Here is a 57,671-nt window from a genome sequence, read left to right on the forward strand (position 1 = left end):
AACGCTGGATAATGCCGTCACGAACTATGACGGTGCTAAAAACGTGATCAACGGAATGTATGCCACCCTTACACTGGGAAGCGGGACTTCCGGAAGTGATTTCTTCGGCGGGGGCCTTTCATGTGCCCTGTCCACGCAAGCGGGAGTATCCCGGGCCGGAGGTACCAACTATTATTCGATGTCCTACAATTCGACGACCAACGCACTCGGAACTTTCTGGCAACAATGGTATGCCTGCGTGAATTCGGCTAACGCGGCAATTATCGCCATTTCGGCATTAGATGAAGGTAAATTCCCGGAAGCCAAGGAGAAAAGCCGGATGATCGCGGAAGCTCGTTGTTTCCGGGCATGGGTAAACGCCCATTTGTTGTGGTGTTTCGGACATTTCCGGACTGATGACGAATACGGAATACTGTACAAAGAGGAATTGAGCGATATGATCAACGTGTTTCGTAACCGCCTGAACGTGAAAGACAGTTATCAAAAGATTTTTGATGACCTGGATGCCGCAATCAAGGATTTAGGCAATTACACTACCTCTAAACGTTTATCCCGCCAACTGGCACAAGCGTTAAAAGTAAAATTACTGTTAAACCGGGGCTGGGAAGGTGACTACGCAAACGCACTTACCCTACTGAATGAAACGATCGCAGGTCTTCCGGCAGATTTCAAAATGGACCCGGATATGAAAAAAATGTACGACGACGCCTGGGATTCGAAAGAGGTTTTATGGGCTCGTTACTTGGAAGACGGTAGTGGACGGGCATACGCCGAATTCGCATACACACAGACCATCATCCAGACCGGAGATCTGCTGGTTGTCGGTCAGGAACCTTCTTCCCTTAAATCGTTCTACCCGGAATTCAATTCGTGGCTGGAGAATGATCCCCGTTACGACGTGACCATGGGCTGGGCCCGTCGCTTAAACGCCACCGGCCAACAGTATTTCTGCCCGACAAAAGTGGCCCGTGGAGGACGTGCCAACATGAACGATAAGTTTACCACGTATTATTTCCGTTACCCGGAATTATTGCTGATGCAAGCTGAATTAAGAGCCAGAACAGGAGCCACGATTACCGAAGCCCTGGCCCCGATCAACACGCTTCGGGATAACCGTACAAACCCGGTATTGCCCAAAATCCCGGAGCCCGCAACACGTGAGGAACTCATGGATATCATATTTAAAGAGTATTGCCTGGAATTATTCGTCGAAAACGGGAGTGAATGGTTTGCTTCCCTACGTTTCGAAAAAGCTGGCAAACCTTGGTTCTACACCTTGAAACCGGACCTGGCGGAAGTCAGTTCGGAGAAATATTGTTGGCCGATTCCTTCCGTGGAAACCAGCGTGAATAATCAGATAAAGCCAAACCCCGGTTTTGACAATTAAAAATTAGCGTTATGAAAAAGATTATCTATATTTTGTTTTTAGGTATGATCGTGATTTTCACCGCATGCGAAGATGATTACGACAAACTGATCAAGGAACCCGATGATATCACCTTGAATGAATTGCAACTGAAAAAGTTTACCCACGTGATTCCGGAAGGCGGTTTTAAATCCGGGGGAGTAACTTTCAACACGAAAAAGAATAGTGACGGAACTTTCAGTGGATTTGCATATTCCCGCCGAAGTAATCGTTCTCTCACGTGGAGCGGAACGGACGCTGCCCTGGATTCCAACCGTTTCAGTGTTTACACGCCCCGCCCCAACCAGACTGAAGTGTATGCCGTCGCTTGCGTAAAAGACGATGATGTCTACTTTACCCTGGATCGTGCAGCCGTAGTAGAGCATGTACTGGTAGCCAACACCACTTATGCTTACTTCGCCATGAATTACGGTAAAGACACCGGCCCCACCCCAATAGCCAATCCCAACATCCCTTCTGCACCCAAAGGGATTTGGCAAACTTACGCCCCGGGTGTAGAACGGGCTTTAAATCTCAACAATGATTATTTCAAATTGATTATCAATGGATTTTTGAATAATCAACCAACCGGAACTGTCGAATTCTACCTGTGCTGTCGCAAAGGAGCCGATCCGGCAAACCCGACGTTCAGTTTCCTGCGATCAGACTGGATAAAGGCAGATTTACAGAATCTAGGTACCGTGGATAAAGTGGTTTTCAAGGTGGAATGTTCCTATCAAGACGGGAGTGGCAAAAGTTTGATTCCGGCCTGGTTCTGTCTGGATGGAATTCGTATTCGTAAATGATACCTCGTATGACAAAAAGATGGTTATTACTCCTGTTGACAGCATGCCTGTTAACAGGAGCATACGGACAAAACCGGAGCGTGAACCTGCCCAAGAACATACCCTTACCCGATGTTCTCAAAAAGGCAAAAAAGCAAAAGAAATTCGTGTTGCTGGACTTTGGCTCTCCCAGATGTTCCCCTTGTTTGTTTATCAAGAATCACATATTCACGATCGACAGCATCGCCGACTTTATCAACGAACGTTTCGTGAGTGTCGATTATACCGAGGGACCGGAAAAAAAGCGCCTGAGTAAAATATACGGGGTATACACGGAACCCGTACTTCTGATCTGCAATGCTCAAGGGAAACTGATGCACCGCATGGAAGGCAAATGTACCCCCGGGGAAATGATGAGCCGCTTGCGTCAAGGGTTAGACGTGAAAAACAACCTGATTGCCCAAGATGCAAAGTATGCCAACGGAAACCGGGAAGCGGAATTCCTGATTAGTTACATCGAAACATTGCACATTGCCGGACTGAGAGCGCAAAGAGACTCGGTATTACGGAATATCTTTTCCCCTACTTTTGACATGGAGACATTAAAGACTCCCGAATATTGGAATGTCTTCTTGCGCTACAATGAATCTCCCGTTAGCCGGGAAGGTTGTTATGTCTTCAGCCACCGGGAAGAGTTCTACAAGCTATTCGGAGAAAAGGTGGTAAACGGGAAAATAGACAACATGTTCAACGGTAAGCTCCGGACTTATACTTACGGACAAACCCCTCCGATTGAGTCAAAAGAATACCGAGATATCCTGACTTGTCTTCAAAACACAGATTACCCGAAATCAACCGAATGGTTGATTTACCTGATGCCGGCGCAATATAAATTCAAAGATTGGATGAGTATGGTAAAAGCTATTGATCATGCCCTTGATTTCAATATTCCGAAAGGAAAAGCCAAGGAGACCTATATGATCATGATGTCCAGACAAATCTGTTGGTATTCGGACTGTCACGAGGCTCTGACCTACGCGCTGAAATGGATAGACCGGGTGCTGGAAACAACAGCTGATCCCTCTAAAATACAAAGTGAACGGGAACAAATCATCCAGAAAATGAATGAATTAAAACAGTAATACATGTGTGTCAAAAGTCACTTTGAAATAAATAGACTTTTGGCACACTTTTACTGACTTTCTGACTTCTTCGAAAGATAGATATTCCGGCTGTAAGCCAACAATCCCGTGGATTGCCCCAGAATCAAAACAGGGTCTTTCCGATAAATCGCATAGGACACGATAATCAAGGAACCGAACAAGCTGATAATCCAAAAACCGATAGGTAAAAGCGATTCGTCCTTACGCTTAGAATAAATCCATTGATAAATAAAACGCAGCGTGAATATAATCTGCCCCATTGACCCGTAAATTAGCAACCACAAGGGTATTTTCTCATTCCTGAAGAATTGATCGACAAAAGCACCCGCATCCTTCAACATATACAAGATTGCCGCAACCGGGGTGAGAAGCAGCAATGTCCGAATAACGACCGGTAATTTCTTCCACTGATGTTTCTTATCCAGATTCCATATATATATGTAATAAGAAATCATCTGCCCCAGGATAATCGCAAAATCGTCTCTCATCCATCCATATATAAATAACAGGAATGATCCCAGTATACTCAACTGCCAAAATATCGCCGGAGAAATTACTTTCTTCGCACGCTCGGACAATATCCATTGCAACAGGATCCGGGCAGAAAAGAATATTTGGGCTAGAAATCCGATAATGTAAATCATGAGTAAACTAAAAATTAAAAGATAAAACCAAAAGATAATCTATTTCGTGATTTTCGATTAGGTGATTTCCATCGCACAAATTGACGCATCTTAATCACGGAACCGATAATATTCATTTTAATTCTCCATTTCAATTGTTTAGGTTATTTTCGGCTACCTGATAGTTGATATATCTCTTTTTCATCCAGCGATAGGCGAAACAATCCTTAAAAGGCCCCACCAAACGGTTCGTTAGGTTATACTTGGACTTCCCCGCAATACGGGGGAAGTGACGCACAGGGACTTGTTTCACTCGCCCGTTCTGCAATTGTATCAAGGCTGGCAAGAAACGGTGCATTCCCGTGAAGAAAGGAATTCTTTTGGCGTAATCCGTCCGTAATATCTTGAGCGGACATCCCGTGTCTTCCACCCCATCGTGAGTCATCATCCGACGGAAACCATTGGCAATCCGGGATGACATATTCTTGACAAAACTATCTTTTCGCCCCGTACGGATTCCCATAACCATTTCGTATTGGTCGGCATCTTCCAACAGATGATTGAAATCTTGCGGGGTGGTCTGGAGATCTGCATCAATGTAACCCACCCATGGGGAATAACTACTATCAATCCCGGCTTTCATCGCCGCACTCAACCCGCCGTTACGAGCCAAGTTCAAGAAAAAGAACGCCTCGTTACGCCCGCAAACCTCACGAATAAGACGCTCGCTATTATCCTTAGAACCATCGTTTACAAATAACACGCAAGAAGATACCTTCGCCTCTTTTAAAAACTCACCTAATTCTTTCTCTAGTCTTAAGATATTCCCCTCTTCGTTATACACTGGAACAATGACAGTTAATTGATAGTTTGCGGTTTTATTCATTTGCCGAGAAAATTTATATTATCAATTTAAATTATAGTTATAACAAAAATCATTAGCTTTGTTGTTACGTTTTTGCGTGCAAAAGCGATAAAATCATTCTAGTTTTTTATACTGAGAATAACTATTTTTTGTTTTAAAAATTAAACGAACAAAGATATGCAATATAACCGAATTTTGTTAAAACTCAGCGGAGAATCTTTAATGGGCGAACAAAAATATGGTATTGACACCCGGTGTCTAGAAAGCTATGCCCGTCAAATTCATGAAATAGTAGACATGGGAATCCAGGTCGGAATCGTCATCGGTGGCGGTAATATTTTCAGAGGACTGAGCGGTACAAATAAAGGTTTTGACCGGGTAAAAGGCGATAGCATGGGGATGCTGGCAACCGTGATCAATAGTCTGGCACTTAGTTCTGCACTAGACAACGAGGGGTGCAAGAATAAGGTATTGACCGCTATCCGCATGGAGCCAATCGGGGAATTTTACTCGAAAGCCAAAGCCATGGAATACCTGCAATCCGGACATGTAACGATTATCAGCGGGGGAACGGGAAACCCTTATTTTACTACAGACACGGCCAGCAGCTTGCGAGCAATCGAGATTGAAGCCGACGCCATGTTCAAAGGTACCCGCGTGGACGGTATTTACACCGCCGACCCGGAGAAAGACCCGACCGCAACGAAATTCGACAAAATCACGTACGACGAGATATACAACCGGGGCCTCAAAGTCATGGACCTGACAGCCACGACTATGTGCAAGGAAAATCACTTACCGATCATCGTATTCAACATGGATCAACCGGGCAATCTTAAAAAAGTTATCTTGGGAGAAAACATCGGAACGATTGTTTATTAATTGAAAATGGAGAATTGAAAATTGAAAATAATGATTTCCTTCGTTTGTTTTCAATAATAAGTCATGGCGGAAAAAGAAAAGAACATACTAAACACTATAGACTCTCCCGATGATTTGAAAAAGATCCCGGAGGACGATCTAATTCAATTATGCAAAGAGTTACGCGAGAAGATCATTGACGAGTGCTCGGAACACCCGGGACATTTTGGTGCCGGATTGGGAGTTGTCGAACTGACGGTTGCACTACATTACGTTTTTGATGCTCCTTACGATAACATCGTGTGGGATGTCGGGCACCAAGCTTACCCCCACAAGATCCTGACCGGAAGAAGAGAAAATTTCTGCACGAACCGGCAATACAAGGGACTCAGCGGTTTTCCCAAAAGAACCGAAAGCAAATACGATGCTTTCGGCACGGGGCACTCTTCTACTTCCATTTCCGCCGCCTTGGGTATGGCTGTTGCCGCCAAGCTGAACGGGGAGGAAGACCGTCAATCGATAGCAATCATCGGAGACGGGGCCATGACCGGGGGACTGGCTTTCGAGGGCTTGAATAACGCAGGAATAAACAACGCCAACCTGTTGGTTATCTTGAATGACAACAACATGGCCATCGACCCCAACGTCGGCGGCATGAACGAATACTTGTTGGATATCACGACTTCCAAAACTTATAACAAGTTGAAAGAAGACATCTGGCACATCCTCGGCCGCATCAACAAAATCAGTCCGGGAGCCCGGAACTTTATCCAAAAGATAGACAACAGTGTCAAGTCGCTCATGTTGCGACAAAGTAATTTATTCGAGGCTTTGGGATTCCGGTATTTCGGCCCCGTGGACGGACACGACGTAAATCACCTTATCAAAGTCCTGCGGGATTTAAAAGATATAAAAGGCCCAAAACTTTTGCACTGCATCACGGTAAAAGGGAAAGGCTTCAAACAAGCCGAGATCGACCAGACAACATGGCACGCCCCGGGGAAATTTAACAAAGAGACCGGGGAAATTATTAAAGAAAGTAAGCCCAATACCCCTCCAAAATTCCAAGACGTGTTCGGACACACGATTCTGGAACTGGCACACACGAACCCGAAAATCGTGGGTATCACGCCAGCCATGCCGAGCGGGTGTTCCCTGAACATCATGATGAAAGAAATGCCGGAGCGGTGTTTTGACGTGGGAATTGCCGAACAACACGCTGTTACTTTTTCAGCCGGGTTGGCCGCACAAGGTCACGTCCCGTTCTGTAACATATATTCCTCTTTCATGCAACGCGCATTCGACCAAGTCATTCACGACGTAGCTCTTCAAAAACTTAACGTCGTATTCTGTCTCGACCGGGGTGGTCTGGTAGGAGCCGACGGGGCCACGCACCACGGGGCATTTGATCTGGCAAGTTTCCGGTGCATCCCGAACATGACGATCGCCTCCCCACTGAACGAGGAAGAATTACGGAACATGATGTACACGGCTCAATTGCCAGATCAAGGACCTTTCTCCATCCGTTACCCGCGAGGCAACGGGACCATGGTAGAATGGCACACTCCGTTTAAAGAATTAACTATCGGCAAAGGCCGCTGCCTGATCGAAGGCAATGATATTGCCATCGTTTCCATCGGGGCTATCGGCAACGAGGCCCTGAAAGCGATACAGAAAACAACCGACCGATCGGTAGCTTTCTACGATATGCGATTCCTAAAACCGCTGGACGAAGAATTACTTCACGGGGTCTTTCGCAAATTCAAAAAAATCATTACCTTAGAGGACGGAACTATTGTCGGTGGATTAGGTAGTGCGGTGCTCGAATTCATGGCAGACCACGGCTATTCGGCTAAAATCGTGCGGCTCGGCATTCCGGATCATTTTGTGGAACATGGAAGCCAACAACAGCTTTACCACGAGTGCGGGTATGATTGCGAATCCATCTGTCAGACAATCTGTTCGATATAAACAACAACAGATTTAATTATGAAAGAAGAGCCTTTATTACCAGACGTGAACGAATGTATTAGCAAATTCAAACTGACATTTAAAAACGTGATAGACCCGGAAATCGAGGCCTTACTCGTCGACTCCACCATTAAATTCCACAAAAAAGGAGATTATATCTACAACGAGGGAGCCCGCATCAAGGGCTGCTATTTCCTTTTTTCAGGTATTGTGAAGATCTTTCAAACCGGGGTTGCAGGAAAAGACCAGATCATCCGCTTCGGGAAAGAGGGAGACATTTTCGGGTTCCGTTCCGTCATCCGTAATGAAGCAGCCTGTACTTCCGTGGAAACCATGTCGGACTGTATCCTGTGTTTTATCCCCAATACCTCTTTGATGCACATGATTACCCATAGTCCCAGCTTCGCTTATGAAATGATGCAAATCGCCTGCAAAGAGCTAGGAGCAGCCAATCACTACATCCGGGATATCGCCCAAAAATCTGTGAAAGCTCGGCTAGCAGAAATCCTGTTACTGATAGCCTCTGATTTCGGGGTTGAAGAAGATGGCACGCTAAAACTCAACGTCACGCGGGAAGACTTGAGCAATTTCGTGGGAACCGCCACGGAGACCCTCATACGACTACTTTCCGATCTAAAAAACGAGGGACTTGTCGAAATAAAAGGGAGAAAAATAAAATTATTACAGCGAGATAAACTACAACAAATCATAAATAACTGAAAATCACAGTATTTATAAAACTTGTTTTTTTCTCCTTTTATTTGGTAAATTTACTCTTTTTTTGTTATTTGGCCGCCAAATTAAATCATTATTTAAAGGTATGAAAAAAATACTCCTCACTTTACTTTGGGGTACTTGTTTTTTTGTTGTACAAGCTCAAGAAGAGTTACTAAAGTTACAAGCTGAAACGCGTATAGACTATCAACGCGAGTATGTAGATGGAACATCTATCCATTCTAATTCCGGATTCAAAGGAAGATATTTAAATGTCATTGTCAGCGGAACTATCGCAAAGCAGTTTTCCTATTCTTACAGGCAACGTCTAAACAAAGCTCACTCGAACCAAAGTTTTTTTGATGCCACGGATTGGCTATATTTAACCTATCGCCCAGACGAACATTGGAGCGTATCAGTCGGTAAACAAGTGGTAGGTATTGGAGGCTATGAGTACGATCGTGCACCTATAGATCTCTATTTCTGTTCGGAATACTGGAATAATATTCCCTGTTATCAAATGGGTATTAGTGCAGATTACACCTTTAGCCAGGGAAAAGATAAAGTGATGTTTCAACTCTGTCAAAGTCCTTTCCATGCTTACGCAGATGATATGTACGCCTATAATTTCATGTGGTACGGCTCTCACGGTTGGTTCAATACCATCTATTCCGTGAATATGATCGAGTACCAACCCGACAAATATATCAGCTACATCGCCTTGGGACATCGTTTAGACTTCGGGGAAATCGCTTTGGAACTTGATTTAATGAACCGGGCTACCGATCATCAAACTTACTTTTTCAGGAATTGTTCAATAATGGGAGAACTTTCCTATCATCCATCGGAAAGCTTTAACTTCTTCGGGAAAGTGACCTATGATGTAAACACGACCCAAGTGAAGACAGACTATTGCGTACACCCCGGCACTGAACTTACTTACGTGGGCGGTGGAGTAGAATTTTACCCGATAAAAAACAACCGAAATTTACGTTTACATGCTTTCTATTCTTATTCTTTCGGTCACAACGGGAATGCGGAAGGCGCCATTCCTCCCGAACAAAGTATCCTAAATGTAGGAATAAAATGGAAAGTTGACTTTCTCTCATTCAAGAACAAAAAAATAAATTTTAATTAGTATATAGATATGATTGTAAATTTTCTTCGCCGGTGCTGGCAAGCCATTCCTAGCGGAATCGTTTGCCTGGCTATAATCTTTGCTCTATTCGGGTATATTGCTTCTGTCATGGGGACACCGAATATGCTGAATACCATAATGAAAACAGCCCATGATTTATTACTAAACACCGTATTCTACTTGATGGGCATCTGCGTTATAACCGGCGCTCTGGGACGACTGTTTGTCGAATTTGGCGTTGTTAACCTACTTGAAAAAATACTACGCCCATTGATGCGCCCGTTATTCAACCTGCCGGGAGTGGCCTCCCTTGGAGCCGTGATGACATTCCTTTCAGACAACCCAGCCATCATCTCCTTGTCGCAGGATAAACGCTTCAGTAGCTATTTCAAAAAGTATCAATTTATATCCTTGACCAACTTTGGAACCGCCTTCGGTATGGGCTTATTAGTCATTGTTTTCATGGTAGGACAAGGGTTTTACTATGAGCCATTTATCGGACTATTCGGTGCATTTGTAGGCTGTATCGTTTCCACTCGTTTGATGCAACGCGCAATTCTAAAATCATACCCTCAATACGCAGAAGAGAATGCCTGCAACGAAACCATCGTAGTAGAAGTAGAACATAAAGAAGAAAAGACTCTCTTTTTACGAATTCTCAATTCGTTGCTTGACGGGGGACGAACCGGAGTTGATATTGGTATTGCTATCATTCCGGGAGTGCTGATAATCTCCACGCTAGTAATGATCTTGACTTTTGGCCCAGGTGCAGACGGATACACGGGAGCCGCTTATCAAGGAGTTGAAGCCCTCCCTTGGCTAGCAAATAAAATAGATTTCATATTCCGCTGGTTGTTTGGATTCACAGATCCACACCTAGTAGCATTCCCCATCACAGCCTTAGGTGCGGTAGGAGCAGCCCTCGGTCTAGTCCCCAATTTTTTGACAGAAGGTTGGGTAGACGGGAATGCCATTGCCGTATTTACTGCCATCGGAATGTGTTGGAGTGGCTATCTTAGCACTCATACGGCCATGCTCGACTCGCTCGGCTATCGAGAGTTAACCTCTAAAGCAATCTTGTCGCACACTGTCGGAGGACTAGTCGCGGGCATCACGGCACATTGGCTATATATTTTAGTTTCTTTATTTTAACAAAAAAGCAATTAGACATTACCTCTCATTAAATAAATAATCGCAGATTGACTTAAAATCACTCAATATGCCTATATTTGTGCAAGTTAAATTTAAACTCAGATAAACTTATGCCACAGATTTCAGAAAAAGGAATGGCGATGCCTTCTTCGCCAATTCGCAAACTGGTTCCGTTCGCGGACAAAGCCAAAGAAAGAGGTGTAAAAGTATACCACTTGAACATCGGACAACCGGATATTCAGACCCCTGACGTCGCTTTACAGGCATTAAAAACCTGTAACGAAAAAGTGATCGAATATACACACTCTGCAGGAAATATTTCTTACAGAAAAAAACTAGCCAAATATTACCAGAATATTGGTATCAATATTGACGAAAGCAACATCATGATCACCACCGGAGGTTCCGAGGCCATCACGATCGCTTTCATGTCAACATTAAACCCGGGAGACGAGATCATTATCCCCGAACCATTCTACGCCAACTACACGGCTTTCGCCTTGATGTGCGGCGTCAGCGTGAAACCGATTACCTCTTCTATCGAGAATAACTTCGCCCTTCCCGCTATCAGCGAAATCGAAAAAGTGATCACTCCTCGCACGAAAGGTATCGTGATCGTGAACCCGAACAACCCGACAGGATACTTGTATTCCAAGGAAGAGTTGGAACAACTGGCCGTTATCGTGAAAAAACATGACCTGTATCTTTATGCAGACGAAGTATATCGCGAATTCTGTTATGACGGATACAAGCACTTCTCCACCATGCAATTGCAAGGCATCGAGCAAAACGTCATTCTTCTGGACTCCGTTTCCAAGAGGTACAGTGAATGCGGATTGCGTGTAGGAGCTTTGGTCACCCGTAACAAAGATGTCATGGCTGCCGCCTTGAAATTCGGAATGGCCCGTTTATGTGCCCCTGCAATTGGACAAATTATCGCTGAAGCTTCACTGGATACCCCAGTCGAATACTTCGAAAGCGTGTACAACGAATACATCGAAAGACGCGATTTCATGGTTGACGCATTAAACAAAATGCCGGGAGTTGTTTGCCCGAAACCGAGAGGAGCTTTCTACGCAGTAGTTAAACTACCCGTGGACGATGCAGACAAATTCGCTAAATGGTTATTGGAGGAATTCGAATACAACAAGCAAACCGTCATGGTGGCTCCTGCCAGCGGATTCTATTCAACCCCGGGACTGGGTAAAAACGAAGTTCGTATCGCTTACGTACTAAAGATTGAGGAACTAAAAGGTGCGATGGAAACATTAGCAAAAGCCTTAGAAGCATATCCCGGAAGAGTATAAAGAGCTAAAGGTTAAAAACTAAAATTAAACCCATAAACCCAAAAATTCTGTGATTTAGTCCTTTTCGATGACGGCTAAATCACAGATTTTTTTATGATTCAAAATGTATCATTCATATAAACTAAGGCTTTCCCCCCTCATTTTCAACTGTCAATTTTCAATTGTCAATTTTCTTACCTATCTTTGCTTCGTGATTTCTAATAACTAAAATTACGACATGACATCGGATTCCCAATTTAATGCGATCAGACCCTACATGGGGGAAGAAATTCCGGCAGCAGTAGAGCGCCTGAGTCAAGCCGAAGAATTCTTGACACTCTTCTCTCAATTGACAAGGGTTGACAAAAATCAAATACAAGAACAACTAAAAGGTATCACCACCAGAGAACAATTTCAGGATCGATTCTTTGGTCCGACAATTAAAAGATTGATCGCTGGCACCACAAAAGGAGTTACCGCAACCGGACTGGAATACATCGAAAAAGATAAAAGTTATCTTTTCGTGTCAAACCACCGAGATATCATATTGGATTCCGCAATCCTTAACGTGCTGCTATGCGAACGGGGATGTCACTACTGCGAGGCAGCCATCGGCAGTAACTTGTTGATCAATAAATGGGTAACCGACCTCGTTAAACTGGACGCCTGTTTCATTATCGAACGTGGCCTGCCCGTACGCGATATGATCACGAGCGCAAACTTACGCTCGCATTATTTAAGAGATGTCATCTACGAGAATAACGATTCTGTCTGGATCGCCCAGAAAGAGGGACGAACCAAAAACGGAGATGACCGAACTCAACATAGCTTGCTGAAAATGTTCCGCATGAGTGGCCCAAAAGATTTCGTGGAGAATTTCAGAGAACTCCGGATCGTTCCGGTATCTATTTCCTACGAATGGGAACCCTGCGATGCCTTGAAAACAGACGAATTATACCAAAAGACCGTGGGAGAATACGTGAAAACCCCGGCTGCCGATATGCGGAGCATGCAAGAGGGATTATCCGGTTTCAAAGGACGGGTACATTTTGCTATCACCCCGCCAATCGACCACGAGTTAGTCGAGATTGACGAACAGGGGAACAACGGCGACCGGATCGCAGAACTCACCACGTTCATGGATGCCCGGATACAAGGCAACTTTAAGTTGTGGCCGAACAATTATATCGCTTACGACTTACTTCACAGTACGAATAAATTCGCTTCCAAATACAACGACGAAGAGAAAGAGAATTTTATTCGTGTCATGGCAGAAAAACTAGAAAAACTGGAAGGCAATCGTTCCGTGCTGAACAACATTTTCCTCGAGATCTACGCCAACCCGGTAAAGAATGCTATTGAACACCATTATTCATCACAAATATGCGAATAGCCAGATACTTGTTAATCCTAGCCGCTTTTTTGATCATGATATCCAGCGTACTCAGCCTTTATCATGGAGGGAGCCGTACTGCCGTATACGTCAACGTGGCTGCCATGGCTGCCTTAGCCGTTGCGACCGGGATTATTAATTTCAAGAACACGCCCAAAAATAACATGTAATGTACAAGTTCAAACGCAACATCTATCTGGAAGACCGTACCGTTGAAATGTGGTTTGGACTCACCAGTAAAAGTCGGGATAGACACAGCAATTTCACGTTATACCTTTTAACAGAAGGCCCCGACAGTCCGTTTAGTTACGCGGAACAAATAAAAAGCGGCATAAACTCTAAAAGCGAGGCAGAACGCTATGCGATCAAATATGCCAAAGACTTGTTGCAACAACTTCTGGAACAGGACAAAGCATCGAAAAACACCAACACTTCTTTCGACGAAGAGTGCGATTTCGATGGTGAAAAAGAAGCGAATGAACAAGCTTAATTTATAAAATCAATAAACAATGGATAGAAAAGTCAGAGTAAGATTTGCTCCCAGTCCAACGGGGGCCCTTCACTTGGGAGGTGTCAGAACAGCTCTTTTCAACTACTTATTCGCCCGTCATCACGGGGGTGATTTTTTACTACGGATTGAAGATACGGATCAAACCCGCTACGTGCCGGGAGCCGAAGAATATATAATCGAATCGTTAAAATGGTGCGGTCTCACCGTGGATGAAGGCGTGGGCGTGGGAGGAGAATATGGCCCCTATCGTCAAAGCGAACGCAAACCGCTTTACAAACAATACGCCCTACAACTAGTGGAATCGGGCAACGCTTATTACTCTTTCGATACCGCCGAGGAACTCAACGCTCAACGGGCTGCCTGCGAGGCAAAAGGAGAGACTTTCATGTATAATGCCGCCAGTCGGAAAAACATGAAAAACTCGCTTACCATGAGTGCTGAAGAAGTAAAATCTTTACTGGATAGCGGGGCAAACTATGTGATCCGTTTCAAAATGCCGGAGAACGAGGTGTTATACCTCCACGATATCATCCGGGAAGAAGTACATTTCAACACGTCTCTACTTGACGACAAAGTGTTGTTCAAAGCCGACGGGATGCCAACCTACCACTTGGCAAATATCGTTGACGACCACTTAATGAAAATAACTCACGTGATCCGCGGAGAAGAATGGTTACCTTCCCTCCCGCTACACGTGTTACTATATCGTGCTTTCGGCTGGGAAGACACCATGCCGCAGTTCGCCCATTTGCCTCTGATTCTGAAACCCGTGGGGAATGGTAAACTGAGCAAACGCGACGGGAACAAAATGGGATTCCCCGTATTCCCCATGGAATTTACCGATCCAAAAACCGGAGAGAAATGGCACGGGTACAAAGAAGACGGTTATCTGCCAGAAGCCTTTATCAACATGCTAGCTCTCTTGGGCTGGAATCCCGGAACGGAACAAGAAATCTTCTCGTTACAAGAACTATGCGACCAATTCTCGTTGGACCGCGTGAACAAATCCGGAGCCCGTTTCAACCCTGATAAAGCAAAATGGTTCAACCACAAATATTTAGTACAAAGAAGTGATGCCGAACTCGCCGTTCAGCTAAACGAATTCCTTGTAAAAGACGGGATCTCCTACGAAATGGAGAAATTGGAAAAAATCTGCCGTCTCTTGAAAGAAAGAGCCAATTTCGTGGCAGACATATATAACTCATCCCAGTACTTCTATAAAGCACCGCAAACTTATGATGAAAAAGGCGTGAAGAAAAGCTGGAAAGAAGAAACCCCCGCGTTAATGCAGGAATTGATCGAGGTATTAGAGAAAGTGAATGATTTCACCTCCCCCAACACCGAAGAAGCCGTGAAAGAATGGGTTTTCGGCAAAGAGATCGGGTTCGGTAAAATCATGAACCCCTTCCGCCTAGCAATCATCGGTTCTGCCGACGGACCCCACATGTTTGATATTATCGAAATTCTCGGTAAAGAAGAAGCTTTAACACGTCTTCACCGTATTATCTCAACATTGCGATAACTCATAAAACAATAACACGAAAAGTCAGAAAAGATCCACAGACCATTTCTGACTTTTTTGTCTTTAACAAAATAGCTCATGGAACTCACTTGGGATAACGTATTACTTGCTTTTGCCCTTACCTTATTCGCCGGACTATCCACCGGAATCGGGAGTGCTATAGCTTTTCTGACCAAAAAGACAAATAAAAAATTCTTATCCCTCTCCCTTGGATTCAGCGCAGGAGTCATGATCTATGTCTCGTTCGTTGAGCTCTTTCCCACAGCACAAGAGGCCCTGAGGGAATCCTATTCCGAAAAGATTGCGGATATCATCACCGTCATTTCATTCTTCGGAGGCATGGGATTGATCGCAATCATTGACAAACTGATTCCCTCGTACGAGAATCCGCATGAGGTCAAATCCGTAGAGAGCATGGAACATCAACCGCATGATAAAAAACTGATGCGCATGGGCATCTTTTCGGCCCTCGCTATCGGCATCCATAACTTTCCCGAAGGTTTGGCCACCTTTATCGCCGGGCTATCCAACCCCGAAATTGCCTACCCGATCGCCTTTGCCATTGCCATTCACAACATCCCGGAAGGTATCGCCGTTTCCGTTCCCATATACTTCGCCACGGGAAACCGCAAAAAGGCCTTCAAATTATCCTTCCTCTCCGGCCTATCCGAACCGTTAGGAGCCATTATCGGCTTCCTCCTCATTTACACCTTCATCGGCATCAACTCCGTCATCCTGGGAGTTCTATTTGCCCTTGTAGCCGGAATTATGGTATTCATTTCATTGGATGAACTTCTTCCCACTGCGAAAGAGTACGGTGCCCACCATCTTTCCATCTACGGCCTTGTTGCCGGAATGGGATTAATGGCTTTTAGTTTATTACTTTTTTAAGGGGAAGAGAAACAAGCCTTGTCCCTCCATTGTATCTTCTCAAACCCGAAAAAGAATATCTAGTACTTATTCCGATGCACTCTCTTCTCGTCAAACTTATCTTTTGCTTTCTGCGGACCGTCAGGATACCCTATCGGAATCACGCAAAGAGGAACGATATGTTCCGGTAATCCCGTGTTTTGACGCACGACATCAATCCGATCCTCGTAGGGATAAGCAGCCGTCCACACGGCCCCCAATCCGAGAGCTTCCGCCGCCAACAAAACATTCTGAGTAGCCGCAGAACAATCCAGAAACCAATATGAAGAAAGCGTCGTATCACCACAAACCACGATAGCCAACGGGGCCGCCGTCAACATCTTTGCGTAAGGTAATTTAGCCGCCATCGAATCAAGAGCTGCACGATCCGTCACGACCACGAATTCCCACGGACGCCTGTCCATTCCCGAAGGAGCTGCCATCCCGGCCTTCACCATGGCATCTATCTTATCTTCCTCTACACTCTTATTCAAATACTTCCGAACACTCTTCCGCTCGGCAATATTTTCCAAAACAGCCTTTGACTTCGAAACAGTTTCGTCTTGCTTATGATCTCCCATACACGATGTTTTTAAAATTACAATTACCAGTACTACGGCAAGCAGGACATAAAAGGTATTAAATTTTTTCATCTTCTTGATTTTATTATTTTCATTTAGTTCAAAATATTTCCATAAAAATCAACGGGGACAAGGAATAATAACCGTCATTTACCCGTTGTCTCCTCCGAGTGCATGTAAATCTTTTCCCATGCCTCGGTGGTCAATATTGCAAGCGTCTCCTTATCCATATCGAAAACCGAAACATACTTTTTACTGACAACGATATGCTTTTTCCATTCAACAAAATCTTTATAGAGCAGCAACGTACAGATATCCGTCGGGTCTATGGCCTCTGACAACACGTGTGAATGCATCGTCATTGCCGTCGTATCCTTCGATACATTATTTCCGGCCGATAATGTTATCAACGAATTATGAATTTTCCGTCTATCTACCAGAAGGTTACTTGAATTATACGTCAACATATAATCTCCGCCCAATAACACATTTCCATAAGATTTTGGAGCCGTCAATATATAAACTTTCTTTTTCCTGCCAACTGGCACCAGAATACAATTAACCGAAGTATTCTCGTAAAATGTGAAAAAACTATCGGCATTTTCTCTCAGCATCTTGAACGCAGCCTCTCTAGTGGCAATAAATTTTCTTTCCCTATTTCTATCCTTCCCTCCAATCAATGGAAGCGTTGTAAAAGTATGATTCAACAAATCGGTAAATTGGTAACGAATCATGATACTATTGGGATTGTTTTTACCATAAAAAACAGTATTTATCTTACCATCATCTACCTGATAAGACACATAGCCTCCTACCCTCGCCAAAAGTTCCGGATAATTCGCCACCAACTGGTAAGGACGCAACAATTCATCCATCGTGAAATGATTACGCCCGCCGGAACGATACGCCTCGTACTCCGACCCCGTTGTTGTCGCCACCATTAAAGGTTTACCCTTCACCACCTCGGTTCCGGCCAAAGGAGTAAAAATCTCGTCCAACCACTTTTTCAATTGCGAGGGAGCGCTTGCCCAGTAAAACGGGAACTGGAACACAACCGCTTTCGCCTCCGACAAAATCTTCTTGTACGCCTCGGCATCAAAAGACTTCGCATACAAATCCATGATGACAACACCCGGAATATTCTTCACGGCATCAATCAACGCTTTATTCGCCTGTGACTCCTTGAAACTCGAATGAGCCAACAAGATCACAACATTTCCAGAATTCTTCGTTTCCTCCATTTTTTGTGCATTTAATAAACCCACAGATAAAACTACTACAAGCATTATCAGTACTGTTTTCATACGTTCAGTTTAAAATTTACCACCTCTAATATACAAAAATTTATCCTTTTCTCGCTCCAAATATTTGATATAAAAATATTTTCTTTCATCTTTAACATTAAAGACAAATTACCAGTCACAATTTAGTCGTGTAATTTCTTAAAAACGGGGTCAAGCGACGCTTTATTTTTTTAAATGTAACCGAATTTAAAAAATACACGTAATAACATCAGGTTTATTACCAAATAAGTGAAAAGATCTGTTCTAAAAAAACTAAATATCTATATCATGAAAACAGAAAAATACGTGCTCGCACTAGACCAAGGAACAACCTCTTCCCGTGCGATCCTATTCAATCACAACGGGAATGTTGTTGCAAAAGCACAGAAACCGATCGAACAATACTTTCCTCATCCGGGTTGGGTAGAACATGACCCGAACGAGATCTGGTACTCGCAATCATCCGTTGCAGCCGAGGTCATCGCCAAGGCAGACCTCACGGGACTAGACATCGCCTGTATTGGGATCACGAACCAGCGGGAGACGACCATCGTGTGGGACCGGGAAACCTCGTTACCCGTGTACAGGGCCATCGTGTGGCAAGACCGGCGGACATCCGACATCTGCAAGGAATTGCAGGAAAACGGGTATACCGACATGATTCGGGAAAAAACGGGTCTATTGATCGACGCCTATTTTTCTGCCACCAAGATCAAATGGCTACTGGACAACATTGAAGGTGTACGGGAACGTGCCGAAAAAGGGAAACTATGCTTCGGTACGGTAGACAGCTGGCTCGTGTGGAAATTCACGCACGGCCGTATACACGTGACAGATGTCAGCAACGCCTCACGTACCATGCTTTTCAACATACACACGCTGCAATGGGATAAAGAACTTCTGGAACTCTTCGGTATTCCCGAATCCATGCTCCCGGAGGTGAAATCCAGCAGTGAAATCTACTCGGAAACTACTACCACCCTGTTCTCAACCAAAATACCCATTGCCGGGATTGCCGGAGACCAGCAGGCCGCCTTGTTCGGTCAACTTTGCCTGGAACCGGGTATGACAAAAACAACTTACGGTACCGGATGTTTCATGGTAATGAACACCGGAAACGAGGTGATAAAATCCGAAAACAACTTGCTGAGTACCATCGCATGGAAAATCGGGAATACGGTCACTTACGCCTTGGAAGGTAGCGTGTTTGTCGGGGGTGCAGCCATCCAGTGGTTGCGCGACGGGATGAACCTGATTTCAAATGCCGCACAGAGCGAGACACTAGCCACATCTGTTCCAGATAATGGCGGGGTCTACTTCGTGCCTGCCCTCACAGGGATGGGCGCTCCCTACTGGGACCAATACGCCCGTGGCGCCATACTGGGTATCACCCGCGGAACAACACCCGCCCACATCACCCGGGCAACGCTTGAAGGTATCGCTTTTCAAGTCTACGACATCCTTAAAGCGATGGAACATGACACCCAACGCCCGTCCACGGAAATGCGGGTAGACGGGGGAGCCGTGGCCAACAATTTCCTGATGCAATTCCAAAGCAATATTTGCCGGACAAAAGTCATCCGCCCGAAAGTGCTGGAAACAACCGCACTGGGTGCCGCCTATCTGGCAGGTCTTGCCACCGGATTCTGGCGGGATTCCGAAGATTTGCGCCAACAATGGAGCGTAGATAAAGAATTTAACCCGGAAGATACGGAAGAACATTCCGAGAAAATATTACACATGTGGCACAAGGCTGTGGCCCGGGCACAAGCATGGGAGGAACTGGGAGACTAGTTCCCCCCTTTCAACTCATCGCTTTCAGTTTTTATCTCTTAACTTTAATCTTAAATCATGTCTCCATTTACCGCAGAACTACTTGGAACGATGACCATGATCCTTTTGGGAGACGGCGTGGTAGCCAACGTCGTCTTGAAAAAGACCAAAGGATTTCAAAGTGGCTGGATCACGATCACGACAGCTTGGGCGCTTGCCGTGTTCACCGGAGTCGTCATCGCAGGGCCTTATAGCGGAGCTCACCTGAATCCCGCCATCACGATAGGTTTCGCTATTGCCGAGAAATTTCCATGGGCCAGCGTGCCCCCTTACATAATCGCACAAATGCTTGGAGCCGCATTAGGAGCCTTCCTTGTCTGGATCGTCTACTACGATCATTTCAAAGTTACGGAAGACCCTGCCGTGAAACTGGGTGTATTCTGCACGGCCCCCGAAATCCGCCACAATGTGGTCAACTTCGGGGTTGAACTCATCGCCACGTTCGTGTTAATGTTTTCCGTTTTCTACATCACGGGAGCGGAACTCATCGCAGATGTTGACACGACAACCCCCATCGGCTTAGGTTCCGTCGGGGCCATCCCCGTATCCTTCATCGTTTGGGTCATCGGGCTTTCTTTGGGAGGTGTCACCGGATACGCCATTAACCCGGCACGGGACCTGGCTCCCCGGATCATGCACGCCATTTTACCCATTCCGGGCAAGGGCAAAAGCGGCTGGGACTACGCTTGGATTCCCGTTTTAGGTCCCCTAGCCGGAACCCTGATCGCTGCCATCATTTACATGGTCGTGTAGAGCAAAAGTCTATAAAGTCAAAAGCCACGATTTCATATCGACAGACCGTTTTGACTTTATAGACTTACCCTTCCTCTCTTCAAAAAAATATTTGAACTCCTAAAAATTGGTCATTCCCAAATATTAAATCGTGGTAGTAACCAGTACTTATTTTTTCCCGATCAGCCTTCCAAATCCTCTAAATCCATTGCCCCGTAGCGCTCGACAATCTTGTCGAATACCTCCCACAAGGTCTGAATATCGGGAGCTTGTAACATCTGAATCCGCAAATCTCGGAAATGCGGCAAACCTTTAAACATACAAGCCATATGCCTACGCATATGAAATAACCCTCGCACCTCATCCAGCCACGCCATCGACAACAATATCTGTTCTTTGATAATATTCACCTGTTCTTGAACCGATTGTTCCGGTAACTTCTCTCCCGTTTCTAGATAATGTTTAATCTGTTCGAATATCCAGGGCTTCCCGATCGTAGCTCGCCCGATCATCACCCCGTCAACGCCATACCGTTCAAAAGCCTCTTTCGCCTTCTCGGGAGAATCGATATCCCCGTTCCCGATAATAGGAATCTTTATCCGGGGATTCTGTTTTACCCGGGCAATCGGCTCCCAATCCGCCTCTCCCTTATACATCTGCGAACGAGTCCGCCCGTGTATGGCCAGCGCACTGATCCCGATATCCTGCAAACGTTCCGCCACGTCATCAATGATAATATTCTCGCAATCCCAACCTAGGCGGGTCTTCGCCGTCACCGGGATATTCACAGCCTGCACGATCTGCCGGGCCATTTCCACCATCAAAGGCACGTCCCGTAGCATTCCCGCCCCGGCTCCTTTCCCGGCAACCCGTTTCACCGGGCACCCAAAATTGATATCAATAAAATCAGGCTTCACTTCCTCGACCATCTTGGCCGCTTCGACCATCGAATCGATAAACCGCCCGTAAATCTGTATCGTCACCGGGCGTTCCGTATCCTCGATCGTCAACTTCCTGACTGTCTTGTCGATCGAACGAACCAAGGCATCCGCTGACACGAACTCTGAATAGAGCCAATCCGCCCCGTAACGCTTACAAAATTTCCGGAAAGGGGGATTCGTTACCTCTTCCATCGGTGCCAAAATTAACGGCCGTTCTCCTACATCTTTTCCTCCGACAATCATCTTCAATCAAATAAGTTTTGTCGCGAAAATAATAATTTCTATCTTTAACTCACGAAATAAAGAGAACGGATATGTCTATACTTAAAATAATTCTTATCGGATTACTCGTCCTAGCCCCGGAAAAAGACGGTTGGGTAAAAATAAACGGGGATAATTACATCTCTTTTTTCTTTCCCAGCCGGGGAGAGCGTTTGAAAAAAGAGGTGAACGGTATGCGATCTTGGATATTCCAAACCAAAAACATCACCAGCGTGTTCGGGGCCGTTTGCACCCAACTGACAAAAGAAAAAGGAGTTCTGGATGCCTATACGGTCAACCAGTTATACATATCCATGAAAAAAGAATCGGTTGCCCTACCCTCGGCAAATCTCGTCAGCGAAACCGTCATCCCTAGCAAGAACATGGAAATCTGGGAAATCTGTTACACCGTCATGAAAGATGAACATGAAATGACCTATTTTAAACGATTTATATTCAGAGATAATTGCATGTATCAACTCACCATCGGGGGAAAAACCGAAGACCTGGAAGAAATCAAACCGCAAAAAGAGAAATTTTTTAACTCGGTCAGATTTAACGAAGAGACTCGTAAATAAACCCATTACAATCATAATATCATGAGAAGCATTATTATCACGTTGACCTTATTACTATCCTTTTCCCTCCTCGCCCAAGCGGGAAAGACCTGTCAAGCCGACACGATCGACGCTAAAATAAAGCAGGTTCACCTTCAAGAGAAGAAGAGCAAAGGAGATATCTGGAAAACAGAAGTGTTAAGCGATCCCATCCATCGCCGGGTGTACCAACGTAGCCAGAACCCACGATTCCGGGGACACTGGAGCGGGTTCAACCTCGGGTTTGCGGATTTTGCCAATGTCAAGTACAAACTGGACGAGGAATCGGATTACATGGATTTGGAACGTAAGAATTCACTCGTGATGCAATTCAACATGTTCCAGTATAGCATGCGTTTGAATTCCCTCAATAACATCGGACTTGTCACGGGGGTAGGCCTCGAATACCAACGCCTGAGATTTGAACACAAAAATAGCATACTCCGCGGTGAAAACGGGCATATCGCTCCCCTGACCATGGATCACGTGAAAAAAAGTTCTCTCAAGAATCTCTACCTTACCGTTCCCCTCATGTTCGAATGGCAATTCCCGGCCAAGAAGTACCAACGTGCTTACGTGGCCGCCGGGATCATGGGCGGTCTGAGATTACACACGAAAACCAAAATTGTCTACAAGAATGAAAACGGGGATACCCGTCGCTTAAAACATTCCGGGAATTACAACATGAACCCCGTGAAAGCGGATGCCGTTGTCCGCATCGGTTACTACAAACTGGCATTATGGGGAAGCTACACGATAAACAACATGATGAAATCCGACAAAGCTCCCGAAGTCCACCCGTTCACGATCGGGTTCGGGGTAAACTTCTGAACCAAGATATTCACTTCAAAATCCACGCCTGCCGAACAACGCCATACGTGGATTTTGTTTTATACCCGTTTTCCGACAGAAATCAAGCATCACGAAACATTATATTCGAAATTCTTTTCATACCTCCACTTGTTTTTATAAATTCGTCCCTCAAATACTCAAACACAAAATTTATAAAAATGAGAAAACTATTCCTATTTCTATCTTTAGGTATTTTCATGTTCTCTTGTAAAGAGGCCAAGAAAGAAACCAAGCAAAGTCCCTACCAGCCTCTCGCTGACCAATACGCGGAATTTGCTTTGACCACGGACATCTCCAAACTGACAGAAAACGAGAAGAAGATGATCCCGCTCTTCATCGAAGTGGCACATATCATGGAGGATATCTTCTGGCAGAATGCCTACGGGGACAAAAGTGAATTGATGCAACAATTCGCCCAGGATTCTGCGGCTCTCAAATACATCTCTATCAACTACGGCCCTTGGGATCGTTTGAACGCCAACCAACCCTTCATCGACGGCTTCGGCCCGAAACCGCTAGGAGCCAATTTCTACCCCACGGACATGACCAAAGAGGAATTCGACGCTTTGAAAGATCCTCGGAAAACCGACTGGTACAGCGTCATCCGCCGGGACACGACCGGACAACTTATCGTGCTTTCTTTCCATGAAGCATACCCGGAAGAAGTGGCAAAAGCTTCCGAATTACTGGATCAAGCCGCCGAATTAGCCGAAGACCCGGGCTTAAAAAAATACTTATCCTTGAGAGCAAAAGCTCTTCTTGATGATGACTACTTAGCCAGTGATCTAGCATGGATGGATATGCAAGACAACACGCTTGATTTCGTGGTCGGCCCGATCGAAACCTACGAAGATCAATTATACGGGTACAAAGCCGCTCACTCCGGCCAAATCCTTGTAAAAGATAAAGAATGGAGCAAACGCCTCTCTTTATACGCTCAATATTTACCTAGATTACAGGAAAACTTACCCGTACCCGCGGCATACAAAAAAGAAAAAGCAAATGCGAACCCCGATATGAACGCTTACGACGTAATCTACTATGCGGGAGATTGTAATGCCGGAAGTAAAAACATCGCCATCAACTTACCGAACGACCCGAGAGTACACGCTGCCAAGGGAAGCCGTAAACTGCAATTAAAGAATTCCATGCAAGCCAAATTCGACAAAATGGTCGTGCCGATCTCCAAGTTGTTGATTAACCCCGAACAACAGAAACACGTCAACTTCGACGCTTTCTTCGAGAATACCATGTTCCACGAAGTCGCTCACGGGCTAGGGGTGAACTACACGATTAAAGATAAACAAGACGTTCGTTCCGCTTTACAAAACTACTATACCTCTATCGAAGAGGGTAAAGCCGATATCTTGGGACTATTCCTCGTTACCAAACTGGCTGAGTGGGACATTATCAAAAACAAGGACCTCATGGATAATTACGTGACTTTCATTGCCGGAATCTTCCGTTCCACCCGCTTTGGGGCCGCCAGTGCTCACGGTAAAGCCAACATGATGCAATTCGCTCATTTCATGGAAAGCGGAGCTATTTCCAGAGACGAAGCCACGGGCTACTACACGATCGACTTCGAAAAAATGAAGAAAGACATCGAGGTAATCGCTGGAGAATACATCACGATCGAAGGTGACGGTGACATCGAAACTGCCGCTAAACTCGTCGCAGAAAAAGGTATCGTAACCCCGGTTTTACAAAAAGATCTCGACCGCATCGCGGATGCAAATATCCCGAAAGACATCTTTTTTAAACAAGGAAAAGAAGTCCTAGGATTGTAAAAGTCTCCTTCGCGAGTTGCAAGTTACAAGTTAACAGGTTGTCGGTTATTGCCAGCCACATAAGGCTAACACTTTAATTCGAACCTTTAACTTGTAACTTTTTTTTGACACCCACCCTTTTCCACGCCTCTATTCCCCATCCTTTTTCATGTCCTGTAACTTATCCCCTTCTTGTAACGATATAAACAGAAAAAAGAAACATGAAAAAGTTATTTTCCAGTACCATATCTAAACTAATTATTGCCGTAATCATTGGAATTTTGTTAGGACTCATCGCAAATGAAGGGTTTATGAATATTGTTGTTACCGTGAAATATATCTTGGGACAGATTATCTTTTTCATGGTTCCGTTGATCATTCTCGGATTCGTTTCCTATTCTATCGCCAAGATGAAGGATAATGCCTCCAAGATGCTGGGGTTAGCTCTCGCTATCGCCTATCTGTCCTCGATCGGGGCCGCATTCTTCGCTATGGGAACGGGTTACACGCTGATACCTCACCTATCCATTGAACCCGTGAAAGAAGGTCTACAACAACTTCCGCCCCTGGTATTCCGACTAGATATACCTCCCGTGGTAAGCGTTATGACCGCACTCGTGCTGGCCATCATGATCGGGCTAGCCACGGTATGGACAAAATCAGTACTCTTTGAAAACCTACTGGACAACTTCCAGAAAATGGTTCTCTTACTCATTAACCGAATCCTGATCCCCTTGCTACCCTATTTCATCGCAGCCAATTTCTGTGCCCTCAGCTACGAGGGAGCCATTACCAAACAATTACCCATATTCTTGGGAGTTATGGTTATCGTGATTCTCTCTCAGTTCATCTGGCTCACATTTCTATACGTGTTGGCTGGGGCTATTTCGAAAAAGAACCCGTGGTTAGTCCTCAAATACTACGGCCCGGCCTATCTTACCGCGGTAGGAACCATGTCTTCCGCCGCCACCCTGGCCGTGGCACTGAAATGTGCCAAGAAAAGTCCGGTATTGAAAGACGATGTCATTGATTTTGCTGTACCCCTGTTCTCGAACATACACCTTTGCGGATCAATTCTCACCGAAGTCTTCTTCGTGATGACCGTATCCCTCATGCTTTATGGCACTTTGCCCTCGATAAGCATCATGGTTTTATTTATCATTTTACTCGGAATATTCGCTATCGGGGCACCGGGTGTACCCGGCGGAACCGTTATCGCCTCTCTTGGAATCGTGATCTCCGTGCTGGGCTTTGATGAAGCCGGAACAGCACTACTCCTCACGATTTTCGCCTTACAGGATAGTTTCGGTACGGCTTGTAACATCACCGGTGACGGAGCCTTAACGCTAATTATGAGCACAACATCAAAATCCGCCTGAAAATTCAATAATTAGCCGCTATCCGCTGCCAGGAAACCCGACAAATCATGCGGGACAAAATCCACACTCCGATCCAACTCAGCGTCCCCACGCCAACGAGTCCCCAAGGAATCCCCCTTACCGCAGCATGAATAACGCCCACTACAACTAACAACAGCATCAGAACTATCATTTTCATCACGTTACCCCCCGAATCTACCGTCCCTTTTTCCTTTGAAAAAGGAAAAAGCAATCCGCTAATACGAAGGTAAAACAAGCTAATCAATGACGTCATGGCAAGAATCAGGTAAATATCCCCCAACATCTCCCATCCGAAAACACCCGTGAACACAGCTCCCAGCAAGATAAACACCGGAAGAAAATATTTCACGTACAGCGCTTTGAATCCCCCGAGGATAATAGCCCCCGGGCGGGCCAGAGGCTTCGAACGATACAACCATAGCAAATCTCCCTTCTCCATGATCGACATATTCGACAAGATACCGACATTTATCATGACCATCAGGTACAACGGGAAAAACTGACCGAAATTACCTGCTGCCACTCGATCCTGACTAAAAACAAAGAACACCGCCAACACAACAGCATAAATCATCATTGGCAACACACCCTGCCGGTATTTGAGATTATCCCGCGTCATTCGCCAAGCCAGCATAAAGCCCGTTGTTTGGAGGGAATTCCGGGCAAATATCCGGGCTAAGGCATACGCAAATCGCACTCTTCCCCGCACCCGCCTGACCCGCACGGGAGTGTACTCCCCGATCGTACTCACTTTCACCGAAAAATAAGGTGCCAGATAACGAATCGTAAAAATCAGCAGTAAAACCGTAACGACTAACCCGATTCCCGCCAACAGGAAAGTACCCGCCGTCGGCTCTTTCACCATCGACGTAAGTGACAGGAAATAACAAGGAGGAGTAAAATACATCCACAATTCCGGATGCATCATATCCATCTGGATGTACATCACCAACCTCCCCACGACTTGATAACTCAATGTCACCCCCGCAATCAGAACGATCTGCGCGTAACTCATGACCCGTTGAAACTTCTCCGTCGGCACGAATCGCATGCCCCCCAAGTAAATCACGTTAGCCAACAACAACGTGAAAATCGTGTTCAGGAAAACAGAAACGATAAACCAACCACCGGCGATCACCCCTTTCCAAAAGATCACGATAACCAACGGGATTATCGACATACACCCCACCAAAAAAAGCATGTACACCAACATCGAAACAATCCTCGCTGCCAGTATCGTTTTCGAGTTCACGGGTAAATGTTGTAAAATATGATTGTCATTTTGGTTAAACAATAACTGAGAATACTCCATCAGGAAACTCATGATCAACATAAGCATCAGGAACGAATGAAAAAACAAAAGTGTTACCGGTAAATCTCCCTTCAAACTCCCCGCCAAAAAGAATAGCGGACCCGTGATTCCGTATATAATCCCTTGCTTCATCAAAGCGTTGGACACGTCCTTGTTCGTTCTCCCGCTTTTATCAATCCGGTTATCTACGGTCAATTTGGCCGTCACGATAGCCAGTAATTGCTCGAAATTCACCCCCAACCGGACAAACACCGAACGGAAAAGAGGCAATATGCCCGTAACCATTTTTATCATCACGACCTCTTTTCAAAAGCGTTAATAATCTGTCCCGCTTTCTCCGATTGTCCCGTAGCACCGATCAGTTTCGTGAAAAGACTTTCCAACGAGGTCGTTTCCGCTCGCGTCATCAACTCTTGCACCGTCCCGTTCGCCACGATCACTCCCTCGTTAATCAATATAACCCGGCTGGCCACCTTCTCGACCACGTCCATCAGGTGAGAGCAATAAAATATCGTCTTCCCCTCGCAAGCCAACTGGGCGATCATCTCCTTCACGATAATCACGGCATTAGCGTCCAGCCCGTTCAACGGTTCGTCCATGAAAATAATCTCCGGGTTATGCAACAAACCAGAAATGATATGTATTTTTTGCTTCATTCCCTTGGAAAAATTTGTCATTCGCTCGTCAGCATTCCCGTGCATTTCAAATAAGGTTAGCAACTGTCCCACCTTCTCAAGCACCTCACCTTTTTCCAACCCGTAAAGCGCACCGACAAATTCCAAATATTCCGTCGGCGTCAGATGCTCGTACATAATCGCATTTTCCGGTATATACCCGATCCTTTTCTTCACCTCCAAATCGTTTCCCCGCAAATCATACCCCAGTATATTCACTTCCCCGGCATAATCTTCCAGCAAACCGCACATGATCTTCACGGTCGTCGATTTCCCGGCCCCGTTACTTCCCAAATACCCGATCACCTCTCCCGCACCGATCTCCATGTCGATCCCTTTCAATACCTGGAGCTCCTCCCTCCCCTTTCGAAAGCTTTTTTTTAATCCGGCTACCCGGATCACACTATCATTTACCATATTCAAACGCAATTAATTAAAACACACGTTCACAAAGGTAAAAGATATTACACGGGAAACAAATAAATCATTCCCGTTTCGTATGCTTTACAATCAGAATACTGATTTCGTACAATAACCCCATGGGAAGCGAAACCAACAAAAGAGTAAAAACATCCGACGTCGGTGTGATAATAGCAGCAACAACCAGGATAATCACCACGGCATGACGACGATAACGCCGCATAAACTCGACCGAAATCAATCCGAATTGAGCCAGTAGCCAGCAAAGAATAGGAATCTCGAAAACAATCCCCATCATCAAATTCATCATCATCAACGTATCCATGTAAGACTGCAAAGAGATCATATTCTCTACCTCGGTACTCACCTGATAAGTACCGAGGAAGCGGAAAGTCAGGGGGAAAATCAGAAAATAACTCAAGGCAACCCCTAACATGAACATGACGTATCCCCCGGCAACCATACGCGAGACGTATTTCTTCTCTTTCGAATACAAAGCCGGGGAAACAAACCGAAACAACAAATACAGAATGTAAGGAGAAGCACAAAGCACACCCACGTATATAGATGTCTTCATGTGAATAAGAAACTGTTCTGCCAGTCCGGTATTAATCAATTTCACGGAAAAAGTGTCGGGGGTAATACCCTCAAACGGAAACCAGCCACTCACGACGGCAAAAAGCCTGTAAGTGACAAAATTCCCTTGTTTGGGAGCCAGCACGATATCAAACATCTCGCCCTTAAAAAGAAATGCGATAATCCCGAACAGGACGACGACAAGGGCAATCTTTACCAGACAGCCTCGCAATTCATCCAGATGTTCCCAGAATGTTTGCACTTTTACCCCACTTGTTTCGCTCATTTCTTCAACGTTTCATCGATTTCAGATTTCTCGTTCAAGGTCTCATTCATCCCGTCCTTAAAACTCTTGACCCCTTTGCCCAATCCTTTCATCAGTTCGGGTATCTTCTTCCCGCCGAACAACAAAAGAACAATAAGAACGATAAACAAAAACTCCGGCGTGCCTATTCCCATAATCATTGGTACCATATCAATTACGAATTAAATGTTTGACAAATAAATAACCTCCTATCACTTGTAGAGCCATCCCGGGCAACCCGATACGGAAATCCTGAACGGCAACGAAAAAACTTCCTTCTATCGCCCATTCTCCCAACGTACCCAATACCTGATAAAACAGGACAACCCCTAGCAGAACGAGCAAAGAAACCCGCTGGAAACGATACGCCGCAAACCCAGCGGCCATGGCCAACAACACGGATTTCAACAAAATAACAGGCAATAACCCGAAAGCGGGCATGCCGAAAAACAAAGAGTTAATCACGGGCGAAAGCACCCCAGTCAACAGACCGACCTTCCAACCATATTTATAGGCGGCTACCAGCGTGAAAAAATAAATCGGCAACCACGTGATCCCGCCTTGCGGAACGAGATGAAAAATCTGGGGCAGGATCATATTACCCGCCACGAACAACAAGGCTGTCAGGTACGTTTTCACGTTATTGTAATCCAGAGAATAAAGTTTTACTGCTGCTTCCATATTCTATTCATTAAAAATTTATATTCACTCCTCCCATAAACGTTGCTTTCGGCATGGGAAATCCGACATTGATCTCGTATCGTTGAGCCAACAGGTTCTCCCCTTTCACGAACAGATGAACCTGATCGCAAAGTTTATAACTGCCACTCAGATTCCACAACACGAAATCCTCTTTCGATTCATTATCTAGCGCCACGGAAGTATAAAGCCCGTTTATATACTGCACTCCCGTTGTCAGGTTCCACCTTCTTCGCGAAAAGTTCAAACCGACGTAAAGCTTGTGTTCGGGAGCTGCCAAGACGGGATTTTCCATGTGTAACCAACTATAATTGGCGTCAATGTACCCATGTGCGTTAAAGCGATACACCACATTTGTTTCGATCCCCCAGTTCTCGATCTCACCCGAATTAAGCGTTTCGCGAGTAGAACTGTTCGACACGATGATATTATCCCCGTCGATATAATAGAGATTCGCTCCATAGGACAAAGCCCCACCTAACTTGCGTTGCGAGAAAGAAAGTTCATAACTTACCAATCGTTCCGGTTTCAAATCCGGATTCGGGAAAGGAAACATATACATATCTTTAATCGTCGGGTTGCGGTATCCCTTACCTACCATCGCTTTCAGTTCCGTGCTTTCCGGCAGATGAAAAGCCAGCCCTCCCTGCGGAATCCACTCCGTGCCCACGTGAGAATGGTGATCGACACGCACCCCGGCATCCAAAGATAACCAACCGTTAATATCCTGACGGAAATCAACGTATGCCGCAAACTCATCCACCTGTTTATCCACTCCCGGACGACGCTCACCCGTGGCTACAACCCGATTCCACGACTCTCCCCCGAAATGCTGGTAATCAAACCCCACGGTCAACCGATTGCCCGTGAAAAACGTGGCACTTTGGAACCACGAGATACCCATCATCCGGTCCTTAGAATTGAAATGCGCTTCCCGTGGAGTTCCTCCCGGATGATAACCGTCATTTATCTTGTGGCGGCCCCAATTGTAAAAGAAACTCAACGCCCCGGAAGTCTTCTCGTAATGATTCTCCAATGCGAACGAGGTTACCCCGCGGGTGATTTTGGAATCGTTATCAATATAAGGATCACTTACCATTCCCGGATTGGAAGCGTTGAAATGGGTCACGCTTACATCCCCCCACACCTTCCAAGGCTCGCTAATATCATACCCCAACTTGGCATAACCACCGTATTGCTCGAACTCCATGTCGGCCCGATGTCCATCCGTGCGGTTATAAGAGCCTGTCATGATACTATTAAAACGACCTTTCTTCACCCGGTTGGAGAAATCAGACTGTAACGTGTTGTAAGAACCATAGCCTAAGTGAACATTGGTTTTCACCCCGTCCTCCCGCATTTTACGGGTCACGATATTTATGACACCTCCCATCGCGTTAGAACCGTAAAGCACGGAGGCCGGGCCTCGCAACACTTCCACCCGCTCGGCTATCATCGTCTGGTACGCATCAGCTATCGGGTGGCCCATCAACCCCATGTATTGCGGATGCCCGTCAATCAGGACCAGTACTCCCGTGGAGGAGCTTCCCCCAATACCTCGTAGACTCATACCCCCGGCTGCCCCAGTAGATACACCGTAACCCATAATACCCCGACTCGTGATAAAAAGTCCCGGAATCTGTTCGGTCAGTGTCGGCAGGATCGAAGGTCTATAATTTTGTTCCAATTGCTGCCGCTTGACCACGGAAATCGTCATCGGTAAATGACGGATATCCGTCTCGTTGCGTGTCCCGGTCACCACCACCTCCTCTATAGCATAATTCCGAGCAACACGACTCGTGTCCGTTTGTGCATGTAACACTCCGGTAAATAGAAATCCTCCGATAAGGAGGAGAAATAATACTCGCTTCTTCATTTTTTACTTGTTAGTAAAGACTTTTTCTTTGCTTCTATAAATTCCCGTACCAACGGGAGAATGTCAGTGGCCGATCCCTCCTTGTAACACATCGTTTCTAAAGGACACCAACCGGATTGATCCCGATTTTTAATATAAGGCACAACTTCGGTAGAATCGACCTTCACATCGGACTCCCGCAACAACGCCAAAGCCGGCAAACTGATCACATCCGCATGCAACTCTTTCACGCCTCCCAATATCATCAACGCAGCCGCAGCCTTACCCACCACCTTGTCGGCAATGGAAGCTCCTTTCAAGAAATCCGACTCTCGATCCAACAACTCGTAAAGATCGGCAACACCACGTTGCATAAAAATACGCACTTCCCCGTTGTCAATCACGCAGGAACATTGTTTCTCATGTAACAACCGGATTAATTCTTTCATCGTCATAAAGTTCCCTGTTTTAACTGTTCCACGAAACGGTCGATACGGTGTAATTCCCCAGGAATATTGATATTCTGCGGGCAATGGTGTACACATTGGTTGCAACCGATGCAATGATTGGCTTGACGCAAACGAGGTACACTACGATCATAACCGACCAGAAAAGCCCGACGAGCTTTACGATAATTCTCCTCCTGTACATTTTCCGGAACATTTCCCTCGTTCACGCACTTGTTATAATGTATCAAGATTGACGGTATATCAATTCCATAAGGACAAGGCATACAATATTTGCAATCATTACACGGGATGGTCGGGTAAGTCAGCATCAGCCGTGCCGTCTCCTCCAAAAACGCCTTGTCGTCCTCGGTCAGCGGAATCAATGGAGAATACGTCCGCACGTTATCTTGTAAATGCTCCATGTACGTCATGCCACTCAACACACACAACACCTTATCGTGAGAACCCGCAAAACGAAAAGCCCACGAAGCCACGCTATCATCCGGGCGACGTTGCCGCAAACGAGCCACGATATGATTGGGGACACTCGATAAACGCCCTCCCAGTAACGGCTCCATGATAATCGCCGGAATATCCCGTTTCTCCAATTCGGCGTAAAGATATTCGGCATCCGTGTTACGAGTATTCACTTCTTTCGCGTGCTTCCAATCCACGTAATTCAATTGAATCTGCACAAAATCCCACTTGAAGTCGTCATGCCGGGAAAGCAAGTAATCGAATACCTTGATATCGCCATGATAAGAGAAACCGAGATTACGGATACGCCCAGCCTCACGTTCTTTCATCAGGAAATCAAGAATCCCGTTATTGATATATCGCTCCTCAAACTCCTGCATTCCGCCTCCCATACCCACGCCGTGGAGCAACATATAGTCGAGATAATCCACTTGTAACTCCTTCAACGAATTACGATACATGGCAATAGAAGCTTCCCGGCTCCAAGTATTCCGTGAAAAGTTCGATAATTTGGTTGCTATAAAATACTTGTCGCGGGGATAACGACTGAGTGCTATCCCTGTAGCCCGTTCCGAACGTCCCTTACAATACGCGGGAGAAGTATCGAAATAGTTCACTCCATGAGCAATTGCATAATCCACCAGTTGGTTCACCATTTCCTGATCAATCTCGTCATTACTATCCCTTGCACTACTGTTGGAAATCGTCGGCCAACGCATACACCCGTAACCTAAAATAGAAACCCGATCTCCCGTTGTCGGGTTCGTGCGATAAGTCATTTCGCCAGTCAAAGCACTTCCCGATACCCCGGTTGAGGTTGCTGAAGTTCCTTTTGACCCACAACCGTACAATGCCGCCGAAGTGGCCGCAGCTCCGACGCCTAATACTTTCAAAAACTCCCGACGATCTATATTTTTCTTCTTTTGATCCATATTATTCCTCCTTATCCGTTAAATGGTTTTATGCATCAAATGTCCTTCCACGTAAATCGCACTGAACGGACGAGCCGGACAAAGATTCTCACAGGCCCCACAACCAATACAACGCTCCTCATTTACCACCGGAATTTTAGGTGCATCCGGAACATCCGGATCCGATGAAATCATCTGTATTGCTCCCGTCGGACAATGACGGGCACAATTACCACAATCCACGTCATCCGTAAGTACCACACAATTTTCCTTTATCCACACGGCATGTCCAATTTGGATGGCCGACTTATCAGCCGACGTGATCGGGAATATCGCTCCCGCCGGGCAAACCTCTGCACACTTGGTACATTCCGGCCGACAATAACCACGCTCGTAGGACATCTCGGGTTGCATCAGCTTCATCAAATCTGTAGAAGGACGCAAAACTCCATTCGAACAAACCGACACGCACAACTGGCAGGCAGTACAATGTTGGGACATATTACGGGCTCCAAGAGAACCGGGTGGAGTGATCGCCGTTGCCCGCTCCGGAACCTTTTTATCCTCGATAACAGCAAGTCCCCCGTCCACTTTCTTCTCCTGTGCTTTCAAAACAGAGGTAGTCGCCAACACGGCTGTTGTCGCCAGAAAGCCTCGACGGGCATTATTAACTTGCTCTTTTTCAACTTTCGAAGCGTCCACTTTTGCCTGACTCTTGGACGGATGCATATATTTTATCGCCCCCTTGTGACATTTTCCGATGCAATTCATACAAGCCACACAACGACTATAATCGATTTTATGCTCTTTGATATTGATACACGAAGCCTTGCAATTCCGAGCGCATAAGTTACAATTCACGCACTTGGAAGAATCAATCACCGGTTTCAGCCAAGAGAACCGGGCAACAAATCCCAGCACCGTCCCCACCGGGCAAATCGTGTTGCAATAAGTTCGTCCACCCCGCCATGCAAATACAACGATGATCACAAAAGTAACTGCGGCTATAATAAACGTCGGCAAACTCTTCATCCACACATCCACGGAATAAAACGCATAACTGTCTAACCGTTCGGCTAGCATGGCCAACAAGTTATTTCCCCATTGATAAACCGGAGCAAAAAGATTGCTGACAATACGCCCGTACGAGCTATACGGGGCCAATAAAGCCACGAACGAACCGATTCCGGCAAGGTAAGCGATCACGAAGATACCTAACACCCCGTAACGCAAACCATTCAACGCTTTCGAGTAGCGGAAACGATTCTTTTTCTGTCGCCCCGCAATCCACGACACCACATCCTGAAACACCCCCAACGGGCAAATAACCGAGCAATAAACCCGTCCGAACACGAGTGTCAAAACTAAAAGTAATAATACAACGCCAATATTCAACGCCAGCAATGCAGGCAAAAACTGAATCTTAGCCATCCAGCCAAACCACACATGAATTGTTCCCGTAAAATCCAAAAACAGTAAAGTGATCAGGATAAAGAACAAGCTAGCAAATGTTAATCTGATTTTACGCAACATAAGTTTTATGGATTATATTGATCTACTTATCCAAATCAATCAATTCGTATTTCTGAGTCCCGACACCGATAGCTTCCGCATGTTCCAAGGTATGAATACCATGACGTGATTCCATCCGTTCGATCAAATGTACCCGTCCCTCATCCGGAGACGAATAAACCAAATCCACGCAGGCTTTATCCAATGCAACCGGATCGAGCGAGGCCAGAATCCCGATATCCCCCATTTGAGGTGCCTCCGGGTGAGCGCTACAATCACAATCCACGGAAAGATTATTCATAACACTGATATATAAAATCTTATCTCCACAATGGTCTACTATCGCTTTAGCAGCCTCCGCCATGGATTCCAAAAAATCATCTTGCTCGGGAAGATTATTCCACAAATCCTCTTTCGTCTTACCTGCCGTGTGAATCCACGCTTTCCCGGTAGACGAAGCGATACCAATTGAAATATTCTTTATCGCCCCTCCAAAACCTCCCATGGCATGACCTTTAAAATGAGAGAGTACCACCGTAAAATCATAATCAAGATAATGCGAACCGACGAAATCTTCCTTTAAATGCTTGCCTCCTTTCACCGGTAGACTGACCTCCCCGTCGGCATCCATGATATCAACCTTGGCAATTGCCGTGAATCCGTGATCCTTGGCTGCTTGCAAATGCGCTTCGGTATTAGCACGTCCCCCGCCGTAAGCCGTGTTACATTCCACGATTGTCCCCTTCACCTCTTTCACCAAATCTCGGATAAGTGCAGGTTTAAGGAAGTTATTCCCTCCCGGCTCCCCCGTGCTCAATTTAACAGCCACTTTTCCACTTGCTGCACGCCCCAACGCCTTGTACACCTTCATCAACCCTTCCGGTGTGATATCTTTAGTAAAATAAACTTTTGCCTGTCCCTTCTCTCTCTCCCCACCAACTTCCCGAGAATTCTTCTTCTCGGAGGAAGAAGTACAACAAAATGCCATCACCGGCATAACTAACATGAACAAAAATAATCCCAAACTCTTTTTCATAAAATTCTGTTTTTAATTTATTCGTGAGCTTCTTTTTCTAATGGATTCAAACCGATCACCTGACCGATTACCGGAACAAACAGATTCAACGAATCTTCTTTTGCCGCTTTTATTTCATTTTCCAATGGTTCGTCCCAACGATGCCTGGCCAAAGCATACTTGGAGTGATGAACGGTAATTATCTTTTTAGCTTTCAAATCCTTGGCTGCTTGTCCTAAATAACGAGGCATCGTATGGATATATTTCCAACCCTCATTGTATTGCCCGTTCTCCAAAATCGCCAGATCAATACCGGGAAATTGTTTACCGATCCGCGCAAAATGGGAATCGTACCCGCTGTCTCCCCCGATGTAAACCTTCCGGGTGGGAGTTTCAACGAGAAACGATGCCCATAATGACTGGTTGGAAGTTAAACCGCGCCCCGAAAAATGGCGGGCCGGCAGACAATGAACCATAAAACCGGAATCCAACTTCGCATTCTCTTGCCAGTCAAGTTCAACAAGACGTTCCTTGTCGAATCCCCAATATTCGAAATGTTCCCCAACCCCTAGCGGACAAATCACCTTGCGCACCCGATCTTTCAGACGTTTCACGGTCTGGTAATCCAGATGATCCCAATGATCATGGGAAATAACGAGGTAGTCGATATCCGGCATATCTTCTGGTTTGTAAATATCCGTCCCCTTGAATGGTTTGTTGACAAAGGAAACCGGGGAAGCCATGCAAAATACCGGATCCACGAGTATCCGCTTCCCATCCAGTTGCATCAAATAAGACGAATGACCGAACCACACCATCAAATTTGAATCCCTGTCCAATTCTTTCAAATCGGTTTTAATCACCGGGATCGGCTTATCGGGTACCAGCCCGTCTTTCTTCGCGAACACGAACTCCCATAACCCTTGAAGCCGTCCTTTATCCGAGGTCATCAACGTCGTCGGGCTCAGGTTCTCGAAAGCCCCATTTTTATAGTGAGGTGAAGACTTGATTCTCTCCAACCGCTCTCCTTGCGGCAATCGCCCGAAACTCGGCTGATTCACGAACACGATCCCAACCGCGACTACCACTACCACAATCCCGATAACAATACCTAAAATCATACGTCTTCTAATATTTTTAATTAATTCCATGTTACCAATCTCCGTTTACTTGATTAATGAATCCATATCGGCTTCATATCCAATACAAAATTATACCGGATTATCCAATAAAGACGTACACAAATTACAGATATTATTACCAAAATTACTGATTACCCTAAACCGCACAAAAAGAGAGAACAAGTCTTTTCACCTGTTCCCTCTTTTTGTTTCCAAGATAAAACTCTCAGACGAAATGATTATAACTTAAACTAACATATTATTTTATTTACCATCTCCATATCCCTCCCAGCCATACGGATCCGCATTACAACTCAAAATAGACACACACTTATGAATTACGTTCTTGTACACTGTTTGTTTTTTTGTTTGCATATCAATAAAAATAACCGATCCTTTCAATTCTTCGCTACTTTTTTCATTGTATGTAGCAACAACCAATAGAGATTGCATAGCCGAACTATTTATACTCACAATTTTACCGCAATCCTCCGGAATTGTCACAAAATCCGTCAAGGTCGGTAATAGAACGGGAGAAGTATAAATCTTGTTTCCCACGGCAAAATACCAATCCTTACCTACTAATAAAGCCTTAGAATCACTATCCACACCAGCTAAAGGCAATACAACAGGAGATCCACATTTGCTCTCACCCTTGGAATATGCATAAGATACTTTTATCAAACTAATCCCATTTGAACTAGCCGTCACAATTGTCGCATCATCCCAAGGAGCCGCATACTCTGCCATCGTACCAATAATCGTATGCCCCTCAAAACTGGGACAATCTGTAATGGCTACAACTTTATCATAAGCATAAGAATCCCCCACGATACCCTCTTCCGGCACATTGGGCTGAGATTGAATTGTATAGTACTTCTGAGAAAGTTTATCAAAAACAAACATATGTGGATAACCCGCCTGACTCCAAACCGGATCACTCCAATAATAGTCTTTGTCATGTTTTGCGGGACGATAAAGTAAACCTTTATTATAACTGATAAACTTCCCCTGACTAATAAAAAATTGATTCCCTTGCCTATTTAAAGGGGCAAATTCTGGAGTAAAAACATAACCAGACTCCTGATCAACAAAACAACTCGTGTTGACAATATTATTTGGAATAAAAGTTGCATTTTCAGTTATAATAACCGGATTCTCTCCCCCTGATGTCACTGAGGTTATTGTCCAGAAATAATCCTTTAAAGCAGAAATATATCCGAATTTTCCTGCCAATGAACGAGGCATATCACCCAACTCAACACCACTTATTGAGGTCGTTTGAATAAATTTATCATTTTCATCCATCACTGAAAAATAGGAAATCACGGATGAATGATCCTCTCGTTCTGTTAACAAGTAATACCCCCAATTAAAAGGAGAAACGATATTTACCGCAAAATTTTTATAATATTTCATCCCGTTATCCTTATCAATCACCGTGTAACGACATATTTTATTTCCAAAACTCATGTCTGAAGGAGTAAGAATACCCAAATCACGTGTATCCGCTATTTTTTTCCCGTCCATCTCCCAAAGATATTCGTAATTTTCATTCTCTCCCTGAACGGAGTGTTCAAACGTAACGAGTATTTTCATACTATCGCCCACGATCTTGGTATAAGTGCCATCAATTCCCTCAATCGTCAGCTCATCTACAGGAGTATAATCATAATTTCCTTTATCTTCGGCACAACGACAGAATAAAACCCCTAGCATAACGCACAATAAATATATACTTTTCATAACGATCTCTTATTTATGGAAGTAAAACTCTAGGTTTAGAAGTATCCTCGTCCGGATAAACTTCATTATCAATAAAATATTGTTTCATAATCCGGACAAACATAAATGTTGACGGATACCAGGAAGACATGGCATAGTAAGGCATATTATCCCAGTACAGAGGCTTACCAAGACCCGGTCCGCCTATTGTCTCTACGTTCGGATCTGCTCCCAGATAATAGATTTCCTGCCATTTCACAAATTTCTCCCGACAGAAATCTCCAAAAACTCCTTGCCATTTATTCCACCAATCCGGGGGTGTCAAAATATCGGAAAAAGATATCTTGGCTGTTAATAACTTTTCGTCTCCCAGTTGGAAATTCTCGTTCGGAAGAAGTCGGAAGACAATATGACACCATTGTGAACGAATCTTCTCGGAACGAAACACTTTCACGTATAAAGTGTCACGTAAACTATCACTTTTAATCGTCAAATTCTCAATACAACTTTTGTCCCAATCCGCATCCGTAACGTTACTACTGTCAGCTACAACTTCCACCCGGTAAGTCCTTTCTTGCGAATGAGCAAGCCCCACTGTATTGATCGGAATTTTAAACACGTACGAGGTAACTGAAATATCATCCAGCGCAAAAGAGTAAGATAAACTATCCTGTCTCACGGATGTCTCTTTCCCGTATTGATTTAACACGAACGGCATATTAAAATAAATATAATTGTCCGCATTGTTGAAACGATCGATATCCTGATTACACGAGTAAAGCATCACGATCACGAAAATACTCGTGCATAGTTTCATTATTTTATTCATATCCTGATTTTTAAATAGTTATTCATTCGCTTACTTCTCGTTAGGCGAGTACTCGTACTCGGCATCCGGTATCGGAAAAATAAAATTTGCATCCAACGGGGCAATGACAACCCCTTGTTTCACATAAATCGACGCAAATAATCGTTTATAGAACAAAAACATACATCCTTCCCCGATAAACTCTTTACGCTCGTCCCGTATTAAATATTCACGCAATTCTTCCGCGCTTAACGATCCTTCCAGTTTCACCAGATTACGGGTTTCACGTACGGCATTCAAGTAGGAAAGAGCTAAATCATTATCCTTACCGATTTGTGCCTCACAAGCAATATAATAGATTTCGGGCAAACGCATAATAGGTACTTCCGGATCATAGGCTGCCGACAATCCTTGCGCCTCGGGAGCTTTTTTCAATTTCAATATCTCGTAATATCCCCCACCTTCTCGAAGTTTAAACCAATAACGCAAGCGATTGTCTGTACCTGCCCCATCGGGTGTACGTCCATATATCTCATTCAAAAATGTGGTGTACAAATTTGTGGTAATCCCGAATGAAGTTCTTGAATCTCCACTCTCTCCATCCATATAAAACGTAACATTGGTCATTTCATATAAATTGTTCGTGTAAAGAGAGAATAACATCTCGCAAGAATAATTCAAATCTTTCCAAGAATCTACTGTCGATTCAATATTCGCTTTGTCAATAAGGGTAATCGCTTTTGTCTCTTCGACCTCATCTATCACCCGTTTTGCATAGATATAAGCCTGATCCTGATTTAATCTTAACTGTTCTAATCGAGCTAATAACCCGAGAACACCATAATAATTCATCCGAGATCCCCGTCTATTAACCACCTCATTATAATCTAACCGAGACGTATTTAAATCCCCTTTTCTACCAATCGTTTTAATCGGATCATCTTTCATCAACTCCAAGGCTTTTGTCAAATCGGTATTTACTTTTGCCAAAATCTCCCTACCCGATTCAAATTTCTGCGCCACCGTATTTAATTCTGTACGATAAGCGATTGCTGGTTTATCAAGATCTGCCTCGCTCTTTATCACCGGACCGAACATTCTGAATAATTCCATGTGTGCAAACGCCCGAAGTCCATAAGCTTCACCCTCTATCAATTCCGAGTATTTAATACTACTACGATTTTTCTCAATAGATGAAATAATCAGATTACATTGAGAAATGGCAGAATAAAATCCTTTCCAAATGGCATTGAACTTCGATATTGCATTCGCATCCTTATAATCATACTGAGATAATTTGTAATAAGAATGTGAGGTATTATTAGAGATATCCCAGTATTGTGCCAGTAAATCCATCATCCCATAAGACAACTCTTTACCATACATGGATGAACTTGACAACGTGTAGTATACACCCCCGAGCGCAGAGTTATACCCTTTTTCAGACGAAAGCATGTCAGTTGCTTCCATTTGCCCCTGCGGAGTCACATCAAGCCAACTGTTACACGAAGTCAGCGAAAGCAAAATGGACAGAATAATATAATATATTTTCGATTTCATAATATAATCATTTATCAATATTAAAATCCAACATTCAAACCGAACACAAAACTACGTTGGAACGGGTAAGACAACCCTCTCTCCTCTTTAATTGTCGATAAGCGGAAAAGATCATTGGCAAAAAAACTCAAACGCAACGTGTTCACTCGATATTTCTTCAACCATTCCCTCGGGAAATCATACGAAAGAGAAAGGCTACTCAATAGAAACGTATTTTCTTTCTGCACAAAACGTGTGGAAATATACGTAGTGGTGTACTCCTTGATATTTTTATAGAGAGCATGACTTCCCGGGGTTGTCCATCGATCATTTAACACCCGTCGATCAGCGTTTTCCGCAGGATTAGCTCCTTCCACGCGCGAGGCAAGAGTTTGATTATAATAATCTGCCCCGAAACTATACTTGAATACCATATTCAGATTCCAGCCTTTCCAGAATAGATTAGTACCGATATTTCCAAACCACTTCGGTTCTGAATCTCCGCACAGAATCTTGTCATTCGCATCCCATGTATAAGAAAGAGTCCCGTCTTTCTTTACAAAAATCTCCTGACCGGTTACCGGGTCAATCCCCAACGATTTCACAGCCTTGATCGCACTCATGGATTGCCCTTCCTCGTAAACGGCTCCCGGCGTTGTTTTATTCGCATTATTCTGGTCATTAATACCTTTCAATTGATTTGATATTTTTACCAACGTATTCTCGTTATTCGCTCCCTGAAAAAACACCGCCCACTCAAGATCTTTCGAACGATCACGGATAAACACCATATTCAAGTTTAACTCGTAACCGACATTCTTAATTTCACCAAGATTAGCCGTAAAACTGTCTGACGAAAATCCCAAGGAAGGAGCAACCGTAATGGACGTCAACATTCCCTTCGTTCGTTTCCGGTAATAGTTAAACGTCATCCTAAACCGATCCTGCATCATCCCAAAATCAAGACCAATATTGGACTGACGTTGTGTTTGCCATTTCAAATCTGGATTCCCATATCCCATCAATGTTGCCGGAATCAAAGTACCATATAAACGTTCTACTTGGAACTTGTACATTGTTTTTGCCTGATAAGCCGAAAATTCCTGATTACCCGTGATTCCATAAGAATACCTTACTTTCAGCATGTTTATCAGAGAAGTTTTCGACCAAAAGCTCTCGTTATGAATATTCCATCCCCCTCCAAAAGACCAGAAAGAGGCATATTTATTATCCGCACCAAATTGAGAAGAACCATCATACCGTAAAGAACCATCAACGAAAAAGCGATTGTCATAAATGTAGTTCAAATTTCCGAAGAATCCGATCGCACGCGTCACACTCTCGCTACTCGAAGCCCTCGTATCTTCTTTGTACTGAATTGCAAATGATGGATCCGAATAACGATCATCAGGAAATCCGGTCAGCCTATAACCATTAGAACGATTATTAGACGTATTAACTTCCATTCCCAAACCTAAATAAAAAAGATGCTTTTCTGCAACCAGTTTATTGTAATTAAGCGTCACGTTAGAAGCGACTGAAATGACATTCCCGGTAGACAAACTTAATTCTCCCCGTTTTTCGATCGGAACATATTCCTGAGCCCCTGTTTCCGGATTACGTTGCTCCAATACGTACTGAGATGCAAAAGGTGAAGTATATTTCTCTGTTTCACTGTTTGACTTACTGACAGATAATTGTCCTCGCAAGCGGAAACCGTCACCCATGATCCAATCCACGCTTAATTGTTCATTAAACTCTTGAGTTTTCGTAAAATCACGACCAGGCAATTCTGCATCATATAATGGATTTGACTCTCCATTCAACAAAAGAGGAATAAGTTCTCCTTTATCATCACGCACACGCTCGTAAGGATTTAAACGTCCATAAATAGAAAAATCACCATAAGGAGAATTATAAGCTTTCGTGTAAGCGTAAGAAACATAATTCTTTATTGTCACTTTATCTTTGATCCTGTATATCAGCGAGAAACCTAGACCCATCCGATCACGTCCAGATTCTTTCATAACACCTTTTTGTTGATTATATGACGCATCAATACCGTAACGTACATTTTCCACACCACCCTCCACGTACAGGGAATGTGCATGAGAGAAAGAATTCTCAACAGGTTGAGAAAGCCAGTAAGTATCTACTCCTTCAAGAATATTCTTATACCGACTGTAATAATCCGCATCCTTTTCATAATCTTCATTCAAATCTCCCGAGTGATCATACAAGCCAGCCAAGCGCTCATACTCCAATTTCTCTTTTGCATCCATCAAATCATATCCCGTCAAGTCAGCAAATGCAATTGTCGGCTTAAAATCGTAAGTCACCCGTAACTGTCCGGCTTTAGGAGCTACGGTTTCAATGACAACCACCCCGTTGGCAGCCCGAGAACCATACAAAATTGTGGCAGAAGCATCCTTCAACAAAGTTATCGTCTCGATCCGGTTCACATCCATATCAAATATTTTCTCGGCGGAAACTTCAAATCCATCCAAAATAAACAAAGGTGAAGTAGAACCATTTTGAAAACTTCCCTTCCCCCGAATCGTGAAATCCGGTAATTTATTCGGATTCGAACCATTAACATTGTCTTCATTGATCTTAAATCCGGCATCAATCGTACTGATCGTGGTAAAAATATTACCCGTGGAAAGTTTTTGCAAGTCTTCTTTTTTTATTGTCGTTACAGTACCAGCTACTCCCTCTTTTCTCCGCTCAAAAAAGCCCGTAACCACAACATCTTCCATAGCAACAACATCTTCTTCGAGAACAATAGCAATCGAATCTGCTACTCCAAGTTGAACTTCCTTAGATTTATAACCGATAAAGGAAACAAGTAATGTTTTCATGTCCTCCGGAACTTTTAGCGTAAATTTACCATCTGCATTCGTAACCGTCCCGATGCTAGTCCCTTTAATAATCACGGTTGCCCCCAGTAAGGGATCTTGTTTTTGATCCGTCACGATTCCCCGTATATTACGAATTACTTTCTGTTGTGGCAAAACATCCTTTTGCCCGACTTGTTTACTGATAACAATTGTATTTTCATTTATTTGATAAGAAAAACCCGTATTCCTTAAACAAAAGGAAAGAACTTCGTCCACAGTGGCATCCTTGAAACTTACCGACTTCAACTTGATCTTACTTAATTGATCAGAACGATATAAAACGGCATATTCCGTTTGCGTGTCAATATATTTTAATACATCAACCAATGATATATCATTCAATACGATATCTAATTTTTTTTGCCCGTAAATACTTGCACAAAGAATCGTGTGAGTACATACCAGACAGCATGTTAATAGAAAAACAGCTACTCTTTTCCGAGTATTTGCCCTAAGTCGTCCGTAATTTTTTTTCATAAATTCAATATTAGATTAACTCATTAATAGAACGTTTATTGCGTTTCTAAAACGAGCAGGAAATCCAATCAAAACAAAAATGGTTAGAAATGAATATAAAAGAGTTAAATTATTTATTTACAATTATTTAAATAAACAAAATATGAAGGTGTAAAAATGAAAAATCAATCATGGTCTTTAGTTTATTCACATGAAAAAACTAACTAATAAACGTTCGTTTATTAGTCTCCATAACATACTTGTTTCTAATCGTTTATCTTGAATACAATTATACTATGATCGGCTTGAAGCGAATAGGTAATCTCGTTCGTTAATTTCAACATATCCAACACTTTAAGAGCATTTTCATATTTCCGTATTTCCCCAGAAAAACGATAATCATACAAATCAGGGGTATTACAAACGATCGTAATATCATACCAACGAGATAATTTAGCAATGATTGACCTGAAAGATTCTTGTTCGAAAAAGAATATCCCGTCTTTCCAAGCTGTCGAAACTCGAAGATCAACCTCAGTTGTTTTATATTCCTGAGTTTTCAAATCTATACAGAATTGCATTCGGGGTGTCAATTGACTTATCAAGAACTCGTTTTTCTCAATATTCACTCCTCCTTCCACCAAAGTAACTTTACACTCCGGTTCGTCACTATAAGCCATGACATTAAAAGCAGTTCCCGTCGCCCGGATATCAATGCCACATGCTTTCACGCAAAAAGGCCTAGTCGTGTCATGGGCCACTTCGAAATACGCCTCCCCTTCTAAAATAACCTCCCGCTTGTTACCGGGAAATCGAACCGGAAATATCAATTTCGAATCAGAATTCATCCATACTTTTGTCCCATCAGCCAACGTGATTTGATATTCTCCTCCCCGGGGAATAAACAATGTATTATAACGAGTCACGGAATCCAAAGGTATACCCCCCTCATCTTGATAAGAAACCTCCCCTATTTGAGTGTTCCGGATCACGGTTCCATCCTCTTCTTTCAATAAAAGTTGTTTATCCAAAAATATCTCATTCCCATTATCTAGCGTCAAAAAAGCCTTTTTCCCTCCCGCTTCCATCCCGGATTGTACAACAACCGGAAAGCCTACAGGCTTATCAACTAAAAACCAAATTACCGGAATACTCGCCATAATGATTAACACGACCGCAGCATAACGTAACAATTGTAATCTCCTGTTTCTATTGCGCTGTTGCCGCCAAACAATGAAATCTTCCCATGTGTATCGCTTACTGATCTCTTCTCTTAAAACAGCTTTCTGGGCAAAGAAATGAGGATCATTTAGATCTTTCATCACTTTCTCGCTCGACTTATATGTTTTCCGCCAAACTTTTACTGTTGAATCCATATCAGATTGATTCAGTATATGTTTGCCAATCCGTCGTGCAACTCTTATCCATGATTGAATATCCGATTTCATATCAAATGTTTTAATCCTTCTACTATAGAACACTTCAGGAAGAAAACAGAATGACAGTAAATATTATTTTTTTACAAATTGATATCAGGGGACCAAAGCAAGTAACAGAAAACGCAAATGTTCCAATTTCTTACGAAGAATAATGTAACTTCTTGCTTTATGCGTTTTTATCGTATTCACGGATACTCCGAATTCTTCTGCAATTTCTTCATTAGAAAATCCATCCAAAGAGCGGAGTATAATCTTCCGGGACGTTTCCGAAAGTTTATCTACTTCTTTAAGAACAATATCCGCAACTTCTTCTCGGATAACATTCTCCATAAAATAATCTTCCGTTTCCCAATCTTCAGGTAATGAATTAAGATACCTATCCCGGATATTTTTGTGTCGTAACTGGTTCAAACATCCATTACGAATACTTTTATAAAGAAAAGCTTTTAGAGAAACCTCATCCTCAAAATTATTCTGACACTTCCAACAATTGATAAAAGCCTCTTGAACGATATCTTTACAAAGATCCTCATCTGCTATATATTTAAGCGCAAATTGAAGATACAACGGAAAATTTTCTGTGAAGAAATCTTTCTGCTTTCGCTCCGTTGAGAGCTCTCTTGTATGAATCGCCTTTTCACTCACGCGACAAAAATAACAACTATTGATTAACCTACAAGAATATTCAGAAACTAAAAATCCCTCATAGTTTAAAACTACAAGGGATTTTTGCTTTTTGTTGCCCCACTAGGATTCGAACCCAGACAGACAGAACCAGAATCTGTAGTGCTACCATTACACAATAGGGCAATTGCGCTGCAAAGATAGTAGTTTTTTGGAATTTCAAAAAACTACTATCTTTTTTTTTGCGTTATCTCAATATTTTTTGATATTCCTCGTTATTGGATAGTATTTCCAAAGCTTTCAGAATGTCTTTATCGTTCCGAATGTGATATTCAATCACCCCTTCCTGCATATAATAACGTTCCATTAACTGATCCGCCAAAACATCGGATATCTCTTTCTTGAAAACGTCCAAGTCCCGATCGATTGAATGTCCCAGACTACTCTTTAATTGCTCTAATTGAGTGGAAATCTGGTCATAATATTTCTCATCTTGTGCGGTCTTTACCAACTTATCCAAAACAGTCTGAGAAGCTGTCTCGTACTCAAACTTATGCTTTTTCAAATACTCCTTAAATTCGTTGAATAACTCGTCCGACAACACGAATTCAGCTGGAGAAGCAATCGTGGGATGTGCAGCAGCATATTCATTCACGAAATCGAAAATCATATCCTGCAACACCAATTCCTGAGTCACCCTAGCATATTTCTCCGGCTCGATCTTCACGTCTGGGGTAATACCTCCCCCGTCATACACGGTCCTCCCAGCCTGGGTTTTAAAAGGCTTAATTAAAGAATCGGGAACCGTTCCCACACTACCGTCCGGGTTACGATGAGAATAATCCACCGCTTGGATACAACGTCCGCTAGGAATGTAATATTTAGCCGTCGTTACTTTCAATTTCGTGTTGTATACCAAATCGCGGGTAGTCTGTACCAAACCTTTCCCGAAAGAACGTTCCCCAATCACGACAGCCCGGTCATAATCCTGCAAAGAACCGGAAAGAATCTCAGAGGCCGAAGCCGAAGTCCGGTCAATAAGAACAGCCAGTTTCATATCGGGCAATAACGGATTCTTCGAGGTGAAATACTCTTTATCCCATTGTTTCATTTTCCCTTTCGTACTCACGACTAAAGAACCCTTCGGCAAAAAGAAATTGGCAATTTCCACGGCCTGATCCAATAATCCTCCCCCATTTCCGCGAAGATCAAGCACAAGCGATTGCGCTCCCTTGCTCTTTAGATCCATGATAGCACTCCGTACGTCATCGGCAGCCTTATCCGTGAATCCGGTGAAATAAATATACCCGATCTCGTTATTCAACATCCCGTAATAAGGCACACTAGGAACCTGAACGACTTCCCGCAGTACCCGTTTTTCGAGCGGTTTATCTTCTCCAACCCGTTGCACTTTAAGCACAACTTCTTTACCCGGTTGTCCTTTCAGACGGGAACTCACGTACTCCACATTCTTTCCTTTCATGCTTTCCCCGTCAATCGACAAAATTAAGTCACCCGGAAGTAAACCCGCCTTATACGAGGGTGATCCCTTGTAAGGCTCGCGAATCACGACATAATCGTCTTTCATGCCAATAATAGACCCGATTCCCGCATATTCTCCCGTCGTCATCATTTTGAACTCGTCCAACTTGGTCTCTGGGTAATAAACCGTGTAGGGATCTAATTTCTTCAACATAGCATCGATACCATCTTGTACCATTTTCTCCGGTTGCACCTCGTCCACGTAAAAAAGATTCACGTCCCTGAAAAGCGTGGCAAAAATATCCAATCCTTTACTGATTTGAAATCTTTTATCGTCCTCTTTCAAACCAAGAACCCCGAAAGCCAACAGTAATACTCCCGAGATGAAAATAATTATGCGTGTATTTTTTCTCATAATCTTATTTTAATAACAATCTAGCGAAAATAGTATATATCCTCTAAAATAGCAAATTTCACGGGACCGGATCGTATCCAGAACCTCCCCAAGGGTGACATGAACAGATCCTTTTTATTGCCAAGTATAGCCCTTTTACCGGTCCATGTTTCCGTAAAGCTTCCACCGCGTACTGAGAACACGTGGGGGTATAACGGCAACTCGGGGGTTTCCAGGGAGAGATACAATACTGATAAAATTTAATGGGTATCAGCAATATCACTACCACTATCCTTTTCAATATAGACCACAATTTTTTTAATAGCACCGGTTATCGCTTTTTCAATTTTACCAAATTCAGCTATCTCGTTATGCAAATATATAAACAATATATCCATTGTTTTATCTCCCGGAATACAAGAGTATAAACTATTTTTATTCAAACGATAAGCTTCCCGGATCAAACGCTTTACCCGATTACGCTTCACGGCTCGTTTGAAGCGTTTTTTAGAGACACTTACAGCGATTCGGGCCGGAAAATCCTTTTCTCCCCTGGGATATAACCGGATAACTATTCGCAACGGATAACTCACGAAACTATACCCCGAGGACAAAAGTTCCTCGAACCCGCCTTTACGGCACAGTCGTTCTTCTTTACAAAACGTGTATTTTATCGTTTCATCCATAATGCAAATGCAAACATACAAAAAATGGACATCGTTTGATGTCCATTTTCTTTATTTCGCTTTATTTTCTTTGTTGTAAGCCCTAATGAACTGCTCCAGCGCCATGGTCATCGAGGGCGCCTTTTCCGTCGGGGCTTTTATATCAAGCCTCAACCCGGCCTCCTCCACGGCTTCAGCTGTCGCCTCTCCGAATGCGGCAATAATCGTCGTACCCTGCTCAAAATTCGGGTAATTATAGAACAACGATTTTATCCCGGCCGGCGTGTAGAACGCAAGAATATCAAACTCTTTCAAATCCGGTATTTCGGCAGCTACATCACTGGATACGGTCTTATAGAAAATTGATTTCGTGTACTTCAAATGCAACTCATCCATAAGGGCTGGGATATTCTCTTTGTGCACATCTGATACCGGAACCAGAAAGTTTTCGGTCTTGTGCTTCAAAAGAATTTTCGTCATATCCTCCACTTTCTTGTCCCCATAAAAGATCTTCCGCTTTCGATACACGATATATTTCTGCAAGTAAAAAGCAATAGCTTCGGATATACAGAAATATTTCATCGTGTCGGGAACGGTCACTCTCATCTCCGTGCAAATACGGAAAAAATGGTCAATGGCAGTACGACTAGTAAAAACGATTCCGGTAAAATCAAGAATATTGATCCTTTCCTGTCTGAATTCTTTTGCAGTTACACCTTCTACTTTTATAAAAGATTTGAATTCTAATTTCAATCCAAATTCTTCGGCCAAATCAAAATACGGAGATTTCTCGGTTGTCGGCTTTGGCTGCGAAACTAGTATCTTCTTTATTTTCAATTCTTTACGTTTTAAAATTACACTAACTTCTCTTGCTTATCCCAATAGCTTGTACACGACAAGAATCGGCAATATTTCAAGCCCACAAAGGTACAAAATCATATACAAAATTGAAACTCTATATCCATATAATATTTTAATCAATCTTATAAATCTAAAAATCAGAATGATTGCACCGATACTAAAAATAACATACACGAGCATATTAATCGCGGAAGCCTGTACATAGAACAATGCCAGTACAAAAGGCGAAACCGATAATCCCAAAACGATAGCACTTGTCCGCAAACTTAATATGATCTCCGAGGCGCAATGTCGTCCGTTGAACGTCCAGCCCAAAAAACGGATAAATCCTAACAAAACGATATAATACCCGAAAATTACAAGAAAAAATAACAACGCGTTCGAAAAAGCAAAAGGAGGCCCCGTCAAGAATGCAACCAGTAGCGCTAAGATTGAAAAAGAAAGACATACAGACAAAAAAACGACAAAATAATTCTGTCCTATCCCCTCCGGTTGCAACCCGACTCCTTTCTTCCGATTGAAAAAATAGACATAGACCGACGAGAGAAAACTCCTTCCCCGTAATCGTAACAAGGCAATAAAAATTAAAAAAACGACCGTGTAAGCCAATATTCCTGCCGTGAATCCGATATCCGTTTTTTCCCCGGCCAATGGCATACCCTCCACCAGTTCCACGTAATTCGTTGTTGTATCCACGAGGAACATCGGCCTCAAAGAAACCGTATCTTTAAACAACGATGTAGGCAACACGACAGAATCCTGCACGCTCGTGATGCTATCAACCACTACATTTACTTGTTCATCCAACATACCCAACTACATCTTTATATACTGATTAATGAGCCTCATACCAGCTTTTCCCGTACCCGGTTCCCACGGTGAGAGGAACAGAGAGACTTACGACATGCTCCATACAATCCACCACTAAATTCTTCAACTCATCGATTTCCTCATGGTGACATTTAAAATTCAACTCATCGTGTACCTGCAATATCATCTTGGAACGTAATCCCCGTTCTTTCAACTTCTGGTGGATGCAGATCATCGCTTTTTTAATAATATCAGCAGCCGAACCCTGAATCGGTGCGTTCACCGCATTTCGCTCGGCCACCCCACGCACCACGGCATTCCGGGAATTAATATCTCTCAGATAACGTCTACGCCCCATGATCGTCTCCACGTATCCCTTTTTTCTAGCCTTTTCGACCGACTCCTCCATGTAACGTTTCACCCCGGGATAAAGTTCAAAATAACCATCAATCAACTCTTTCCCTTCTTTCCGGGAAATTTTCAACCGCTCGGCCAGCCCCCAAGCTGAAATACCGTATATGATCCCGAAATTGGCCGTTTTCGCCCTTCGTCTCATTTCAGGAGTAACCTCACTCAAAGGTACATGATAAATCTTGGATGCCGTCTCCGCGTGTATGTCCTCCCCGTTCAGAAAAGCATCTATCAACCCGGGAGCCCCGCTCAAATGAGCCATTAACCTTAATTCCACCTGGGAATAATCGGCAGAGAAGAACCCGTACTCCGGGTCACCCGTGATAAATGCTCTACGAATATTACGTCCCTCTTCCGTCCGGATCGGAATATTCTGTAAGTTCGGGTTCAAACTACTCAATCGTCCGGTAGCCGCCTCCGCCTGATTAAAATGAGTATGGATCTTTCCTGTCGCCGGATCAATATACGTGGGCAACGCTTCGGCATAAGTCGTCAACAATTTCTTTAATCCCCTGTAATTAAGAATGTGCCCCACAATCGGATGCGCTTCTTCCAATTTAGACAACACCTGTTCGGAAGTACTATATTGTCCGGTCTTCGTTTTCTTGTCTCCCGGATCAATATTCATCTGGTCGAACAATATCTCCCCTAACTGTTTGGGAGAACTGATATTAAATTCTTTACCGGCAATCTCGTATATAATTTTTTCTTCTGTCGCAATTTTAGTTTTCAACTCCCCGGACAATTCGTCCAAAGCTTTCTTATCAATAGACACCCCCTCGTATTCCATGTCAGCCAAAACAGCAACAAGAGGCATCTCAAGTTCTTCGAACAACTTGTAAAGCCCAACTTCCTTCAAAGCTCCTTCCAACTTCTCTTTCAAACGGAATAATATATCCGTCCGTTCGGCAAAATCCTTATCTTTTTTAGTCTCTTCTTCCGGGAATAAAGACAATTGCGGGTTTTCGGTATTATCTCCTTTTATCAAACGATAATTCAACAATTCCAAGGCTACCCGTTCCAACTCGTGAGAGCTATCCGGTTGCAGCACGTAATGCGCTATCTTTATATCAAAGATCTTATTCTGAATTTCCACTCCGGCACGTCTCAACCAGATGATATCATCTTTCACATCATTCGAGATCATCACCTTGTTCATATCCTCCAACACCGGCTGCAACAGACGAATCACCTCTTCCGCTTTCTCCTTCCCCGAAGGCAAACGCAAGTAACAGGCACTATTGGCAGCCGTTGAAAAACAGAGATAATCGGGATAAGAAGTATAAATCGTTCCCTCCCCGAAAATCGCGTTCATCACGAATTCCGGAGCCTCTTGCAAATTCCGGAACAACTCATCCCGTTCCTTTATAGTAGTAATTTCCTGATAATTAACTTCTTCTGGATGCATCGTATCCACAAGTTCCTCTTCGTGCTCTATCGCAAACACCCGCTTGGCTAACGAGAAAAGTTCCAACTCGTTGAAAATCGGTTTCAATACATCATCCTGTATCTCTCCAAGCCGTAAATCTTCGGCATTCACTTCTGTCGGGACCTCCGTGTTGATTGTTACCAACTCTTTGGATAAGAACACGGTACTCTGGCAGCATAACAAACGTTCTTTTTGCTTACCCTTCAACTCCTCGATATGCTGGTATACCCCCTCGATACTTCCATATTTATAAATTAACGTCGCTGCACTCTTCGGTCCGACCCCATCACATCCCGGTACATTGTCAGCCGTATCTCCCATTAATCCAAGGATATCAATCACTTGATCCACCCGTTCGATACCGAAGTGATCCAGTACCTCCGGAATTCCCCACACCTCGGACTTGTTCCCGGCACGTCCCGGTTTATACATAAATACCTTATCACTCACCAATTGGGCATAATCCTTATCCGGGGTAATCATGTACACCTGGAATCCCTCCTTCTCCCCCCGCTTGGCCAAAGTCCCGATCACGTCATCCGCCTCAAAACCACTGACAACAATCGATTTTATTCCCAATCCCTCGATTATATTCTTGATATAAGGCACTGATTTTTTCAGATCCTCCGGCATCGGGGGACGCTGTGCCTTGTATTGCGGAAACATTTCATGGCGGAAAGTAGGACCTTCCGGGTCAAAAACCACTGCCAGATGAGTCGGTTTTTCCAGTTCAAGCAACTCCAACAAAAAATTAAAAAAACCGAAAGTCGCCGATGTATTTATCCCCGTCGTCGTGATCCGGGGGTTATTGATAAACGCGTAATACGAGCGGTAAATCAACGCGTAAGCATCCAGCAGGTACAATTTTTTCTCCTCGTTAGTCATCATCTTTCCTTTTCAAATTAATCTTCACAAAGTTAGACTTTTTCTCCTAACTTTTCTTATACATTCAAGATAGAAGTGCAATTTTATAAGTGATGTTTTTGAACCCATAACATGAAAACACTTTTAATTCAACCTCTTTATTCCCCCCGACCTCACTTCTACCCATTTTCTTCTTATTTTCATATCTAAAAGGTATAAAATTCGAGAACTTGAGAAATATTTCATATATTTGTCTCGAAGAAAGAGAACAAAATGAACACAATGTACACCTCATATTACTATTTCTATTATTACTTTTCGGAAAAGTAAGAGGGGATATTGTGATCATTTATATAATATAAAGCCCCGAAATTCGGGGCTTTTTTCATTAATACAAATTGACATGACAATTACAAATTTATCACATACCGGCCGTTATTATTATTACTACTATTATAACCTCAACAATAGCTGGGATGACCTTGTATTACCTGTAAAAACATAAATAACACGTATTATATTCATTCAACCCGGCTGGTTTCAGCCGGGTTTTTTAATTTAAATCCAAAATCATGACAAACAACATCAAATTTTACAGCGGAGAAAACATTCCTTTAGAACTACACAAGGTTCGTGTCGTACAAAAATTGCACTTGGTTCCTATCGAGAGACGCCTCCAAGCCTTGGAAGAAGGAGGTTTCAACACATTCAAACTTAACACGACCGACGTGTTTTTAGACATGCTCACCGATAGCGGAACAAACGCCATGAGTGATAATCAAGTTGCCGCCATGTTCCACGCCGATGATGCTTACGCCGGATCACAGAGTTTCGTCCGCCTCCTGAAAGCCGTGCAAGAAGTTCTAGGAAAAGAATTTCTACTCCCCGTACATCAAGGACGAGCGGCGGAAAATATTATCTGCCGCACGTTCATCAAACCCGGTCAGATCATTCCGATGAATTACCATTTCACGACGGCACTCGCGCATATCACAGAGAATGGAGGAAAAATCGCCGAACTACTTTGTGACGACGCGTTGGACATCCAATCCGTGAATCCTTTCAAAGGAAACATCGACATCCAGAAGTTAAAGAAATGCATTCAGAAACATGGTGCCGAAAATATCCCGTTTATCCGTATGGAAGCTTCCACGAATTTAATCGGGGGACAACCGTTCTCAATCCATAACCTCCAACAAGTACGTGAAGTAGCGGATCAACACGGGATCATGCTCGTCTTGGATGCCAGTTTGTTAGGAGAAAATGCCTTTCTCGTGAAACAACGGGAAGAGGAATGGAAAAATACCTCTCTTTCCGAAATTCTAAAAGTGATGACCGGATTGGCCGATCTCGTTTACTTCTCTGCCCGCAAACTCAGCTCTTCCCGGGGTGGAGGTATATGCACGAACAACCGGGTTCTCTACTCGAAAATGGAAGCTCTCATCCCCCTCTTTGAAGGATTTCTTACTTACGGGGGTATTTCCGTGCGTGAAATCGAAGCCATGGCAGTAGGTCTTCGTGAAACACAGGACGAAACCATTATCCGGCAAAGCCCGGATTTCATTGCATTTCTAGTCAACGACCTGCAACAGAAAGGAATCCCAGTGGTTACCCCTGCCGGAGTTCTCGGATGTCACGTCGACGCCATGTCGTTCTGTAAGCATATCCCTCAAACAGAATATCCTGCCGGGGCTCTTGCTGCTGCCTTTTACCTGATTTCAGGAGTCCGGGGCATGGAAAGAGGAACGATTTCCAGTGTCAGAGACGAGCAAGGCAAAGAAATTCTGGCCGATCTTGAATTACTTCGTCTCGCTCTACCCCGGCGGGTATTCACGCTGTCGCAAATCAAATACGTGAGCGATCGTATGCAATGGCTATTCGATAATCGTCACCTGATCGGGGGCTTACAATTCGTATACGAACCTCCCGTTCTGCGTTTCTTCATGGGTTCCTTGATTCCCACATCTGACTGGCCATTACGCCTTGTTACGAAATTCAAGGAAGATTTTGGTGAAAGCCTTTAATCAAATAACAACAAACAACATAATTATACACAAATATTTATTGCTATGAAAATACAAAAAGGAAACACCCCAAAAAGAAACAAGAATTTACAACGTAATTCTTCTGTTTCAAAAAATACAAGTAAGAAAACAACTAGCAAAAAAGCGACAAAATTTACTTTTCAGCACGGTTCATTTTGTTGAATTTTCAGCATCAAAAAGTAATCACTGCCCCTCCAACTCCCCCTACGTAAAGGGGGAGTACTGATTTCCAAACGGTTTCCCCTCCTATGTAAGGAGGCGCTAGGGGTGGTAGTATACTCGTTAGATTCTTCTTTACCTTTGAAAATAACAACTCGCTCTTTTTCTCCGTTTTTAGAAAAGAAAAGAATATCTTTGAAACCTGATTTTACAATTAAAAATGATCACGTCATTGAAGATATCATCTTATTCCGACTGGAACCTGTTCACCCACCAGCAACGACCATTAGTCATTGCCGGACCTTGTAGTGCGGAAACGGAAGAACAACTTTTCAACACGGCAACTCTTCTGAAAAACAACGGTATAGAAGTCCTACGGGCCGGTATATGGAAACCACGTACCCGTCCGAATTGTTTTGAGGGGGTAGGAATAAAAGGATTACCCTGGTTACAGAACCTCCAAAAAGACTTGGGAATGAAAATCTCCACGGAAGTAGCCAACGCTCACCACGTGGAAGCCGCTCTAAAACACGGGATAGACATGTTATGGATCGGGGCACGTTCCACAGCAAACCCCTTTGTTGTACAGGAAATTGCCGAATCACTGAAAGGCGTTGATATCCCTGTTCTGGTCAAGAATCCCGTGAATCCGGACATCGAATTGTGGATAGGTGCTTTTGAACGCCTCTACTTATGCGGTATTACCAAACTGGGAGCCATCCATCGCGGATTTTCATCTTACAATAGTGCCCGCTATCGCAATACACCACAGTGGCAAATCCCTATCGAATTAAAGCGACGCATTAAGGATCTCCCGCTCTTTTGTGATCCGAGTCACATCAGCGGCCATCAAGAATACATTCAGGAAGTATCCCAAAAAGCCATGGACCTCGGTTTTGACGGTCTAATCATCGAATCACACGTGAATCCGGATCGCGCATTAAGTGATGCGCAACAACAAATTACACCTGATCAATTAAATGAAATTCTAACTCATTTAATTATCCGGGAAGAACACCCCAATAACTCGAACAACACGCTGATCATCGAAGAACTCCGAGAAAAAATAGATACCTTGGACAACACCATCATGGAAGCTCTTACCAACCGGATGAAAATCATTGAAGAGATCGGGATGTACAAAAAACAAAACAATATTACCATTCTCCAACCCGACCGTTGGGAAAAA

At 43.8% G+C, this 57,671-nt stretch carries 49 protein-coding genes, 1 tRNA gene and 1 pseudogene (2 of these 51 running past the window's edge); 22 read left to right on the plus strand and 29 right to left on the minus strand.

Translation table 11 applies throughout. The annotated features are described in order from the left end of the window. The 3 genes in view from DWW52_RS08630 to DWW52_RS08640 are tightly spaced (at most 11 nt apart) and all read left to right on the plus strand, a layout consistent with a single transcriptional unit that may run on beyond the window. On the plus strand, positions 1 to 1,387 hold the 3' portion of the coding sequence (locus tag DWW52_RS08630; RefSeq protein ID WP_118715090.1) for a RagB/SusD family nutrient uptake outer membrane protein. Its footprint begins 86 nt before the window's first position; 1,387 of the gene's 1,473 nt are visible here — the last part of the coding sequence; its start codon lies off the left edge, out of view; its stop codon occupies positions 1,385 to 1,387. A gap of 11 nt (positions 1,388 to 1,398) precedes the next feature. Next, positions 1,399 to 2,211, plus strand: a complete 813-nt coding sequence (locus tag DWW52_RS08635) for a DUF4465 domain-containing protein (RefSeq protein ID WP_118715091.1) — start codon at positions 1,399 to 1,401, stop codon at positions 2,209 to 2,211. 8 nt (positions 2,212 to 2,219) lie between these two features. Beyond that, positions 2,220 to 3,332 (plus strand): thioredoxin fold domain-containing protein, encoded by a 1,113-nt coding sequence (locus DWW52_RS08640; protein ID WP_158582531.1) that lies wholly within the window; start codon positions 2,220 to 2,222, stop codon positions 3,330 to 3,332. 50 nt (positions 3,333 to 3,382) lie between these two features. On the opposite strand, the gene DWW52_RS08645 is transcribed toward DWW52_RS08640, so the two are convergent. Next, positions 3,383 to 3,997: a lipid-A-disaccharide synthase N-terminal domain-containing protein gene (locus DWW52_RS08645; RefSeq protein ID WP_118715093.1), complete on the minus strand. Its 615-nt coding sequence runs from the start codon at positions 3,995 to 3,997 to the stop codon at positions 3,383 to 3,385. 130 nt (positions 3,998 to 4,127) lie between these two features. After that, positions 4,128 to 4,862: a glycosyltransferase gene (locus DWW52_RS08650; protein WP_118715094.1), complete on the minus strand. Its 735-nt coding sequence runs from the start codon at positions 4,860 to 4,862 to the stop codon at positions 4,128 to 4,130. A gap of 156 nt (positions 4,863 to 5,018) precedes the next feature. On the opposite strand from DWW52_RS08650, the gene pyrH reads away from it, so the two are divergent. From pyrH to zupT, 11 genes are all read left to right on the plus strand, one after another. Beyond that, positions 5,019 to 5,723, plus strand: a complete 705-nt coding sequence (pyrH, locus tag DWW52_RS08655; protein ID WP_118715095.1) for a UMP kinase — start codon at positions 5,019 to 5,021, stop codon at positions 5,721 to 5,723. A 63-nt stretch (positions 5,724 to 5,786) separates the two neighbouring features. After that, positions 5,787 to 7,673, plus strand: coding sequence for a 1-deoxy-D-xylulose-5-phosphate synthase (gene dxs, locus DWW52_RS08660; RefSeq protein ID WP_118715096.1), 1,887 nt, complete (start codon positions 5,787 to 5,789; stop codon positions 7,671 to 7,673). Positions 7,674 to 7,691: 18 nt separating this feature from the next. Beyond that, complete coding sequence (locus tag DWW52_RS08665) at positions 7,692 to 8,393, plus strand: Crp/Fnr family transcriptional regulator (protein ID WP_118715097.1); 702 nt, start codon at positions 7,692 to 7,694, stop codon at positions 8,391 to 8,393. 100 nt (positions 8,394 to 8,493) lie between these two features. Next, positions 8,494 to 9,525, plus strand: a complete 1,032-nt coding sequence (locus tag DWW52_RS08670) for a porin (protein WP_118715098.1) — start codon at positions 8,494 to 8,496, stop codon at positions 9,523 to 9,525. 9 nt (positions 9,526 to 9,534) lie between these two features. After that, the gene (locus DWW52_RS08675) at positions 9,535 to 10,677 is read left to right on the plus strand and encodes a nucleoside recognition domain-containing protein (protein ID WP_118715099.1); all 1,143 of its coding nucleotides are present in this window, start codon (positions 9,535 to 9,537) and stop codon (positions 10,675 to 10,677) included. 110 nt (positions 10,678 to 10,787) lie between these two features. Then, positions 10,788 to 11,984, plus strand: coding sequence for a pyridoxal phosphate-dependent aminotransferase (locus DWW52_RS08680; protein WP_118715100.1), 1,197 nt, complete (start codon positions 10,788 to 10,790; stop codon positions 11,982 to 11,984). Between the two features lie 217 nt (positions 11,985 to 12,201). Beyond that, on the plus strand, positions 12,202 to 13,356 hold the full coding sequence (locus tag DWW52_RS08685) for a 1-acyl-sn-glycerol-3-phosphate acyltransferase (RefSeq protein WP_118715101.1): 1,155 nt from the start codon (positions 12,202 to 12,204) through the stop codon (positions 13,354 to 13,356). Further along, the gene (locus DWW52_RS08690; RefSeq protein ID WP_118715102.1) at positions 13,347 to 13,526 is read left to right on the plus strand and encodes a hypothetical protein; all 180 of its coding nucleotides are present in this window, start codon (positions 13,347 to 13,349) and stop codon (positions 13,524 to 13,526) included. Before DWW52_RS08685 ends, DWW52_RS08690 begins: the two co-directional genes overlap by 10 nt. Next, positions 13,526 to 13,846: a hypothetical protein gene (locus DWW52_RS08695; RefSeq protein WP_199691975.1), complete on the plus strand. Its 321-nt coding sequence runs from the start codon at positions 13,526 to 13,528 to the stop codon at positions 13,844 to 13,846. The genes DWW52_RS08690 and DWW52_RS08695 overlap by 1 nt, the downstream gene beginning before the upstream one ends. 19 nt (positions 13,847 to 13,865) lie before the next feature. Further along, complete coding sequence (gltX, locus tag DWW52_RS08700; RefSeq protein WP_118715103.1) at positions 13,866 to 15,389, plus strand: glutamate--tRNA ligase; 1,524 nt, start codon at positions 13,866 to 13,868, stop codon at positions 15,387 to 15,389. 78 nt (positions 15,390 to 15,467) lie between these two features. Beyond that, complete coding sequence (gene zupT / locus DWW52_RS08705; RefSeq protein WP_118715104.1) at positions 15,468 to 16,280, plus strand: zinc transporter ZupT; 813 nt, start codon at positions 15,468 to 15,470, stop codon at positions 16,278 to 16,280. A gap of 59 nt (positions 16,281 to 16,339) precedes the next feature. Here zupT and DWW52_RS08710 read toward each other — a convergent pair whose 3' ends face one another. Both DWW52_RS08710 and DWW52_RS21245 read right to left on the minus strand, forming a co-directional pair. Then, entirely contained in the window at positions 16,340 to 16,951 is a 612-nt protein-coding gene (locus tag DWW52_RS08710; RefSeq protein WP_118715105.1) for a nitroreductase family protein, read from the minus strand. A 767-nt stretch (positions 16,952 to 17,718) separates the two neighbouring features. After that, positions 17,719 to 18,120: pseudogene (locus tag DWW52_RS21245) on the minus strand (NAD(P)H-dependent oxidoreductase); the annotation flags it as partial. Between the two features lie 330 nt (positions 18,121 to 18,450). Here DWW52_RS21245 and glpK point away from each other — a divergent pair. Continuing rightward, positions 18,451 to 19,956 (plus strand): glycerol kinase GlpK, encoded by a 1,506-nt coding sequence (gene glpK, locus DWW52_RS08720; RefSeq protein ID WP_118715106.1) that lies wholly within the window; start codon positions 18,451 to 18,453, stop codon positions 19,954 to 19,956. A gap of 57 nt (positions 19,957 to 20,013) precedes the next feature. Next, positions 20,014 to 20,748, plus strand: coding sequence for an MIP/aquaporin family protein (locus DWW52_RS08725; RefSeq protein WP_118715107.1), 735 nt, complete (start codon positions 20,014 to 20,016; stop codon positions 20,746 to 20,748). A 161-nt stretch (positions 20,749 to 20,909) separates the two neighbouring features. Here DWW52_RS08725 and dusB read toward each other — a convergent pair whose 3' ends face one another. Next, positions 20,910 to 21,911, minus strand: a complete 1,002-nt coding sequence (dusB, locus tag DWW52_RS08730) for a tRNA dihydrouridine synthase DusB (protein ID WP_118715108.1) — start codon at positions 21,909 to 21,911, stop codon at positions 20,910 to 20,912. 71 nt (positions 21,912 to 21,982) lie between these two features. Here dusB and DWW52_RS08735 point away from each other — a divergent pair, with 71 nt between their 5' ends. The 4 genes from DWW52_RS08735 (at position 21,983) to DWW52_RS08750 (ending at position 26,525) form a co-directional block, all read left to right on the plus strand. Beyond that, on the plus strand, positions 21,983 to 22,507 hold the full coding sequence (locus tag DWW52_RS08735; protein ID WP_118715109.1) for a hypothetical protein: 525 nt from the start codon (positions 21,983 to 21,985) through the stop codon (positions 22,505 to 22,507). Between the two features lie 21 nt (positions 22,508 to 22,528). Then, positions 22,529 to 23,356: an outer membrane beta-barrel protein gene (locus DWW52_RS08740; RefSeq protein ID WP_118715110.1), complete on the plus strand. Its 828-nt coding sequence runs from the start codon at positions 22,529 to 22,531 to the stop codon at positions 23,354 to 23,356. Positions 23,357 to 23,535: 179 nt separating this feature from the next. Beyond that, positions 23,536 to 25,167 carry a Zn-dependent hydrolase gene (locus tag DWW52_RS08745; protein WP_118715111.1) on the plus strand — a complete coding sequence of 544 codons (1,632 nt, stop codon included), beginning with the start codon at positions 23,536 to 23,538 and terminating at the stop codon, positions 25,165 to 25,167. A gap of 200 nt (positions 25,168 to 25,367) precedes the next feature. Next, positions 25,368 to 26,525, plus strand: coding sequence for a dicarboxylate/amino acid:cation symporter (locus DWW52_RS08750; protein WP_118715112.1), 1,158 nt, complete (start codon positions 25,368 to 25,370; stop codon positions 26,523 to 26,525). A 4-nt stretch (positions 26,526 to 26,529) separates the two neighbouring features. On the opposite strand, the gene DWW52_RS08755 is transcribed toward DWW52_RS08750, so the two are convergent. The 24 genes from DWW52_RS08755 to polA all read right to left on the minus strand — a co-directional run bounded on the left by DWW52_RS08755 (position 26,530) and on the right by polA (position 54,299). After that, positions 26,530 to 28,152, minus strand: a complete 1,623-nt coding sequence (locus DWW52_RS08755; protein WP_118715113.1) for a hypothetical protein — start codon at positions 28,150 to 28,152, stop codon at positions 26,530 to 26,532. Continuing rightward, positions 28,152 to 28,949, minus strand: a complete 798-nt coding sequence (locus DWW52_RS08760) for an ABC transporter ATP-binding protein (RefSeq protein ID WP_118715114.1) — start codon at positions 28,947 to 28,949, stop codon at positions 28,152 to 28,154. Before DWW52_RS08760 ends, DWW52_RS08755 begins: the two co-directional genes overlap by 1 nt. 67 nt (positions 28,950 to 29,016) lie before the next feature. Beyond that, on the minus strand, positions 29,017 to 29,814 hold the full coding sequence (tatC, locus tag DWW52_RS08765; protein WP_118715115.1) for a twin-arginine translocase subunit TatC: 798 nt from the start codon (positions 29,812 to 29,814) through the stop codon (positions 29,017 to 29,019). After that, positions 29,811 to 29,993, minus strand: a complete 183-nt coding sequence (locus tag DWW52_RS08770; protein WP_233556812.1) for a twin-arginine translocase TatA/TatE family subunit — start codon at positions 29,991 to 29,993, stop codon at positions 29,811 to 29,813. Before DWW52_RS08770 ends, tatC begins: the two co-directional genes overlap by 4 nt. A 10-nt stretch (positions 29,994 to 30,003) precedes the next feature. Then, positions 30,004 to 30,513: an ECF transporter S component gene (locus DWW52_RS08775; protein WP_118715116.1), complete on the minus strand. Its 510-nt coding sequence runs from the start codon at positions 30,511 to 30,513 to the stop codon at positions 30,004 to 30,006. Between the two features lie 10 nt (positions 30,514 to 30,523). Then, on the minus strand, positions 30,524 to 32,407 hold the full coding sequence (locus tag DWW52_RS08780) for a TonB-dependent receptor (RefSeq protein ID WP_118715117.1): 1,884 nt from the start codon (positions 32,405 to 32,407) through the stop codon (positions 30,524 to 30,526). Next, a complete protein-coding gene (locus DWW52_RS08785; protein ID WP_118715340.1) occupies positions 32,404 to 32,835 on the minus strand; it encodes a DUF1893 domain-containing protein in 432 nt (143 codons plus the stop codon). The genes DWW52_RS08780 and DWW52_RS08785 overlap by 4 nt, the downstream gene beginning before the upstream one ends. A gap of 2 nt (positions 32,836 to 32,837) precedes the next feature. Further along, positions 32,838 to 34,244, minus strand: coding sequence for an aldo/keto reductase (locus DWW52_RS08790; RefSeq protein ID WP_118715118.1), 1,407 nt, complete (start codon positions 34,242 to 34,244; stop codon positions 32,838 to 32,840). Positions 34,245 to 34,262: 18 nt separating this feature from the next. Next, positions 34,263 to 35,756, minus strand: coding sequence for a 4Fe-4S binding protein (locus tag DWW52_RS08795; RefSeq protein ID WP_118715119.1), 1,494 nt, complete (start codon positions 35,754 to 35,756; stop codon positions 34,263 to 34,265). 22 nt (positions 35,757 to 35,778) lie between these two features. After that, the gene (locus DWW52_RS08800; RefSeq protein WP_118715120.1) at positions 35,779 to 36,771 is read right to left on the minus strand and encodes a DUF362 domain-containing protein; all 993 of its coding nucleotides are present in this window, start codon (positions 36,769 to 36,771) and stop codon (positions 35,779 to 35,781) included. A 17-nt stretch (positions 36,772 to 36,788) separates the two neighbouring features. Continuing rightward, positions 36,789 to 37,901, minus strand: coding sequence for an MBL fold metallo-hydrolase (locus DWW52_RS08805; protein WP_305036207.1), 1,113 nt, complete (start codon positions 37,899 to 37,901; stop codon positions 36,789 to 36,791). Between the two features lie 234 nt (positions 37,902 to 38,135). Beyond that, entirely contained in the window at positions 38,136 to 39,617 is a 1,482-nt protein-coding gene (locus DWW52_RS08810) for a PKD-like family lipoprotein (RefSeq protein ID WP_118715122.1), read from the minus strand. Between the two features lie 13 nt (positions 39,618 to 39,630). Continuing rightward, positions 39,631 to 40,425: a DUF4843 domain-containing protein gene (locus DWW52_RS08815; RefSeq protein WP_118715123.1), complete on the minus strand. Its 795-nt coding sequence runs from the start codon at positions 40,423 to 40,425 to the stop codon at positions 39,631 to 39,633. 30 nt (positions 40,426 to 40,455) lie between these two features. After that, entirely contained in the window at positions 40,456 to 41,964 is a 1,509-nt protein-coding gene (locus DWW52_RS08820) for a RagB/SusD family nutrient uptake outer membrane protein (protein ID WP_118715124.1), read from the minus strand. Positions 41,965 to 41,984: 20 nt separating this feature from the next. Next, positions 41,985 to 45,320 carry a SusC/RagA family TonB-linked outer membrane protein gene (locus DWW52_RS08825; protein WP_118715125.1) on the minus strand — a complete coding sequence of 1,112 codons (3,336 nt, stop codon included), beginning with the start codon at positions 45,318 to 45,320 and terminating at the stop codon, positions 41,985 to 41,987. Positions 45,321 to 45,565: 245 nt separating this feature from the next. Next, the gene (locus DWW52_RS08830; RefSeq protein WP_118715126.1) at positions 45,566 to 46,747 is read right to left on the minus strand and encodes a FecR family protein; all 1,182 of its coding nucleotides are present in this window, start codon (positions 46,745 to 46,747) and stop codon (positions 45,566 to 45,568) included. Between the two features lie 84 nt (positions 46,748 to 46,831). Continuing rightward, positions 46,832 to 47,383, minus strand: a complete 552-nt coding sequence (locus DWW52_RS08835) for an RNA polymerase sigma-70 factor (RefSeq protein WP_255418977.1) — start codon at positions 47,381 to 47,383, stop codon at positions 46,832 to 46,834. A 94-nt stretch (positions 47,384 to 47,477) separates the two neighbouring features. Next, positions 47,478 to 47,548 (minus strand) — tRNA-Gln (locus tag DWW52_RS08840). 61 nt (positions 47,549 to 47,609) lie between these two features. Further along, entirely contained in the window at positions 47,610 to 49,259 is a 1,650-nt protein-coding gene (locus DWW52_RS08845) for a S41 family peptidase (RefSeq protein ID WP_118715128.1), read from the minus strand. A 58-nt stretch (positions 49,260 to 49,317) separates the two neighbouring features. Beyond that, positions 49,318 to 49,542: a membrane protein insertion efficiency factor YidD gene (gene yidD / locus DWW52_RS08850; RefSeq protein WP_370449500.1), complete on the minus strand. Its 225-nt coding sequence runs from the start codon at positions 49,540 to 49,542 to the stop codon at positions 49,318 to 49,320. Beyond that, positions 49,499 to 49,924: a ribonuclease P protein component gene (gene rnpA, locus DWW52_RS08855; RefSeq protein ID WP_118715130.1), complete on the minus strand. Its 426-nt coding sequence runs from the start codon at positions 49,922 to 49,924 to the stop codon at positions 49,499 to 49,501. The genes yidD and rnpA overlap by 44 nt, the downstream gene beginning before the upstream one ends. A 51-nt stretch (positions 49,925 to 49,975) precedes the next feature. Next, complete coding sequence (locus DWW52_RS08860) at positions 49,976 to 50,740, minus strand: uroporphyrinogen-III synthase (RefSeq protein WP_118715131.1); 765 nt, start codon at positions 50,738 to 50,740, stop codon at positions 49,976 to 49,978. Between the two features lie 36 nt (positions 50,741 to 50,776). After that, positions 50,777 to 51,574, minus strand: coding sequence for a DUF4271 domain-containing protein (locus DWW52_RS08865; RefSeq protein WP_118715132.1), 798 nt, complete (start codon positions 51,572 to 51,574; stop codon positions 50,777 to 50,779). 25 nt (positions 51,575 to 51,599) lie between these two features. Then, positions 51,600 to 54,299: a DNA polymerase I gene (polA, locus tag DWW52_RS08870; protein ID WP_118715133.1), complete on the minus strand. Its 2,700-nt coding sequence runs from the start codon at positions 54,297 to 54,299 to the stop codon at positions 51,600 to 51,602. 551 nt (positions 54,300 to 54,850) lie between these two features. Here polA and DWW52_RS08875 point away from each other — a divergent pair. Both DWW52_RS08875 and DWW52_RS08880 read left to right on the plus strand, forming a co-directional pair. Then, a complete protein-coding gene (locus DWW52_RS08875; protein WP_118715134.1) occupies positions 54,851 to 56,302 on the plus strand; it encodes a tryptophanase in 1,452 nt (483 codons plus the stop codon). A 400-nt stretch (positions 56,303 to 56,702) separates the two neighbouring features. Continuing rightward, a protein-coding gene (locus DWW52_RS08880; protein WP_118715135.1) for a bifunctional 3-deoxy-7-phosphoheptulonate synthase/chorismate mutase type II crosses the window boundary here: on the plus strand, positions 56,703 to 57,671 show its 5' portion. Its footprint extends 126 nt past the window's final position; only the first 969 of its 1,095 coding nucleotides appear in the window; its start codon is at positions 56,703 to 56,705; the stop codon falls past the right edge of the window.

Origin of the sequence: Odoribacter sp. AF15-53 (assembly GCF_003479425.1) — a bacterium.
Classification (GTDB): domain Bacteria; phylum Bacteroidota; class Bacteroidia; order Bacteroidales; family Marinifilaceae; genus Butyricimonas.

Coding starts and splice junctions, on each gene's coding strand:
- DWW52_RS08635 (WP_118715091.1), top strand. CDS start 1,399: ATGAAAAAGATTATCTATATTTTGTTTTTAGGTATGATCGTGATTTTC.
- DWW52_RS08640 (WP_158582531.1), top strand. CDS start 2,220: ATGACAAAAAGATGGTTATTACTCCTGTTGACAGCATGCCTGTTAACA.
- DWW52_RS08645 (WP_118715093.1), bottom strand. CDS start 3,997: ATGATTTACATTATCGGATTTCTAGCCCAAATATTCTTTTCTGCCCGG.
- DWW52_RS08650 (WP_118715094.1), bottom strand. CDS start 4,862: ATGAATAAAACCGCAAACTATCAATTAACTGTCATTGTTCCAGTGTAT.
- pyrH (WP_118715095.1), top strand. CDS start 5,019: ATGCAATATAACCGAATTTTGTTAAAACTCAGCGGAGAATCTTTAATG.
- dxs (WP_118715096.1), top strand. CDS start 5,787: ATGGCGGAAAAAGAAAAGAACATACTAAACACTATAGACTCTCCCGAT.
- DWW52_RS08665 (WP_118715097.1), top strand. CDS start 7,692: ATGAAAGAAGAGCCTTTATTACCAGACGTGAACGAATGTATTAGCAAA.
- DWW52_RS08670 (WP_118715098.1), top strand. CDS start 8,494: ATGAAAAAAATACTCCTCACTTTACTTTGGGGTACTTGTTTTTTTGTT.
- DWW52_RS08675 (WP_118715099.1), top strand. CDS start 9,535: ATGATTGTAAATTTTCTTCGCCGGTGCTGGCAAGCCATTCCTAGCGGA.
- DWW52_RS08680 (WP_118715100.1), top strand. CDS start 10,788: ATGCCACAGATTTCAGAAAAAGGAATGGCGATGCCTTCTTCGCCAATT.
- DWW52_RS08685 (WP_118715101.1), top strand. CDS start 12,202: ATGACATCGGATTCCCAATTTAATGCGATCAGACCCTACATGGGGGAA.
- DWW52_RS08690 (WP_118715102.1), top strand. CDS start 13,347: ATGCGAATAGCCAGATACTTGTTAATCCTAGCCGCTTTTTTGATCATG.
- DWW52_RS08695 (WP_199691975.1), top strand. CDS start 13,526: ATGTACAAGTTCAAACGCAACATCTATCTGGAAGACCGTACCGTTGAA.
- gltX (WP_118715103.1), top strand. CDS start 13,866: ATGGATAGAAAAGTCAGAGTAAGATTTGCTCCCAGTCCAACGGGGGCC.
- zupT (WP_118715104.1), top strand. CDS start 15,468: ATGGAACTCACTTGGGATAACGTATTACTTGCTTTTGCCCTTACCTTA.
- DWW52_RS08710 (WP_118715105.1), bottom strand. CDS start 16,951: ATGAAAAAATTTAATACCTTTTATGTCCTGCTTGCCGTAGTACTGGTA.
- glpK (WP_118715106.1), top strand. CDS start 18,451: ATGAAAACAGAAAAATACGTGCTCGCACTAGACCAAGGAACAACCTCT.
- DWW52_RS08725 (WP_118715107.1), top strand. CDS start 20,014: ATGTCTCCATTTACCGCAGAACTACTTGGAACGATGACCATGATCCTT.
- dusB (WP_118715108.1), bottom strand. CDS start 21,911: ATGATTGTCGGAGGAAAAGATGTAGGAGAACGGCCGTTAATTTTGGCA.
- DWW52_RS08735 (WP_118715109.1), top strand. CDS start 21,983: ATGTCTATACTTAAAATAATTCTTATCGGATTACTCGTCCTAGCCCCG.
- DWW52_RS08740 (WP_118715110.1), top strand. CDS start 22,529: ATGAGAAGCATTATTATCACGTTGACCTTATTACTATCCTTTTCCCTC.
- DWW52_RS08745 (WP_118715111.1), top strand. CDS start 23,536: ATGAGAAAACTATTCCTATTTCTATCTTTAGGTATTTTCATGTTCTCT.
- DWW52_RS08750 (WP_118715112.1), top strand. CDS start 25,368: ATGAAAAAGTTATTTTCCAGTACCATATCTAAACTAATTATTGCCGTA.
- DWW52_RS08755 (WP_118715113.1), bottom strand. CDS start 28,152: ATGATAAAAATGGTTACGGGCATATTGCCTCTTTTCCGTTCGGTGTTT.
- DWW52_RS08760 (WP_118715114.1), bottom strand. CDS start 28,949: ATGGTAAATGATAGTGTGATCCGGGTAGCCGGATTAAAAAAAAGCTTT.
- tatC (WP_118715115.1), bottom strand. CDS start 29,814: ATGAGCGAAACAAGTGGGGTAAAAGTGCAAACATTCTGGGAACATCTG.
- DWW52_RS08770 (WP_233556812.1), bottom strand. CDS start 29,993: ATGATTATGGGAATAGGCACGCCGGAGTTTTTGTTTATCGTTCTTATT.
- DWW52_RS08775 (WP_118715116.1), bottom strand. CDS start 30,513: ATGGAAGCAGCAGTAAAACTTTATTCTCTGGATTACAATAACGTGAAA.
- DWW52_RS08780 (WP_118715117.1), bottom strand. CDS start 32,407: ATGAAGAAGCGAGTATTATTTCTCCTCCTTATCGGAGGATTTCTATTT.
- DWW52_RS08785 (WP_118715340.1), bottom strand. CDS start 32,835: ATGAAAGAATTAATCCGGTTGTTACATGAGAAACAATGTTCCTGCGTG.
- DWW52_RS08790 (WP_118715118.1), bottom strand. CDS start 34,244: ATGGATCAAAAGAAGAAAAATATAGATCGTCGGGAGTTTTTGAAAGTA.
- DWW52_RS08795 (WP_118715119.1), bottom strand. CDS start 35,756: ATGTTGCGTAAAATCAGATTAACATTTGCTAGCTTGTTCTTTATCCTG.
- DWW52_RS08800 (WP_118715120.1), bottom strand. CDS start 36,771: ATGAAAAAGAGTTTGGGATTATTTTTGTTCATGTTAGTTATGCCGGTG.
- DWW52_RS08805 (WP_305036207.1), bottom strand. CDS start 37,901: ATGGAATTAATTAAAAATATTAGAAGACGTATGATTTTAGGTATTGTT.
- DWW52_RS08810 (WP_118715122.1), bottom strand. CDS start 39,617: ATGAAAAGTATATATTTATTGTGCGTTATGCTAGGGGTTTTATTCTGT.
- DWW52_RS08815 (WP_118715123.1), bottom strand. CDS start 40,425: ATGAATAAAATAATGAAACTATGCACGAGTATTTTCGTGATCGTGATG.
- DWW52_RS08820 (WP_118715124.1), bottom strand. CDS start 41,964: ATGAAATCGAAAATATATTATATTATTCTGTCCATTTTGCTTTCGCTG.
- DWW52_RS08825 (WP_118715125.1), bottom strand. CDS start 45,320: ATGAAAAAAAATTACGGACGACTTAGGGCAAATACTCGGAAAAGAGTA.
- DWW52_RS08830 (WP_118715126.1), bottom strand. CDS start 46,747: ATGAAATCGGATATTCAATCATGGATAAGAGTTGCACGACGGATTGGC.
- DWW52_RS08845 (WP_118715128.1), bottom strand. CDS start 49,259: ATGAGAAAAAATACACGCATAATTATTTTCATCTCGGGAGTATTACTG.
- rnpA (WP_118715130.1), bottom strand. CDS start 49,924: ATGGATGAAACGATAAAATACACGTTTTGTAAAGAAGAACGACTGTGC.
- DWW52_RS08865 (WP_118715132.1), bottom strand. CDS start 51,574: ATGTTGGATGAACAAGTAAATGTAGTGGTTGATAGCATCACGAGCGTG.
- polA (WP_118715133.1), bottom strand. CDS start 54,299: ATGACTAACGAGGAGAAAAAATTGTACCTGCTGGATGCTTACGCGTTG.
- DWW52_RS08875 (WP_118715134.1), top strand. CDS start 54,851: ATGACAAACAACATCAAATTTTACAGCGGAGAAAACATTCCTTTAGAA.